Genomic DNA, 55,793 nt, shown 5'->3' on the forward strand with positions numbered 1-55,793 from the left:
TTTGAGACAATATTTTCTACAGTTCCAGATTTTGGCAAAAGAACCGTCATATTATATTTTTCATTGCCATATGGAAGCTCTACCAGTTGATAGTTCTCAGTGTCTGCATATTTGAATTCTGCCGTTTGGTTCATCATGTCCACTGTTTTGGTAGCTTTGGTTCCAATGAATTCTACTTTTTGTGTGTTCTCAGTTTTAAATTCTTTGGTCCAATCTCCTTTAAAGTACAGAGCATTTATTAAAAACATCACTTGACTAGGTTCTATTTGCTCAAGAATCTTCTTGATTTTGGCATTTGTATTGTCGCTTGCCCATTTGTTGATTTTATCCACTGTGGCTGGATTGCCAAAATCTTCGTTGTAGAGCCTTGCCTTGAAATTGCTTGTAAGATTGTCGATGAAGCTTTGCTCCGATGTGAAATTTTTGTCTTGCCATATAGAGTTGGCAATGGTGTTAACCACTTTTGGGTCTACTTTCGGTAGGTTTTCTATCAATTCCAAATAGGTTTTATTGATTTCTTCCATGCTTTGATTCTCTAATCCCAAAACCTTCTGAATTTCGGTTTTCGTATCGGTATCGGCACCATTTAGGAGCATACCTAAGGCAATATGCAAGCTAAGTGGCGAGATGAAATAGTTTTTGTCAACAGATTCGTCCGCTTGAAGGTTTCTCCAAAAATCAAAAGCAAAATTTGAAGTTTTCGCAGCAAAATCAGATGAAATATTGACTGACTTTACCTCTGGGGTGGATTGTTCGCAATTGCTCATCGTAAATAAAATGGCTGTAAGTGAGATGCTTAGAATTATCCTTTTCATATCAATTATAAAGTTTAAATGTCATTTGCTGTTTGGCAGAACTTAATGTAAGTGTTTCGTTCGAAGTTTTGAAGTTGGTTGTCTCTGATAATCTTTTGAGATATTCCGTTTCAAACGCCGTTGCCGAAGGATTACCAGCAATTTCTGTCACACTAAGGTTATTAATTGCTAATTTGGAACCATCAATAATAAAATCGGCTTGGTAGAAGTTAATGGAGCTTTTGCCACTTAAAATTTGGCTACCTTTTTCGTTTTTTTCGGGTTTAAATTCTAAAACTACTTCATAGTTAATCTTCTGATTGTTTTCAAAAGAAACAAGTTTCCATTTCGCATAAATGCTGCTTTTGCTGGCTAATCCAGCGATATAATTATCATCTGGACTGATGGCATCGTCGCTTTTGCAACCATTGAGCATCAAAAAAAGTATCAAAACAAAATATCTCATATTTGAAATTTTAGATTTGAGTGGCGAGGCCCAAAGGACGCTCGCCATCAAATTATTACCCTTAAACCCCTTACGTTTATAGAGAGTCAAGAGGTGTTATTTTGGTTGCAATGGACAAAATATTTTTTCTTAGAATGAACTTTTTGTTTTTCATAATTGATTATATGATTAAATGTTCATATATTTGAATATTGAAGAAGGAAAATGAAAGAAACGATATTGTCGGGATGGAATTTTATGCGGTGGTTAAGGTTGTTTATGGGCGTCTACATCATCGTCACGAGCATTACAGGTAAAAACTACGTTTTTGCTATAATTGGTGGTTTGTTTGTTTTTCAAGCACTAACCAATACCGGTTGTGCGGCATGTGCCACGGTTCCAGCTTCAAAAGTTGACCAAAATGACACAGAAAGCATAGAATTTGAAGAAATAAAGGCCGAGAAAGGATGAAGAAGTTTTTCATACCCTTTTTCGGTTTTGCCATAGGTGCAATTAGTGGTAACTTGTATTGGCAACAGATTGGATGTTCATCGGGTACTTGCATCATTACTTCCAAGCCTCTTAATTCAACGATTTATGGGGCAGTTATGGGATATTTAGTTTTTGGATTAATTCAAGATTTAATAAAGAAAAGATGAAAAAAGTTAAAAATTTATTGTTCGTATTTATGATTGGGTTTGGATTGCTCAATTGTTCTGAGGCGAATTCACAAGTCAAAACCATGGATTTGGACGGGTTCGTAGCTAAAATAAAAGCAACTCCCAACGCCCAATTGATAGATGTTAGGACACCAGAGGAGTGGACCCAAGGCAAAATTGGCTCTTCAAAACTAATCAGTATAGCTGATCCCAAGTTTTTAGAGCAGGCCTCCAAATTAGACAAAAACAAACCAGTATTTGTTTACTGTGCAGTGGGAGGAAGAAGTTCGAAAGCCTCAAATATGCTTCAACAGGCTGGTTTTAAGCAAGTTTATAACCTTTCTGGAGCTGGGTATTCTGGTTTAGCGGCAAAAGGAGTAAAATAATGCAAGAGAAGTATAAATCATTACTAATGCCCTTGTTGGCTTCTATGACCCTTGGTTTGGCTCCATTTGTACCGGAGCCGCATGTATTAGGTAAAATCCGTTGGGTTTTGGGTGGAGCTAAAGGCATGCAAATAATGGATTGGGGCGATTTACTGATGCATGGAGCCCCTTGGATTTGGTTGATTTTTACGGCAGTTCATGTCTTTATTATCAAGAAAAAGTAATATTTAAAGGTTGAATAAAAGATAGGAAAAGGAAGACCGAGTTTGGTCTTCTTTTTTTGTTTTTAGCTAAAAATCTTGCCTTTTTAGAAGATTAATCACCCGTTTGAGCTATGAATTTAATTAATGCTATCATAAGTTTTATCTTTGCGTTACCTATGATAATATTTTAAAGACAAACATTTGAATAATAACCAACAGACGCAAACACCGAGGGTTTTTTACGAAATTTTTATCCGTTCTTTTTGTGATTCTAACAACGACGGCAAAGGTGACTTAAACGGAATCACCTCCAAACTTGACTATTTGCAATACCTTGGCGTGGAAGGTATTTGGATTACTCCTTTTTTTAGATCAAACTCTTATCACAAATACGATGTGATTGATTATAAGTCGGTTGATCCTGAGTGTGGCACTATGGGTGACTTTGAAAACTTTGTTAGAGAAGCACACAAGCGGAATATAAAAGTATTGATAGATTTTGTAATCAATCATACCAGCAGTCAACATTGGTGGTTTCAAGAGGCTAAAAAGGGGAAAGAAAATCCATACAGAAACTATTACAATTGGCTTTCCCCCGCCCAAATAAAAGCCAAAGGAATAGCAGAAAGAGAGGCAACTGCAGACAGTGCTGAGAAACAACCCTGGCATTGGGCTAAAAAAGGCGATGACGAGAAATATTACGGCATGTTTTGGAGCGAAATGCCCGACCTCAACATGGACAACCCAAAGGTCAGGGAAGAAATCTATGAAATTGGGCGATTTTGGTTGGAAAAAGGTGTTGATGGATTCAGGATGGATGCCGCAAAACATATTTATCCCGATTGGGAAGCTCATAAATGTCATGCTTTTTGGCAAGAGTTCAGACAAAGAATGGAAGCCATAAAATCGGATGTTTACATAGTAGGTGAGGTGTGGACTTCAGCAGAAAAAATTGCTCCGTTTTTTAGAGGTTTGAAGGCGAATTTTAATTTCGATTTGTGTTTTGCGATACAAGACATTGTAAAGTTGGGCAAAGATTCTAAAGACATTGTTTCGATGCTGATTTCGAATTACGAACTATTTTCGGCAGAGAATCCAGACTTTATAGATGCCACTATGCTCACTAACCATGACCAAAATCGTATAGGAAGTGTGGCTGATGGAAACAGTGACAAACTCAAAATGGCGGCCAATTTATTGTTTACACTTCCAGGAAATCCTTATCTCTACTATGGTGAAGAGTTAGGAATGAAAGGCAAAAAGCCTGATGAGAATATTAGGGAGGCATTTATTTGGAATAAACGTTCGGAAGATAATGACCGTACGAATTGGCGAAAACCAGTTTATAACACCGACTCCAAAACCTCTCCGCTAAAGCTTCAAATAGAAGATGAAAATTCGCTATTCAATCATTACAGAAAATTGATTTCATTGAGAAAATCCATTCCCGCTTTGGCTCAAATTAGCCCAACGAATCTTCAAAAGTCGAGTATTTCTAATAAAAAAGTTGTATCTTTCATCAGACCACATGAAGAGGGAGATGTGCTTGTTATTCAGAATATTACGAGTGAAAACGTGGAGGTTTTAGTGAGTGAAAAGATTGGAGATTTTATTTATTCAAAATTAGATTCTAGAATAAATGATGAAAAAGTCTCAATTAGTCCATATTCAATGTTGGTGTTTGAAATTCTAGATTAAAATTTTACACTAAATTGAACGTTTGCTCTAAATAGCATCTCTGCATCAAAATGAAATTAAAAATTGTTTTCATATTTGCCTTTGTAAATTATTCATGTTTTTCTTCTAATGATTCTGTTTATCCTATTCAAACAAATGACAAATTAGCATTTAAGTTAGACGGAGAAATTTGGCGACCCCGAGATAAGAACTATATTCTTTACGGTCTTCCTGTTAATACGGCGATAGTTGATTTTCCACTTAACCGGAATTGGGGATATATAGGAGGCGGAAATTATATAAATAGCCCATCAGAATATTTTTCGATTAATTTTAGAACAAACAGAAATGAAGTTCAATTAAATAATAAATACTTTATTAAAGATACCACTTTGAATGTTCTTAAAAATGTCACATTTTCCAAAGGATCTGATGTTTATAATGCAATTGACGGTTTTTTTAAACTTAAAGACACTTTGAATAGAGGATTCAAAGGGGATTTTGAATTTGTCTTGAAAAGCAAATCAAATAAAGAAATTAGAATTACAGAAGGAGTATTTAATTTTTAAAGACCTCAGAGTGGTTATCTTAATTTACTTATCCGTGAACATCAGTCTAATCTGTGCCGCAGCCGATGCTGTCATCTGTGTTCTAATTCAAAACTCATTACTTCAACTAAAATATTAATCGGTGAACATCAGTTTTGTCCGTGTCATCTGTGTTCTATCTCAACACGAGCTAAAAAATCACCTCTTCAACCTCAAATAAAAGAAATCATCTTTTTTCCATGCCACTCGTTTTTTGTCTTGTGCTGCCATGTAACTGATTAAGAAATTCACCTGTGCGTATTTACGGCTTGCCGACCATACAAATCCATTTTCTATTTGGTCAGAAGGTTTGTGGTAGTGAGCAGCTCGCCATTTTTTTACGTCTTCAGCCAAGTTTTTGTTAGAATTTATGTGTCCAAATTTCACGTGCAAGGCAGGGATGCCCGCCTTCACGAAACTATATTGATCACTTCTCACAAATCGCCCTTCTGTTGGCTCTGGGTCGGTTTCTATGCTCAGGTTTAATAGTTTAGCCGCTTTTTTAGTGATATCTTCCAAAGTGCTATGTTCAGCTCCAAGCGGTGCTATGGATTCCAATTGTGCCAAAAATGTCGGCATGTCGGTATTCACATCCACTACGATGTCTTTTTTTGGGACAGTAGGGTTGTTGGCAAAATATGCCGAACCTAGTAGACCCATTTCTTCTGCCGTACACATTAAAAACAACATGGTGCGTTTTGGTTTTGTGGGTAATTGGCTGTAAGTTCTAGCTATTTCTAAAGCAGCCGCAACGCCAGAAGCATTGTCATGAGCTCCGTTATAAATCGAGTCGCCTTCTATTGCTTTTCCGACACCCAAATGATCCAAATGAGCCGAATGAATAACGTATTCTTTCTTTAGTTTTTTGTCAGTTCCTTCAATTTTACCGATGACATTGTAACTTTCAATATCGCTATAAACAGACTCGTAATTACCTGATGCTGTTGTTTTTAGGTTTTGGCTTACATAATTTCCTTTTTCTAGGCCTTTCCAAATTTCTTCAAGATTCAGACCGTTCGCTTTCATTAGTTCTTTCAAAACATCCACAGTAATGCTACCTGCCACTTGGATATCTCCGCCCATATAGTTTGCAGAAGGAGTCAGTTTTCCATCGGGTTTTATGGAAATATTGCTTCCGCCTTGGATAGACAAATTGGCTCCAACTTTAAAACGAGCCGTATTGTTTTCATAATTGCAAAGCAATACGCCTATGGCTCCATGTTTAAGGGCATAGTCTTGGTAAGTGCTTGGATATTTGAGGTGTAGTTTCACATTGGCGGGTACGTTATCAGGTGATTTTTGTAAAACTACACAGATTTTGCCTTTGACGTCAATGTTCTTATAATCATTAAAACCCAGTTCAGGAGCGTCAATTCCTGAGCCAACAAAAACTAATGGTGCAATGAAATCAACCTTGGCTTTTTCGGGATTAGCATAAAACAAATAGTCTTCACCTAAAACTAGTTTTTTGCTTGTACCATCCGCTTGCGTGAAACTCAAACTGGTCTTTTCCTTTACCAATTTAGAATTTCTTAAGATAACTTTTTGGGTGTAGCCACCGTTTTCTCCTGCCGGTGTCAGACCCGTGCTTTTGTATTCTTTTATAACATAATCTACCGCCATTTGATAGCCTGGTTTGCCTGGTTTTCTACCCAAAAGGGCATCGCTCGCCAAATAAGCCACGTGGGCTTTTATTTTGTTGGTGTCAATAGTTTCGGTGAGATTTAAAACATCTGAAGGCACTTCTTGAGCGAAAGAGCCAATAGAGATTAAAAACAGTAAGAAACTTAATTTGTTGATTTTCATTTTGTTTTGAAGTTTACACATTTAACCAATAAGTCATTTTCAATATCAAAGCTCGGTTTTTAGGCGTCCATGGTTGTATGCCGAATCTCGGTATTTGCTCTGCAAAATAATTGTCGGTAAACACCAAAAATACATCACTAACTGGCTTAAATCTCCATTGCAAACGGCTATTGATATTGGTATTGTTGGTCTGAGAATTGTATTGAAAATACGTACTCAAAAACACCGATTTCGAAAACGACATTTCGGCTTTTGGCCCTAACAACCAGTATTTTACTGAATTATAGGGTTTCTGCATCTTTATATCTGTATAATAAACGTCCATTGCTAGTTTGCCATAAGGCTGTATTCTGTAGTTGAAGGTGGATTCTATGCCCAATATTTTTCCCTCGTTTATGGTTACGCTTCTAAAGTTATTACCACCATAAATCAAAAATTCCCCATATAGATTGTTTCTTTTGGATGTTTCAAGATTAAGGAATATATTCCGAGTTCTATAGACATCAACAGGCAGTTCAACTACATTCCTCGAAAAGTCAGGATTAGGATTTTCGGATGCATTTGTGATATCAAAAGGAAATTGTAGCCTAGTGAAGGCCATATAATAACCCGCTGAAACTTCTGTACCAATTGGGGTATTAATAAACAAAAATATTGGTGCCTCTGTATCTAGTCTTTTTCCATTTAAGTCAAAAACGTCACTTCCATCCATCCCAATACCAAACGAATTTATTTTTTTGGCAACCTTTTGGTTTTTTGGATTGAAAATCAACATAATTGGTCTAAAAACATTATATACGCCCGGTCTTGGTGTAAAACCCACCTCTGTGTTGTAATCTTTGCCAAGTCTGGCTACGCCGAAATTTATGTCCAGATTAGGATGATGATAACCAATATACTGGTTAATCATACTGGCGTCTTTCCCTGCTCCTGGGCTAAATGATTGATGGTAGGCTGTCTCGGTTTCGAGTCTATTGTCTGGCGAATAATAGTTAAATTCTAAGCCTGCCATGCGGTTGTATTTGTCGATACCTTCTGTACTTGAGGCTGGGAGATTTTTGAAAACATTCTCTTTGTTGACAATAATTCCACCTATGTACGACCTCGAAAACACCTTTCTTTGAACCACCCCAACCGAGAAATTGGTAGCGGGTGAAAATTCATTATCTGTGTGGTTAAGCTTGGCAGTTTGCATATTCATTACCCCAATTCTCCAGTTGTCATTGAGCTTTCCACTTAACCTTGCTCCTCCAATAATTGGCACCTGCTCTACCAAACCGGTAAATTTATTGCGAGTTAAACCAATTCTTCGAGAGAAAAACGGTCTAGAGGAAGGGAAACCGAAGGTGCCAAATAAGTCCGAGTTTTCAATAAAAAACTGCCTTTTCTCCGGGAAAAACAATTCGAAACGACTCAAATTGGTTTGTTGGGCATCAACCTCAACTTGTGAGAAATCGGGATTAACGGTTAGGTCAAGATTCAAAGAGGGAGTTATTGCTATTTTTGCATCTAATCCAGCCCCAAATTTGTTTGATGCAGTGGGTTTTGATGCCTCTAAATTTTCGTTTCTTGGAAAATCTTTCGAATAGTTGCTTGATAGATAGGGTATTAGCGATATATTGGCACCTGGTTTTGGAGGAGCATCATCCCATATCAACAATCCCGCAAATGCCAAATTTACCGGTTTGAAATTCCGAGGAACAGGAGACCATGTAGATGCTTCATTGGTTTTCATAAAAAACCTGCCAAAATTAATGGCCCACGTGTTACTTCCTTCTGATACCTTGTAGCGAAGTGTCGTAAATGGGATAGCCATTTCCAAAACCCAATGATCCTCATAATTTGTAACTTTGGAGTACCATTTGTTATCCCACGAAAAATCTACTTCTTCTCCAAGCGAAACCAAGCCTTCACGCTGAACATTAAGCGGGGAGACACCAAATTGCATACCATTTAGCTTGTCTTTAAATGGGTCGAATGATACTGAAAAAACATCGCTAGAGCCACTTTCAAAGTCTCTTTTGTAGGAATTTACTGTATATGTATTTTTAAGCTGCTCGGCTTCCAGACCAACATAAATAAATTTCTCATCAAACGTAATCCTTACAACACTTTTACTTTTTGCATATGCCGTGTCAAAAGGTTTATTCATGAAAAAGTCATTGGCGATTTCGGATACTTGCCATGCCGCTTCATCCAATTTTCCGTCCAATTTTATAGGAACAGTGGTTTTTTTGATATGAATTTCTTTATTGTTTTTTTGAGAAAATCCTATAGAAATATTTAAGAAAAGAGTACAGAATATCAGGAGTAGCGATGAACGCATAAAGCACATTTTATAGGTTTGATTAATGAAATCTTCTACAAATATGGTAGATTTATATTTTTATATGAAAAAGATTAGTGATAAATGGCAAAAAGGAAGAAAAAGTCTGCGATTTTAGATCAAAAGGAGCAGATTCACACATTTTTTAAAGAAAATACGGATAGAAATTATACCATGAACGACTTGTATAATTACCTAGACGTTTATGATAGCGAGGAGAAGATTTTCGTGAAGTTGATTTTGGAAGATTTGGTAGACGAGGGTAAAATAATGTCTGTTGGCGGGAGTAGATTTGTGATAAACAATGAGCCCAAAAAGGCCCACATAACGGGTAAAGTAGATTTCGTAAATCCGAAATTTGCTTTCATAAGATTTGACGAAAACGAGTCAGATATTTTTGTGAGTTCTGATGATTTGAATGGTGCTTTGGATGGTGATACCGTTTCGGTAAAAATTATTGGTCAACGTAAAAACGGCAAAAATCCTGAGGGTAGAGTAGTAGAAGTGCTCACGCGTGGAAGAGACGAGGTAGTGGGCAAAATAAAAGTTTTTGCCAATTATGCATTAGTAAGTCCTGATAATAAGGGTTTTCATGAAAGTGTTTTTGTGGCCAAAGACCAAATAAACGGTGCAGAAACCAATGATTTGGTAATTGTGAAAATCTTGAAATTCCCTGAAAATCATGTGCAAGCCTCAGGTTCTGTGGTCGAAATTCTTGGAAAAGCAGGCGATAACGATGCCGAAATGCATGCCATCATGGCGGAGTTTGGTTTGCCGATAAAATTCCCTGATGAAGTACACAACGAAGCGGAGGCGATTTCTGAAGTTATTACAGAGACTGAAATTAAAAAACGCAGAGATTTTCGAGAAACACTCACCTTTACCATTGACCCAGCCGATGCCAAAGATTTTGACGATGCCATCAGCTACAAGGTTTTGGAAAACGGAAATTATGAAATTGGCGTTCACATTGCCGATGTTTCGCACTATTTGCAGCCAAATACCAAACTAGAGGCGGAGGCCTACAGACGAGCTACTTCTGTTTATTTGGTAGATAGAACCATCCCGATGTTGCCTGAAAAACTCTCAAATAACCTTTGTTCGCTTCGTCCAAACGAAGACAAATTAGTTTTTTCAGCGGTTTTTGAGATGAATCATTCGGCTCAAGTAGTGGGCGAGTGGTTTGGAAGAGCAGTCATTCATTCCGACAGAAGATTTGCCTACGAAGAAGCTCAAGAAATTATAGAGGATACTGAAAATAAAGAACCAGTTTACGACCCTATTCTGAAAAATCTGAACCGTATGGCTTTGATTTTGAGGAAAGAACGCTTCAACAAAGGTGCCTTTAATTTCGAAACCAACGAGACAAAATTCAATCTGGACGAAAAAGGCCGACCGATAGGGGTTTTCCAAAAAGTACGTAAAGATGCCCACAAACTCATAGAGGAATTTATGCTTTTGGCCAACAAACACGTGGCTCAGTTTGTGTACAACATCGCCAAGAAAAAAGACAAAGAAGCCGAGGCTTACACCATGGTGTACCGTGTGCACGAACCACCGAATCCAACCAAAATGGAGACTTTTGCTAAGTTTGCCAATAAGCTGGGTTTTGTAGTTAAAACAGGTTCTACAGCGGCACTTTCAAAGTCATTGAACGGCTTGATGACCGAAATAGAAGGCTCGCCTGTGCAAAATGTGTTGGAGTCTTTGGCCGTAAGAACAATGAGCAAGGCCCGCTATTCTACCCAAAACTTGGGTCATTTTGGCTTGGCTTTTGACCATTACAGTCACTTTACTTCGCCTATAAGAAGATACCCCGATGTGATGGCTCACCGCATGTTGCAGCATTATCTCGATGGTGGTAAATCACTGCCAGCAGACGACTACGAAGACAAATGCAAGCACTCCTCAGACCAAGAGAAACTGGCGGCAGAGGCCGAAAGGGCATCCATTAAGTATAAACAGGTAGAATACATGAGCTACCAGTCTCGCTCAGATATTTTCAATGGAGTGGTAACAGGCGTGGCCGACTTTGGAATTTTTGTGGAAATAGAAAACACAGGATGCGAAGGCATGGTGCGTTTGGCCGATCTCACCGACGATTTCTACGAATACGATGCTGATAATTTCAGAGTGGTAGGTCGTCGAAAAGGCAAAATAATAGGTTTTGGAAACACCGTAAGGGTAAAAATAAAAGCCACAGACCTTGAAAAACGCTCAATGGATTTGGAGCTGATTTCAGTTGAAGGCAGCAGTTTCAAAGTTAAAGATTCGGGCAAAACTTTACCCTTTCCAAAGTCTAAAAAACCCAATCGTTCTAAGAGTGGTAGGGCAGATGGGAAGAGGACGAAGCGGAGGTAGGCTTATTAAAAATTTATGGTATGGAAGAATATATTAATGGTTTAAACAATTGGACTGTTGTTAAATACCTCGGGGGTATTTATGTAATTATTACCGCTGTATTAACTTATATTGGAAGCTTATTGAATAAGATAATTGTAAATAGAATTCAAAGGGATAGTGATTCTAAGTTTGAGGAGCTTAAAGGAGAGATTAGTCGAATTAACTCTTTAGAATCTAATTTTACGCAGCAATACGGTCAAGTTTTTCATAAGCTTTTGGAAACTAGAATACCTAAAATTGAAAAATATTGGGATTGTATTTTGGAAATAAAATCATCAATTCCTGATCCTGTTTTATTAAGTTATCAAATTTTAATTGATTCGGAATTAAATACGGAGACTTTAAATAGGTCTTCCATTGGTACCAAATTGTCTAAACTTCATGCATTAGAAGATTTAAAAAATCTTATTAGTCAAAAAAAAGAAATAGAAAAATTAAGACCATTTATTTCTGAGAAATTGTGGCTGCTTGGCAATGTTTATTCTGATTTTATCGGCAGATGCTCATATTTGTTAATAGATGGTTACAAAAAGGGGAAAATTGTTATCTGGAAATATGATACAGGGGTAAAACAAATATTACTAACTAGTTTGAGTGAGAAAGAGATAGGTCACATATTAAAAAATGAATTTCACACATTTGAAAATTTTCTTCAACTGTTAGAATATAAAATGTTAAATGAAGTTTCTAGGCTAATTTCTAATGAAGCATTAACTGAAGATGGTTTCAGGGGCATTGAGTTGTTTAATAGATTGTTAAATGCAAATCCTAAGGGTTTTTAGTTATTATTCTACAATATCTTATTTTTAGTTTGTATAGTATTAAGTACTTTGTATGAATTATTTTTGACAATAAAATTAAATAATATTTTTCGAGAGATTTGAAAAATCGCTCCACTTATTCATGAATTCATTCTACATAAAACTCCTCATCATGCCCACTGTGGTGGCATTGGTTACTGTTGTTAGCAAAAAATGGGGAAATAGTATTGGCGGTATTTTGGCGGGGTTGCCTTGGGTGGCTGGTCCTATTATTTTGTTTATCTCCCTCGAGCAAGGGCTTGATTTTGCCGTAAATTCCATCTCGGGCGTGATGGTGGGCATCATTGGTTGGTCTTTCTTTTGTGTGGTATATGTGCTGGTGGGCAAGCGGTACAATGCTCTCGTGAGCGTACTTTCTGGTTATGTGGCTTACACTTTGGTGGGCGTTTTGCTAAATCCTGCCATTGACTATCTCAATGTTTATCAGTGGTTTGCATTGAGTTTGTTGGTGCTTTTTCTGGGCCTTTTCTTTTTTCCTAAAGTACCTGTTCAGCATTCGTTTTCAGTGAAAAAGCTCAAATTTGAGATTCCTCTCCGTATGATTATCATCACACTTTTTGTTATCACCATTACCTTTTTGGCAGAGCGTTTAGGGCCAACTTGGAGCGGAATTCTTACGCCATTTCCGGTCATGACCACCGTTTTGGCCATTTTTACGCATTATACCCAAGGCATTTATCAGGTTCGAAAGGTGTACATGGGGCTTTTTACTGGCTCGTTGGGTTTTGCATTTTTCTTGTTTTTGCAAGCCGTGCTTATGCCAATTTATGGTGTCACAATGGCATTTGTGGTGGGTATTTTGGTAGATATCGTATTGACTATCGCCATGAAATTCGTTTTTTCGAAGTATAAATTGATTTGAAATTGGATCAATAATAGCAAATCTGAAATGACGGAATTATTCAGGTATTTCCAAAAATTTATGCCTTTAAACCCAGAAAGTTTAGCGGCATTGGAAAAGATTTGTTCGGTAGTTCACTTAAAAAAGGGTGATAATCTTCAATACTTCGGTCAGACTTGTAGAACCATTTATTTCATAAATTCTGGTGTTGCTCGTATTTATTATTACAAAGACGGCGTGGATATAACAGAATCGTTTTCGTTTGAAGGTGATATCATTGCCAGAGTAGAGAGTCTTTTTACTGGAAATCCTTCTCAAAAAGCCATTCAGGTGTTAGAGGATACCTGTTTTGTGGCCATAAATGCGGTACAACTTTTTGCTTTGTATGATTCGCATCCACAAATCGAGCGGCTTTTTCGACTAATTTTCGAAGCCGGATATGTTGAAACGGTCAAACGTATAGAAAGTATTCAGTTTCATACAGCTGAGGATCGCTATGAGGCGTTGCTTCTGAAACCCAATTTACTGCAAAGAATTCCGTTGAAACACATTGCTTCCTATTTGGGTATTACGCAGGTGAGTTTGAGTAGAATTCGTGCTATTCAAAGGTGATTATTTATCATTTGTTAAAGGATTCGATTTTGGTTTGTCGGTGATTTGTGGAAATATTTTACAAAATCATGGAGCAAAATTTCGACCGAAAAAATCATTGGGAAAATATTTATCAAACCAAAGAATTCAGTGCTGTAAGTTGGTATCAACCTATTCCCCAAACTTCATTGGATCTGATTTTGGGGGCGAATTTGGCCAAAGACGCCCGTATCATTGATATTGGCGGTGGAGATAGCTTTTTGGTCGATCATCTTTTGCAGCTCGGTTTTTTGGATGTTACCGTTTTGGACATTTCGTCAAAAGCGATAGAAAAGGCAAAAGTACGTTTGGGCGAAAATGCCTCAAAAGTAAAATGGCTTGTGGCGGATGCCTCCAACTTTGAATCGGACGAAAAATACGATTTTTGGCATGATAGGGCGGCTTTTCATTTTCTAAAAGATAAAAAAGAAGTTGAAAGCTATGTTAAAAAAGCAAGTCAATTGATAGCTAAAAATGGTACGCTGGCTATCGGAACTTTCTCAGAAAACGGACCATTAAAATGCAGTGGCATTGAAATCCAGCAATACTCAGAAACTTCTTTGAGTGAGGTATTTAGTCTATATTTCGACAAGCAAAAGTGTTTCACGGTAGATCATCAAACACCTTCTGGTAGCTTGCAGAATTTCGTTTTCTGTACTTTCGTGAGGAAATAAAAATGAGTGTCAAACCAGTGCTTTTTGACTCAATTGGTTTCTCCGAATTTCTTTCTTAGGGCATGCGTTTTTGTGAGTTTTCTGAACCGAAAATATAGAAAAACAGCAGAAACTGTCAGTCCGGCCAGAAGGCCTAACCAAATGCCAATGGACGCAAAACCGAACGTAAAACCCAGTAAATATCCCAGCGGTAAAGCAACCACCCAATAGGCCACAAATGTAATTATGGTGGGCAATTTTATGTCTGCCAATCCACGCAGAACACCCAAACCTACTACCTGAATGCCGTCTGAAAGCTGGAAAAAGGCCGCTATACTCAACAGCGGAAGGGCGATTTTGATAACTTCGAGGTCGTCGATGTACAGTTTAAGCAAGAATTGGTCGAAGGCCAAGATCAGCACACTGCACAAACTCATGAATAAAAACACCAAAAAATAGGCTGAAAAACCAGCCAATTTTATTCCTTTTATGCTCCTTTTTCCCCAAGCTTCGCCCACTCTGATACCTCCGGCAAACGAAAATCCTGTGGCCATCATGTAAGTAGACGATGCAATGTTTATCGCTATTTGGTGAGCAGCCAAGGCGGTTTCGCTTATCCAGCCCATCATGATAATCGCAGTAGAAAATGCGGCTATTTCGAAGAAAAACTGAAATCCTCCGGGAATACTTCTGAACAGAATTTCTTTGGTGAGGCTAAAGTTTACCTTCAAGTTCATTCTTCTGAAAACACCCAGGAAAGTGGTGCTATACCGCAAATACAAAAACAGTAAAACTAACATGACCAACCGTGTGAGAAAAGTGGAGATGGCTGCTCCGTCAAAGCCCAGTTTTGGGAATCCCCAGGCCCCATTTATCAAAACGTAGTTTCCAAATGCATTCACAAACAAGCCCATCGCAGTGATAACCATGGCCACTTTGGGTTTAGAAAGCCCATCGGCGAATTGTTTTAAGCCCAAAAACAAAAACAAGGGAATGTTAGAAGCCAAAATGTACAGCAAAAAGCTGGGTGCGGTTTGGTTGATTATACTGGATTGTTGGAATATCTCAAAATTGGAATATATCCAAACACCTACGCCCGAAAGAACTACGCAGAAAATGCCGGCCACACATAATGTACTTATAAACAACTCTTTTAGGGCTTTTTCGTCTTTTTCGGCGGCACATTTAGACACCATCGGTGCTACTACTGACATACCACCAATGGCCAAAGAAGCTATCAAATAGGCAATGGAATTGGCAATTCCGGCGGCTCCCAATTCAACTTTTCCAAGAAATCGCCCTACCATGATGTTGTCAGTTATGGCCATCATCACTACGCCCAGTTGTCCCACAATAATGGGTATGGCCAGTTTCAGCGTAAGTCTGATTTCTTTTTTGAGGTCTGTTGTAAACATTTGGCAAATTTCGGCATTAATATGCTTTGAAAACAAAAATGACCAGTAAAATACCGGTCATTTTATCATAAAATATATCTGTAAAATTCTTAAGCTCTTTTCAATTCAAAAATCGTGATTTCGGGTAAAATACCCACCCTTCCTGGGTAACCCAAGAAGCCAAAACCACGGTTTACATAAAGTTGCTGATCGTTTTCTTTGTACAAACCTGCCCATTCTTTGTAACGAAATTGTACCGGACTCCACTGAAAACCACCTATTTCTATGCCGTATTGCATACCGTGTGTGTGGCCCGCAAATGCTGCGTCTATGTCCGTTTTACCCAACACCTGGGCTCTCCAATGACTTGGGTCGTGTGATAGCAAAAGCTTATTGGTGTATTCCTCAGTACCAAGCAGTGCCTTTTTCAGGTCACCTTTTTTCTTAAAACCACCCATTCCCCAGTTTTGTATTCCTACTATACCCAGTTGCTCGCCACCAAGTTTGATGCTGCGGTTTTCGTCAAGAAGAATATCCCAGCCCATTTGTTTGTGGCCGGCTATCAGAGTTTCAAGGTTTTTAACCTTCTTTTCTTCGCTGTCCCAAGGTATATAATCGCCGTAGTCGTGGTTACCAAGTGTGGAATACACACCCAAAGGAGCTTTTACTTTTTTGAATACATCAAAATAATCGTTCAATTCTTTGGCCTCATTGTTTACCAAATCGCCGGTGAAAAATACCACGTCAGGTTTTTGTGCCAGTAGCATATCTACTCCGCCTTGCACGGCAGTTTTGTTATAAAAACTTCCTGAGTGAATATCTGAAAGTTGTGCAATCGTCATTCCTTCGAAGGATTTCGGAAGGTTTTTTAGGTACAAAGGCACTTTTTTAATGCGGTAGTCATGTGCACCAGAAATGATGCCGTAAGCCATAATTCCCAAATGAGCCCCGCCGACGGCCATGGCACCTTTCGCCAAAAACTCGCCCCTGGTTATTGAATTTCCGGGCTTTATTTTTCCTTTGAGCTTTAGGCCAATGTTGTTAAACATATTTACAATATCTCCAATCAGTAGAAAGGCGGCTCCCATTATTTTGGATATATAAATAATAAAAATCGAAGCCATTATCAAATTTCTGACCTTGGCACTCAAGTATTCGGGATACAAAATAATAACCAAAAAAGAAATCAAAAGCGAAATAACTGGAATGCTCCAGTAAATGATTTTTATCCATCTTCTTACCGAATCATTCAGACCTCTGATACCTACTTTTACAGCTTGAAAGAAGTAATAATCGATAGCGAGAAAAATCAAAATTACTACCCCTAAAAAAAATATTCTATTCATTATTTGTGAAAAAAAAAGCTGTCTTGAGCGGATATGACTTACCGACCAAGACAGCTTAAGGTATTGTTTATTAAGCCAATGCGGCTTTTACATTGTCGAAATTTGGTAAATCACCAGCACTCTCCAACACCTCGGCGTAAGCCAATGTTCCGTCTGCATTTACTACAAAAGCTGATCTTTTAGAAACGCCTTTCAAGCCTAAAACAAACTCTTCATAGATAGCACCATAAGCTGTGCTAGCGGTTTTGTTAAAGTCCGAAAGCAAAGGAAAAGGAAGTTTTTGGTCTTCTTTAAATTTGCCCAAAGTAAATGGAGAATCCACAGAAATAGCTAAGATTTCGGCATTCAATGAACTGTAAGTAGCTATGTCGTCACGCAATGAGCACAATTCGGTGGTACAAACACCAGTAAAAGCCATTGGGAAGAATAAAACCACTACTTTTTTGCCTTTGTAATCAGAAAGACTTACTGGAGTTTTTTCTGTTGAAATCAGAGTAAAATCTGGAGCTACGTCGCCTATTTTCAATGTCATAGTTTTTATTTTTTTGTATAAATGTTAAACTCAATTTTTAGAATAAAGGTTTGTTTTGGTGATTTTTTTTGGACAAAAGGCCTTTGTGAGATTTGAAAGGCTTTTTAGCTCAACATCAAGTTGCAGCCCCTGATGTCCGAATTGTCGAATCTACCCATAACCTTAAAGCCTTCATAGTCAGGCGTAAAGCTTCCAAGGTCTTTGGTTTCTATGAACGAACAAGAATCTATGTTGGCCAAATCCACCACATTTATGCCGCCTGTGCGGCCTCTGTATTTCACGTCTTGGTCGGGTTCACCTAAAGCAAAACTGGGCAAATAAGTAAAGGGATCGTTGATTTCTCGCAATAAAATCTTCATAGTTTTGGGCAAATAGAAAACGCCTTCGCTTTTGGAATAGCCCTGCGAAAGCAGCTCCGTCATGCCATATTCCGAATGAATGTCTTTTACGCCAAAGGCCGTAGTCAGTACCGAATGGAGTTCTTCACGCACCATTTCTTTTCTGCGGCCTTTCATTCCACCCGTTTCCATGATGATTATTTTATCTGAAAGAGCCTTTATTTTTTCTGCAAAAAACGCATTTTCTGCCAAGTCTAAAAGTCCAAAAGTAACACCTACCAGCAGGATTTTTCTGCCGTCTTTGGCGGCTTCGGTCATGTTTTCTATCATTTCGTCCAGATTATCCAGATAAAATCCGCCAAACTGACTGAAACTATGAAAAATAAAATTTTGAACCATATACACCAACGATGAGTTATTTCGTTCGAGATAGGAGGGAAGAAGGGCGAACACGTGGTAGTCGGTCAGGGGGCCATAAAATGCCTCGAAGGTATTGCGGCTCATTAGCTCGTAGAAAGGCAAGTCGCTCACCAAATGTCGGCTGGTGTTAGATGAGGTCGTTCCGCTACTTTCAAAAATCATTTGGGGTTCTATTTGACCTGAAATGACTTGATGATTTTTGAAAAACTCGATAGGCAAGAATGGAATTTTTTCGAGTCGGTCAATTTTTTTTATATCTTTATACAAAAACTTGACGTATGTGTTGTAGACTGGATTTTGGGCAAACTGAAACCTAAAAACCTCCAGAGCGAGTTTTTCGAATGAATATGGATTCTGATCGAGCTGTACCAAAGCTGCCTTGAGTTCGTCTCTGATGGTCATTTTTGTTTAAATGTCCTTTGTTTTAATTATTTTTACAAAAATAAGTTTTCTCACATGAGTAAGCAGCATTATAAAGGTTTAATATTTTTGTGTGTGGGTATTTTCTCTTTTAGTTCATGCTATAAAGAGCCTGATTTTTCTTTGTCGCCTGTCATAGAATTTGATTCTATTACTAAAGATATACGTCTGGATCAGTTTACGGGTGCCAAAAAAGACTCAATTATAGTTTCTGTAAAGTTTCAGGACGGAGACGGTGATTTGGGATTTAATGCGGAGGAAATTGGCAGCAAAGTGCCACAGACTGACTATAATTATGTGGTGAAATCTTTCAGAAAAATAAAGGGCGTTTTTACACAGTTTAATACGTTTGAAACACTTTCGGGATTTTATCCTAGACTCAAAACAGACGATAAAACAGGTCCAATTGAAGGAAAACTTCGATATAGAATAGAGATAGAAACGGCTTTTTGGCCTGTTAAAAGAGACACCGTTAAGTTTGAGGTATATATTAAAGACCGTGCAGGTAATCAAAGTAATACGGTAGAGACCACCCCGATCGTATTGAATCAGCTCTAGACTCTAATTTTTTGCAAAATTCCGCCAAGAATTATAATTTCTACGATATAATTTCTTGATTATTTGGTGATTGGGGTAGAGGTTTTTATCTTGATAAAAAATACCCGATCTTCATCATGAAAAAAATCTATTTAATTGGCCTTACTGTCCTCATTTTTGCTTGTAAAGTAAACAAAACTCCAGAAACAGACCACCAAAAAAAGGCCGATGAATTGGCCCATAAATACATAATGGTCGACGGTCATGTGGATTTGCCTTACAGACTGAAAGTTAAGAATTTTCAGATGCAAAAGGAATTCACCGGTATTCCGGTAGAAACCAAAGAAGGTGATTTTGATTATAAAAGAGCCAAAAAAGGAGGACTATCTGCCCCGTTTATGTCGATTTACATACCTGCAAGTTATGATACGCAAGGAGCTCAAAAATTGGCCGATTCTCTCATAACGATGGTAAATTACATAGCAACCGAAAAAAGCGACTACTTTGAAGTAGCCAAAACTCCCGCAGAAATTCGTGAAATATTCAAAAAGGGCAAAATAGCCCTCCCTATGGGTATGGAAAACGGCTCACCGATAGGCGAAGTGGCAGATGTGGCCAAATACAGGGCTAAAGGTATCAGTTATATTACCCTAAGCCATGGAAAAGACAACCGAATTTGTGACTCCAGTTACGACACCACCCACACTTGGAAAGGCCTCAGTCCTTTTGGCAAAGATGTAGTAAAAGCCATGGTGAAAGAAGGAGTTTTGGTGGATATATCACATGTGTCCGATGATACTTTTTATCAGGTGGTAGAAATGTCTCCTGTTCCGGTAATCGCTTCTCATTCGTCGTCGAGGAAATTTACCCCTGATTTTCAGCGGAATATGTCAGACGACATGATAACGAAATTGGGCAAAAATGGCGGGGTAATTATGATCAACTTCGGTTCAACATTCTTATCCAGCGAAGTGGCAGAATACAGAAAAAATCTACAAGCCGAAATCAAAAGTATTCTTGATAAAAAGGGTCTAAAAGCCCGTGACGAAGCCGCCGAACCCATCATAGATGAGTTTTTTGCAAAACATCCACTCGCATTTGCCGACGTTAAAAAAGTGGCAGACCATATAGACAACGTAGTGAAACTGGCTGGCATAGACCATGTAGGACTCGGTTCTGACTTTGATGGAGTCGGAAATAGCCTTCCAACCGGTCTGAAAGATGTAAGTGATTATCCAAACCTCTTGGCCGAACTTCTTAGACGCGGATATTCAGAATCTGATATTGAGAAAATTTGCTCTGGCAATATTTTTAGAGTTTGGGAGAAGGTGTTGGCCTATGCTGGTAAGTAAACCTCTTCAATCTTTCTTTTTCTTTTTTTTACTGGCCTGAGCCTTTGGGTTGTAGTCGAGACATTGTTCTATCCAGAAATCGAAATCGGCTTGGTTTCTTAGGCCGGTTTCATCTACTTGAACAAAGGCCTTCATGGGTCGGCCAGTAAACATCATTTCGAAGCAACCTAGTTTTTCTAAAAGTTCAGGTTTCAAATCTGGATCAACTCTGCACATGAGGTCATCTTTGATGATACCCACGCACATTTTATCATTCACCATAAAACACAAGCCACCCATCATGTGCTTTTCCTCTACATTATTGAGGTTTTGTAGGCTGGTGCGTATTCGGATGGCAAGGGATTGGGAGTAGGACATGGCAGTATAATATTAAAAGGCTCAAAAATACCTGAAAACCAGTAGTATAAAATCTTAAAAATACTGTCTAGACAGTATTTTATATCCTAGAATATCTTGTCAATTTTGCTTCAGATTTTAGAATAATATTTTGAATTTAGAATTATTATTTTGAAATTGAAAAGAAAAACCCGAAAAACCATTATAATCCATGGAAGCCACTAGAATCCTAATAGCTGACGACCATCACCTTGTTGCCGAAAGTTTGAGTATGCTTTTGGGTACGGTTGATGGCTTCGAGATAGTTGGCACAGTAAACAATGGTTGGCAGGCACTTTCTTTTGCTGAAAAAAATACAGTAGACATCGTTTTGGCGGATTATCACATGCCCTTGTTAAATGGCATAGAGATGACCATGCGTATGAAGGATACCTCACCAAAAACTAGGAGCATTATGCTGACCATGAGTGAGGAAGCCCAACATATAAAGGAAGCCTTGAAAGTGGGTATTTACGGCTATGTAATGAAAAGTGCCGAAAAGCCTGAGCTGATAAACGCCATAAGAACTGTAGCCAATGGCGAAAAGTATTTTAGCGAGCGAATAGTAAAAAAACTAGCCGAAATACCAGAGTTCGAAAGCCCAAATGGAAAAACCCGAGTTGAAGACATAAACCCACTCACCAAACGCGAAATAGAAATACTAAAACTAATAACCGAAGACCTCAGCAACATAGAAATAGGCGACCGACTGCACATTAGCAGCACAACAGTAGAAACACACCGACGCAATCTGATGAAGAAATTGGGGGTAAACAGTGCGATTGGATTGATGCGGTGGGGGTTGAGGAATGGGGTGGTGGAATAGATTAAATTTTCAAAAGAAATTATGAAATATAGAATAATATTATGTTTATTAATACTTTGCTATCAATCATTTTGTCAAACGAAAATTGATTCTTCAAATAGCAAAACAAAAAAAAACTATAAACTGGATTCCGTTAAATATAATTTCAATACAAATGAATTTGAAAACGTACCAACTAATTTGAAAGAGGGGGATAAAGTAAAGATTATTGTTACTAATGTTAATAGATTCTTGTATGAAGTAAAGCTTAATACCAAAAACAGGATTTTACAAAGTAATCCAAATTTCATTTTAGGGGGTATATTAACTAATCTTACGGAAATAACTAAAAACCTCCCAAGTGGAATTATTTGGTCATTTACTTTATTAAACGACGACTTTTGTAATAGACTAAGCAAACAGTTTGACAAACTAAGTTCAATTGAACAGGATTACTTTCAAAAATCATTAATTTCTATTAAGTCAAAAATTACTGAAAATGATTTAACTAAAATAGAGAGAATTGATGAAAATGTTTTAATTAATAACTTTGTCGAAATAAAAAAACTTGAAGACTCCATAAAAAAATACTCTGATAAAGATTGTGGAAAAGCAATAAAAGCAAAATTAGACGAAGCTAAATTTCAAGAAAAATTCCAAAATTATACAACCTTTTTTATTAACATTGATGAGGGTCTATTTAACTTCATTAGTCCACCTATTGAGGCAAAGGGTGATTTTTTAGAACTAGATATACAAATTACACCTAGAACTTTTGAAAATAAAACTCCTTTCATAATTCCTTTGGAAAATGATAGCATTAAAGTAGCAATCCCGATTAAGTCAAATAGGTGGAAACTAAGTTTTAGTACAGGATTTTTCATTACAGGAGTTAAAGACGATTCAAAATATGGTTATAAACCATATTCTATTGGAGATTCTTTGTCTTATTTTAAATTGGAAAAAGAAAATAATGGAGACTCTAAGTACAGCTTAGGTATAGCTTCAAAAGCTCATTTCATGAGGACTATAAATAAAAACACTAAAGCTGGTTTTTATCTAGGCCTAGGGTTACCTCTGCAGAAAAACCCAAACTTGTTTTTATCTTCAGGGGCTAGTATAGGTTTAGGGAAAAGAGAACAAATTTTATTCAATTTTGGATATATTGGTGGAAACGTCAAAATTCCATCTTCCAATCTGAATCAGGATTTTAAATTCTCAAAACGTGACATTCCCATCGAATATGTAGACAAACTTAAAATAGGGTTTGTATGTTCGATTACTTTTAATGTTTTTACCATTAAATAATTTTTTTTCAAAATAAATTTTATAAAACTATGACAACATTAAGAAACATTCCTGCATTGTTCAAAACTTACACCACTGCCGCAGCCGCGAAAATTTCGGATTTAAAGGATAACATTAAACAAAATAATAATTTTGAAGACAAGGACTTAGATAGAATAGTATTTGGTATAAGATCTTGTGTTTTTATCTCACAACATAGATATAAAAATGATATTAAAGTAGTAAAGTTTAAAAAAAAGTCAAACCCAAAGAGTTTCGGATTTTCTTTTCATAAAAGTATTTTTGTGGAATACGATAAAAAAAACTCTCAAGTATTAGTTTTTTTGGATGCCTTGTCTCCAGACAATTATGACAAAACCATTCTTTCAAAAATATCCGAGACAGAATATATGTCCTTTGCTCCTGATGAAATTTTTTCAGAGTATGATAATAATAGATTATATACCTACACAGACGACCATAGTATTTAAGTAATGAAACCGCAAACAGCCAAAAGTATTTTTCAATATCTGATAAATACTCCTATATTGGATAATGAACAATTCTTACATGCCTTTAACAGCGGGTCATTAAAAATTATTGAGATAGACAATGAAAATAGAAATACTAATTTTATAATTTCGCTTGAGAACATAAGTATATTGTTACTAAAACAAGTGAGCCAAAATAGTGAATCAAGAAAGAAATCTTTAATCAATGAGGCTAATTTTCATGAATTATTAATTGAAAATAATTTAGAAAGTACTTTTGTTTTTTTTGATAAAGTTAACTTTATAATAATTCATAAATTTTATAATAAATATAATTCCATAAAAGTTGAACTGTTTTCGAATTATGGCTCTAGTATTAAGTTCGCTAGAGATGCTGGAATAATTGTTCATAGTTTTCATGATCGGTTTTCTAAAATTAGAAAAAAAAATAAATATTTATCATATTATAAACCGTTGTTATTAGATATCAACACTAGAAATAACCTGATACTTAAACTCAACAAAATAGAGAACATAAACATTAGAAGTCTTACCGATTTCATTGAGAAGGAAGAGGAATTATTCGAAGAAATTTCGAAATTGTGGATTTGTGATACTATAATTCATCGTGATTTAAAGTTTGACAATTTTATTATTAATGAAAACGAAGATTTTAAACTTATTGACTGGGAATTGGCTGCCTTGGGTGATAGATATTGGGATATTGCGGGTTTTATTTATATTTTCATCAAAGAGAAATCAGGAAGCTTTTACACTGAACTGAATAAATATTTGTCTCTTACTAACCTGTTAGCTTATGCAAATGAATTTTTAAATATTTATAGAACGAGATTAGAAGTTAGTGAGGAAGTTTTTTTTAAGAAAGTTTTAGTTTTTTTTACCATTATGCTTATCGAAAATTACATCGCTGGAGTTGAAAATGATAAATGGGATGAACCCAAAATACATCTTGAATACCAAAGGGTATTGTACTTTAAAAGATTAATTGAAAATTTTAATAGTTCAGATTTTTCATATTCTTCTTTTTTATAGACATGGATGAATTTGATTTAATAGTAAAAAAAATCAAAAAGGCTAAAATCACTTTAGACTCGATTGAAGAACCTGTCTTTTCAGTAAATTACTCTACGGTAGAAAGAGTAGTTTTAGATTTAAACAATAAAAAATATTTTAATTATTTTGGTCAATTAGATTATTTGCAAAGCATAATTTATCAAGCCTATTATAGTGAGACATATAGAAAAACTGACCTTTCTTACTCAACCCCAAAAGATGAATTCAATGATTACATTTATTTAAACAGACCTGTAAAGGAAATAGAAAACGTCGATGTAAATTGGGAGTTTAACAGAAAAAGGAATGTTTTAAGAAAAAAAAGTGAGTCGTATTTCGCAAAAACAGGAGAATTTATCTTGTCAGCCTCCTTAAACAAAATAAGAGGTGCGAAAAATGAATTTTTCAAAAAGGCTGTTTCACTTTTTCCTCACTTCAAGTTCACAGAAGATTTTAAGGAAGGTGAAAAAGGGTACAATTGGATTATAGGAAAATATCAAAAATTTGATGAATACACTTTGAGGTTTTATTTAAATATTTTACCGAAAAAAGAGTTAATTTCGGAGTTGTTAAAGTTTCTTCAAGACCAATTTGATTCAAGGCAAATTCCTTTTTCTTATAAGTTTTTATCAAACCCTTCTGATTACTATGGTAGGACTGACGTCTCTGTTTTATATGTGCCAAGAAAAAACTCCCTAGCAGTTTTTAAAATTATAGCGGATTTGCATCTAAAATTTAGAGACTCAAAGTTATTTAAGAGTTCTGTTCCTATGTTTACAAGAAAGCTGGCACCTGGAATCGGCTTTGGTGAAAACCCTGATGATAGATTATTTACAAGCTTTGGGAGTTATAGAGCTATTGCCATTAATTTAATAGCTTTCGATTATTTTCTAAACAAAAAGAGTTTCGAAGACTTCAATTCTAATTATTTACGGCATAAATTAGACTATTTCAGTCTTAAAAAGAATAACACACTTAGTGGGCCAGTTGTGACCACTGGTATACCCTTTAAACTTTTTACTAATTTTGATTTCAATAATTGGATTTCCGAATCCTCAGTCTCGAAATTAAAAAGCGATAGTTCTGCAACCAAAGGCAATAGTTTTTGGACTGAACGATTTTATGTCAATCATGATTCCAATTATGACTATAAACATGAAATAGTTTTTTTTGAAAAAATATTAGATTATTCCAAAAGCTCTCCTTCTAAAATTATTAACCCAACAACATCGGATTATCTTGAAATAGCTATCAAAATTGGTAATTATATAACCAATGAGGCATATTGTTATCCAGACTCCACAAATGAGGAATTAAACTGCAACTGGATTAGTTGCTTTGGTATGGAAAGAACCATTTATTATGGTAATCAAGAATCTCGAAAGTTTACATTCAAATCTTTAGATAATTCACTTCTTGAAGGGAAAATAGGTGTAGCTCATTTTTTGATAAATTTATTTAGAGCCACTAGTGATAAATTTCATTATACGTTGGCGTATAGGGCCATTAAAGCTTCAACGAAACCTAATGACAATTACGATTTACAATGGTTTTTTAAAGTAAATCCTAGTTTTCGAACGAATCAAGAGTTTCTAAAAATCAAGAAACAAGATTTTATTCTAAGAAAAGACACAAAGTTCTCTCGAGATAATGAAATAAGTTCAATTAATAAAATATTCGATAAACTCGTTTTTACTGATGAGGTATTAGATCAAGGCGAATATGATGAAGTTGAAATATTTATGGACAACTTTTCATCAAGTAATACGTTTTTAAATTTTCAAGGGAATGAGGAAATATGTTTGACTTTAAAAGAAGGCTATTCACTTGTTGGCTATGCTTTTCTAAGGTTGACAAATAGAAAGAAATTCAAAAAACTGCCCTTTCAAGTAGAGTATAACCAAAACCTCGTGCCTTCATTCATGGTTGATTCTATCTGAAAACTAAATCCTATTGATTTTGATCTAGATTCTATTTGTTTAATACCCATACCATTTTTAATTAAGGAGGTATCCATGCCTTTTCCATCGTCCACAATTGACAAATGATATTTCTGATTTTCCTCGATTAAATTAATTTGAACATTTTTTGCATTTGCATGTTTTAAGATATTTGTTATCAGCTCCATACTAATACTATAAAGTTCTAATCCAGTTTTTTTTCCGATTTGACTTAAGTCACCTTCTGTTTTAAAGATGAATTGAATTTTATGGTTTTCATTCAAGTCGCCGATATACTTCGTTAAAGCTCCAATTAGCCCTTTAGATTCGAATTCGGCTGGCAGTAAATTATGCGATATAGTGCGTACGTCATTATAAGCATTACTCATCATCTCTTTTATACTATTATAAATTGCTTTCTCCGTTGGGCTTAATTCTTCCGAATTTAAGGCTCCTAGCCTCCATTTAAGTGCAGATAGTGTACTTCCCAAATTATCATGCAATTCAGACGCAACACGTTTACGTTCAATGGTTTGTCCTTTAAAAAGGGCTTCGGTAATCTCGAAATTTTTCTTAATTAATTCCTTATTAACTTCAAACAATTCTGCTGTTCTCAATTCTACTTTAGCCTCAAGATTTTGATTCAATTGTTCAATTTCAGTTTTTTGTATTTTTATTTTATCACTGGTTTTTCGAAGGTTGTTGATAAAAAGCACCAGAAGAGCCAATACAATACCTGCACTGGCAATACTTATTAATAGAACCTTATTATTGTAAGATTCCTTCTCAACCTTTTGATTTAATTCAACAAGACTCAATTCCTGTTTTTGAGATTTATAATCTAAGTCGAGCAATTCATTACTACGTTCAATCCGAATAGAATCTTCATGCATCTGTGCTCTAGTAAATTTTTGAAAATACAAATTCTCATTTCTTATATCATTTTTCTTTTTGTATATATCATAAAGCGTTTTGTCTATTGATATTTTCAAAGAACTATTTAAGTCTATTGCGTTAACTTCGGCTTTTTTAGCATAATCAACGGCTTTTTGATAATCTCTTTTAGAAATATACAGTTTAGCCAATTCGTTTTGAACATAAGCTAATTTATCACGATAGCCATCATTGAATTTTAATGACTTTGAAAAATTTTCAATGGCCATTTCAAAGTCATTGTTCTTGCCATGAATTATGCCTGAGTTTATCCAGTATACATTTAGAATTGTACTATCTACAGGCTTTTTATTTTGTAAATTCATGAGATTATAATAAACCATAGCAGAATCATAATCTTGCTTTGCATTATAATGGATACCTAAATTGTTTATACTTAACAACTGTTCTTTTTTGTTTCCTATTTTGTTTGTTAATTCTAAGTGTTTTTTGGCATATTTTAAGGCCAGTGGGTATTCATTGATTCTCAAATATCCATTTCTAGCTACATCAAAATATTTTAGAAGCTTTGGATAATACCGCATATTTTCAGCAACAGCTATGGCTTTAAGACAAAACTCGATCTTACGAGAGGGCGAATCTTTGTAATAAACCAGAAGTTGATCTATAACCTCTAAAAACAAACTATCGTCTTGACTTTCAGTTGAATATTTTAGTGTTTCAGTTAGAATTTTAACTTTATCGTTTGAGGTTATCTCAGATGAATTATTTACAATTTCATAAAACTTTCTTAACTCTGGCTTCTGTTTAATATCTGAGTTTTTATTGCACGAAATCAATAAAAAGCATCCAAGTGCTAGGTTGTTTATGAGTAATTTCAAGTTCAATGTATTTCAGGGTTACTGATGTGAAGTTAACAAATTTTTTGTAAATAAAAGGCCCTTCTACTGCCTAAACAGTACTCACTCCCCCAAAAAATACCAAAATCACAGTATTTCCTTAAGCATTATCCCAACCTAATTTTGATAAGAAAAAATAGAGGATGAAGAAAGTGGTCAGCTACACCATAGGATGGGATACCAAAGCCAAAGAGGGTTACCTCACGGCTGTGGATGAAGAACAGGTATCACATGCGTTTGGGCAGCTCTCTCAAGAAGAATTCAGAATCCTTTATGATTTACTGAAAGAGGATAAAGTATTTATTGATAACAACCATTGGTTTGTCAGTGGTTGGGAAACAAAACACCCTAAAAGTCATGATAAAAATCAATTACCCCCAAAGCAATGAAATCCTCTTTCTGAGAGGAGATATAAACTACACGGAATTCCATCTGGTAGATGGAAAGAAAGTGATATCGAGCTTTACGCTTTTGAGGCACCAAGAGAAACTTAGAAGTTTTATTAGAGTTAGCAAAAATCATTTGGTAAATCCTGACTATGTGAAAGAAATGGAGCATTATGGAGTTTATGCATCCCTGAAAATGGCCAATGGAAACCTTTTGAAAATATCTCGGAGAAGAATCAATTATGTAAAAAATAGTATCTCAATAATACAATGAAATTGGCCTGTGCGTCAAATTTACATATACGGAAAGTTAACTATTCATTGATTTAAAGTACTGTCGACAACAATATACACATGAAACGAATTTTTGATTTTTTGGGAAAGGATTGGCAAAAAACTGGAATAGTCGCTTTGATAAGTGCCGCATTTAGTAGTATTACTACCTACCAGTTTACCGATAGGGACAAGAGTATTACTGAAATGGATGCATACCAGAGATTTGTGACGGAAATTTTGGTACTCAATGACCACCCAGCTAAAAGAAGAATGCTCGCTCAATATTTTGCAGGTGTAACTCCTTCTTACAGTCAAAATAAAAAATGGGACGATTACTACTGTGAAGTTGAAAAAGACTACGTAAGATTTCAAAAAACTGACTCTTTAGATAAAGCACGTCTTTTGTATTTATTGGACATTAATAATCCTACGAAAAGTCAAAAATGGGAAACAGAAGTTCTGAAAACTAAACTTAATCAAAGGCAAATATCATTAGGCAAACCAATAGAGATACCATCAGAAAAAAGTTTTGGTATGAGTAATTCCTTATTCTCAATTTACATACAATATAAAAAAGGCTCGGAATCTATAGCAAATACAGTAAATGAGAAACTCCAAAACGCAGGGTTTAATGTCTTACCTATGGAAATGAAAACCGAGGTTGTTGACAATGACATAAGGTACTACTCATCAAAAGATTACAGTACGGTAAGTGCGATAATTGATTTGTTAAAGGCGGAAATCAACCTCGATTTGAAATCTAAAAATTTTGAAAGATTAAACAAAGATGTAAAACCCCATACATTAGAAGTGTGGATAAAATAAAAAATCATGAAAATAACAAACAACCGTTTAGTCTCAGAAAGAGCTTCTGAAATAGTAATTCAAGAATCAACTACTAACAAAGGAGGTGAAATCACTCCAAATTTTATTATTATTCATTTTACCGCAGGTAGAGGTGCCGAATCTTCCGTAGCCTGGTTTAAAGACCCTATGGCAAAGGCCTCTGCTCATTTGGTTATAGGAAGAGACGGCAAAATTTACCAACTGGTTGACTTCAACCTTAAAGCATGGCATGCAGGAGTAAGTAGATGGACAGATACTTCGGGGTTGAATGGGAACTCTATTGGAATAGAATTAGACAACCCCGGAAGACTTACGAAGGTTGGAGATAAGTATCTTTCATGGTTTAAAAAAGAGTATCCGAAGGAAAATGTGATAGAGGCCACTCATAAGCATGAGAAAACGCCAACTTACTGGTATGAGTACACAGAAGCCCAAATAGAAAGCTGTTTTGAGGTTTGTAAACTACTACTTCAAAAATATAACATCCAAGACATTTTGGGTCATGATGATATAGCCCCTTATCGTAAAAACGATCCAGGCCCAATATTCCCGATGGAAAGCTTCAGGTCGAAATTACTCGGTAGAGAGGACGACACCACAGACATATATCAAGTAACTACTGATAATGTAAATATAAGACGTGGGCCCAACACAGAATTTGATTCTTATGGACAGCTCAACAAAGGCATGAAAGTGGAATTTATTAAAAGCGAAAATGGATGGTCGTTTGTCTATGTACTCGAACAACCAAGTAATGGTCTTGAACCAACTTATGGTTGGGTAAAAGGAACCCTTTTAAGTAAAATCTAAACTAATATATTTAAACAATATAAAACCAATGAAAAAATCACTACAATATTTTTTCTGGTTGTGGTTATTTATTACCAAACAGTCTTTCGGACAGCCGACTTATGACCTTGGTAAGTATAGTACGACCTCAAATCCTGTAAGGTGTTTTACTGCTATTGATGCACAATCCAATTTTTATATTGCAAGTAATTTTTCAGGCTCAATAGATTTAAATCAAGTCAACAATATTCATAACTATACAAGTGCTGGCAATCAAGATATTATTATTGTCAAATATGATGCCTTGGGAAGTGTTGTATGGACAAATAAAATGGGAGGAGTAAATTCAGAAAATATTATGGAAATGGAAGTAGATGGTCTGGGTAACATATATATTGTAGGTTGGTTCAATAGCAATAGCTTTGACACTGGTTTAGGAGGGATTCTAACGACTTCAAATAACACACAAAACACGTTTTTAATTAAAATGTCATCAGTTGATGGTAGTGTAATTTGGGCAGAAGCGTTTCAAGGTACAGGATCAGGTACGAATATAGCTTTTGGTTATGGTGTGGATATTGATAATTTTAACAATGTTATTATATCTGGTTATTTTCAGGGAATGATTGATTTTGATCCTTCCAATGGTGTAATAAATAAAACCTCAGCAGGGGTACAAGATATTTTTATAGCTAAATTTAACTCAAGCGGGAGTTTACAGTGGGTTAATACATACGGTGGGACTTCGTTTGATAATGGATTCAAAGTGCATTGTGATTCAAATAATGACATACTTTTATGTGGTACTTTTTCTAGTCCTTCAATAGACTTTGATTTAAATAGTAGTGCAGGTGTTCTTAATGTTATATCTTCATCTGATTCTTATTTAGTCAAATTCAATTCAAATGGTAACTTTGTTTGGGGGTATCAATTTCCAAATTCATTTTTTAGAAAAATCGTAACTGACACTCAAAGGAATATTTACTGTGTTGGTGATTTTACAGCTACAACAGACTTCGATCCGTCAGCAACATTTTTTAATTTAACCCCAAATAGTACAAATGAAGCATTTACAATAAAATTTAATTCGGGTGGTGGACTTAATTGGGTAAAACAAATTGGTAACACATCGTATAATGCAGGTATATCACTTGCATTGGATATATTTGGTAATGTTTATACTGTTGGTGGTTTTTCTGGAACAAACGTAGATTTTGACCCAGGCTCAGGTAATTCCAACTTAACAGCCGTTGGAGATATTGACTTTTTTGTACAAAAATTGACCAATAATGGAGAATATGAATGGGCTATAGGTTCGGGAAGCTCCCTTGCTGATTGGGCAAGAGATATTGCTATAGATGGAGATGGTAATTGCTTTATCGTAGGAACGATGCAAAACTCGGGCGATATTGATCCAACAAGTGGGACTAATAACCAAACAGGGGCAGGATTCTTTGCTATTAAGCTCTCTACTTTCAACAATAACAATGTAGTAACAAGTAATACAGAAGTAACAGCCTCAACCCTCACGGACAATGGCAATAATATCCCGGTTGTTTTCCAAAATCAATCTGGAGTTATTTCAGCAGTTACTCCTTCCGGTGGCAATCCTGTTGTTGGACAATTAACAGCTAAAGTCTGGATAAATACAAGTGGTATAGGTAGTTATTTAAACAAAAATCTTGAAATAACCCCAGAAATAAATCCTAATACTGCAACTGGAAGAGTTACTTTATATTTTACACAATCAGAATTTGACAATTACAATTCTACAAATCCAATTAACTTACCTTCTAGTCCAACAGACGCATTGGGGATATCAAATATAAAAATTGATAAGTATTCAGGTACAAGTTCTGATAATTCGGGTACACCAGCAAGCTATGGAACTACTCCTACTATTATTGACCCAGATGACAATGATATTGTATGGAACGCACTACTCAATAGATGGGAAATTAGTTTTGATGTTACTGGGTTTAGCGGTTTCTTCATGAAAGGCTTTACAAATCCTTGTGTTGCAATTCTTGCACTTTCAAGCTCTAATTCGCCTTCAGACGACATTACAAGCGGCACAGTAGTCAAAGAAGCCAATGTAAATTCTGGAACAATTTCGGCCACCAATAAAATCACTGGCACATCAAACGTAACTTATAGAGCCGGAAAAAGCATTCAACTTGACCCAGGTTTTAAAGCGGACAATGGGGTTGTATTTAAGACTGAGTTTGGTGGGTGTAATTGAATAAAAATTTCATTTAAATAAGAAAAAATATGACTAATTTAAATTTTTCAATATTATTAGCTTTAACGTTTTTGGGTTTGTCTTTAACCGTTAAAGGTCAATATTCAATTAAGCCAGAGAAAGATAATGTGACTTTTACAGTAGACCGTAAAAAAAGTAATAATCTACAAATAGTTTTTCTTTACGAAGGGATAAAAGGAATTGAAACTGAAATTGAAGGAACATTGGATTTGGGTATTATTGATTCAAAAAAAATAAAATTTGAATCGCCAAAGTGGAAAGTAAACAATTCTCAGCGAATTGTGGCCTCAATCACGGTTGATACTCCATTCGAATATAACGAGTTTCTTCAAAAATCATGTTTTTTGAAAATGACGTCAAAAACCCAAACTTTACCTATTACAATCTCAGAGGCAAAAGTTCAAATTAGTTTTGATACTACAGCTAAAGAAGTAGCACCAAAAAATAGTATTTTTAGGTTAAATCTTGGGTCAAACTTCGACTATTTACAAACTAATCCATTCAGACTACTTTATTTAGATGCAAATATAATGTCTCCTAGTGCCTTAAGCCATAAATCTCGCAAGGGTGATCATGTTAGAAAATGTGGTGTATATGGCCGAATCTTTCAATTTCAAGGAATGGGGCAAATTAATAATAGACCTCAAAATTTAAAAGATAGTATCGGCATTTATGGGAATCCAACAATTATAAGAACCTTAAAAAATGATAGTGTAACATATTTGCAATCGGTTTTTTATAGAAAAACAAGTGAAATTTTAGAAATAAGAAATTATGGGGCGTCCTTTGGGTTAAGTACACCAATTGTAGACGACAATAAAAACTCATTTTATCTTTCTCTTGGTATCCACTACGAAGGATTATTTACATATTACAATAATGAAATATCTTACACACAAATATATACAGATACATTAACCAGTTTAAAAAAAGATCTTATTGGCAAATATTCACCTGACCTGCCAAAAGCAAGAAGGAGCACTTCTTTCACAAGCGTTATTGGTTTTTCTTTACCTATTTCTTGGAGTTTTTCCTCCTTTGAACTCAGAATTCTACCAGCAGTCTCAATATTTTCGGCGAGGGTAAATCCATATGTCAATAAATCTTTTAATTGGAATCCAAGTTATTCTATATACGCTAATTTGACAGAAATAAAAACAACAGGTATTAACTTAGGATGCGAAATCAGAGGAAACCTTAGATATCCACCTTCTACTTTTAACATTTTTGTAGCAAAAACCTTTAATTTGGAAAAACTGGGTGAGTTTTTGAAAATTTAATAGAAGTAGTACCAATTTTCAATCTTAACACTTTCTTGGTGACTTTTCATTAAAACACCTTAAGCCTAAGTCTAAGAAATCTAGTTAAAGGTTATAAAAAAGCAAACAAGGCCAGTGTTCTTTTTTGGCTTTATTTAGCCCAATTAACCCATTCTCGATTCTGTTAAATTCAGCCAAAATATTTTCAATCGATTGCCTAATATGCCACCTTTAATAACTAAATTTAACCATAAAAAGAACCTGAAGATATAAAAACATCACTTTTCCGACTGTTACTGAAATTCCAATTCTGGCAAGCTCTAATTCTATTGCCTCTCCTAAATGCTTGCACATTCGAGGAGCAACAGGTGCTGAATAAAATACCAGAACAGGTGAATGTTCAGTCGGTTGATTGTTTTGTGGACGAGACTGATTCTCTAGGCTTTGAGGATGTTTTAATCAATCCATCATTCAAAAAGTTTAACGGCCCAGAGATAGGATATGGGCATTTGAGAAAGAACTTATGGGTTAGGCTGGTTTTACAAAACAAAACGAATCAGACTCAGGATGCAATTTTGAGTACAGATCAAATCATTCTTGAAAAAGTAGATTTTTATAAAAAGAAAGAAGGGAAATGGCATAAAGAAGAAGCTGGTTGGGGTATTGCAGTCCAATATAGGGAACTTCCAAGTTATCTGCATGCATTTAAGATATCGTTGATGCCGAATGCTAGCGATACGGTATATTATAGGGTTCGAAATCAGTATCAGGTGGTTCGTTTGCCTTTAAATCTATTTAATCAACAACAGTTTTATCAACATTATCACTCTTATTTGTTTTATGACGGTTTAGTCACAATGGCCTTGATTACAGCCATTTTGTATTGTTTGTATAATCTTTTTTATTCCTCGCAAAAAGACCGCAAAACATTAGTTCTATACCCCTTGTGCGGTTTAAATAAACATGGCATGCTTCAACTGATTTATTGGTCTATTGTTTGACATATTTATGAATTGTAAAACAGCTACAGCGTTTACCTTTGCAACGACTCTTGTAAGCAGGCCATCTAATGATTTTGAGTAGTTTCTTTTAAACATCATTTGATCACAGAGTTGTGAAAAAAGTGTTTCAATTCTTTTTCTAATATATCGATAAGACTTATTCCACACATCTGCTCTTTCTTTCATATTACCTCTAATTGGTGTTATTAGTCTGATTTTGTCTTGTTCAAAAAGAGATGTTTGATAGCCCAATGAGAGATAACCTTTGTCTGCAATTAACTCATAACCTGCAAGTTGTTCTTTTTTGTCTATCATTCCAAGATAGTTTACGTCATGAACATTGGCTGAGGTTAATCCAACAGACAGTGGTACACCTTTTTGTGTAATCATCAACTGCATTTTAAAACCAGAGTTATAACCCATCTTTAAAGATGCATTATTATGGTTTTAAAATGCAGTTGATGATTACACAAAAAGGTGTACCACTGTCTGTTGGATTAACCTCAGCCAATGTTCATGACGTAAACTATCTTGGAATGATAGACAAAAAAGAACAACCTGCAAGTTGTTCTTTTTTGTCTATCATTCCAAGATAGTTTACGTCATGAACATTGGCTGAGGTTAATCCAACAGACAGTGGTACACCTTTTTGTGTAATCATCAACTGCATTTTAAAACCATAATAATGCATCTTTAAAGATGGGTTATAAGGTGTACCACTGTCTGTTGGATTAACCTCAGCCAATGTTCATGACGTAAACTATCTTGGAATGATAGACAAAAAAGAACAACTTGCAGGTTATGAGTTAATTGCAGACAAAGGTTATCTCTCATTGGGCTATCAAACATCTCTTTTTGAACAAGACAAAATCAGACTAATAACACCAATTAGAGGTAATATGAAAGAAAGAATAAGGAGAGCATTGGTAAATGTAAAAGAAAAGAACTTAATTTAAAAAATGTTCTTGTGGATAAAAAAGGAAAAGTAAATATTAAAAATGCTCGCCCATTCACAACTATCCCTCTTTCTAATTTTGAAATATCTGGAAGAAAGTATAACTCATCAGATGCTGGAAAAAGAGGAACGGCCGGAGTTGACTTTAATCGAGACTTCATTTTATTCTCGACAACTAGCGGGCAGCCATTATATACAGTTAAATGGGGTATGCATATTCGGGCTATGACAGTGAAGTTAATGATTTTGAATTTATGTCTAGTGAAACTTCTCAAGGCGGTGTATTGACGATAACAGAAGCACAAAAAGCTCAAGTTACGCAATCTATAACCAGCAACGGTGGTTATTATACAACAGGGCAAGTTCCTAATCAAAGCATTTTCTATTAATCGATGAAGTGTTTAATAACCTGTATATTCTGCATTTTATTTGTGAGTAATACTTTGTTTTCGCAACATAACCAGTACCAAATCGGTACTGGCTATGTTTTGGGTTTATCAAGAGCTATGGGTCAACCCTTGGATTTTTTAAGACAAGATAACTTTTATAATAAAAATGGGTACTACTTTGGCAGTACTGTTAAAACTGAAAAATATGTTTTTTCCGCCAATTTTATTCATCAATCTCTTCAAGCAAAAAGGCTGGAACCTAATGAGGCAATAACCAGATTTAATTATTTACAAGTTGGTGTTCAAAAAACAAAAATTGTTTACAAGCAATTAAAGTTTTTTTATGGATTATCTGCAAATATTAATCTCCTGAGTTATTCAAAATATTTCTATAATTACCCCAATGGAGATTTGGGTTTTTCAGAGAAAGTGCAAGGGATTTTGATTGATAGAGATCCAAGTAATTATGATATTTCTAATCCTTTGCCTCAGATGTCAAGATACTCTCTTAATCTAAATACGTCCTTGGATTTTCCAATAAATCCCAAATTGTCTCTTACAACAAATTACCACTTCCCAGTAACCTCAAGTTCGCTAAACTATAAGTTTCTTGGTTTCGGTGCAGGGTTCTATCAGTCAAATTTAAATTTTGGATTTAGTTACTGTCTAAATTACTAGGTTCCCTTACGACCTCTTTATCTTTGTTTTGACCTAATCAGTGTAGTATTTTAGTGTCCTCAAACCTCTCCCGATAATCCATCAACATATTTCCCAAAAAACTTTTGCATTAAAAAATTAATTTTCTACCTTTGCAGTCCATTTTGGGCAGCTTGTCCATTTTGGCGAAGTTTTTCTCTGTCTCTTGTCATATTATCAATATGTTAGGCTTCCCCTGAGGAGTATGAGAAAAAACTTTGGAGAATCGGATGACCATCTGTTTTTCAGGCTTTGGATTGTGACTACAAAGCTATGGCGGTAGATTGAGTTCGTTAGTTCGTATTTCTCAAATTTTTAAATGTAAAAAGACAATGGCGAAAGACATCGCAGGATACTTAAAATTACAAGCTAAGGGTGGTCAAGCCAACCCAGCACCTCCTATTGGTCCAGCTTTGGGTTCGAAGGGTATCAACATCATGGAATTCTGTAAGCAGTTCAATGCTAGAACACAAGACAAAATGGGTCAGGTGGTTCCGGTATTGATTACCTACTATACGGATAAGTCCTTTGAGTTTGTTATCAAAACTCCTCCAACAGCTGTCTTGCTAATCGAGTCGTCTAAAGTAAAGAAAGGTTCAGACCAACCAAACCGTAACAAAGTTGGGTCGGTTACTTGGGATCAAGTGAAAGCTATTGCCGAAACTAAAATGCCAGACCTTAACTGCTTCACGATAGAGTCGGCCATGAAAATGGTAGCAGGTACTGCAGCAAACATGGGCATCACCATCACAGGTGCAAGTCCGTTTTAATTAATTAAACAAAATGGGAGTCTCTCGGACGTGACTTCGACTACGCTCAGCCACCGAAAGGTATGGGCAAAAGTAGTCACCGAACAGTGAGACGTTAATTACCAAAATTATGGCTAGAATAAGCAAAAAAAGAAAAGAGGCTCTATCGAAGTTTGATGCGACAAAATCGTACAGCTTAGTAGAAGCAGCTGAAATTTTGAAACAAATCTCTTACACTAAGTTTGACTCATCAATTGATATTGACGTTAGATTAGGTGTTGACCCTCGTAAAGCAGACCAAATGGTTCGTGGAGTTGTTGCACTTCCTCACGGTACTGGTAAAACTGTTCGCGTTTTGGTTCTTTGTTCTCCTGATAAGGAAGAAGAGGCTAAAGCAGCAGGTGCTGACTACGTAGGTCTTGATGAGTACATTTCAAAAATCGAAAAAGGCTGGACAGATATCGACGTAATCATTACTATGCCAACTGTAATGGCTAAACTAGGTCGTTTAGGTAAAGTATTGGGTCCAAGAGGCTTGATGCCAAATCCTAAATCAGGCACAGTAACTCTTGAGGTAGGTAAAGCGGTGCAAGAGGTGAAAGCTGGTAAAATCGACTTCAAAGTTGACAAAACTGGTATCATCCACGCAGGTATTGCTAAGGTTTCTTTCGACGCAAAGAAAATTGCTGAAAACGCAAACGAGATTATCCAAACATTGGTTAAACTTAAGCCTTCTTCAGCAAAAGGTACTTATGTGAAAGGCATAGCTTTGTCTAGCACAATGAGTCCAGGTATTCAGATTGACAAATCAACTATAATAGGACTGTAATCATGAGAAGAGAAGAAAAAGCACTCATTATTCAGGATCTTAGCGAGAAGTTTGCCAACATTCCTTATTTCTATATCACTGACGCAAGCGGTATGTCTGTTGCTAAAACCAACAAACTTAGACGTCTTTGCTTCGACAGAGGTATTGAGTATGTAGTAGTGAAAAACACACTTATCGAGAAAGCTCTTGAGACGCTCGACACAGATTACACGGCTTTCAACGAGTCGGTTCTTAAAGGATTCTCAGGTATCATGTTTCACCCTGAATCGGGTAAAGCTGCTGCCAAATTGATCAAGGATTTCTTGAAAGAAAACAAAGACTCAATCAAGCTTAAAGGAGCTTCAATAGACGGTGGATTGTATGTTGGTCACGACCAATTAGACGCTCTGACGAACTTGAAATCTAAAGCTGAGATGATTGGCGAAGTAATCGGATTGCTACAATCACCTGCCAAAAATGTACTTGGTGCATTGCAGAGTGGTGGCAACAAACTGGCTGGTATACTTAAAACTCTTTCGGAGAAAGAAGCAGCCTAATTTTTTAACCGGATGCCGCAAGGTGCAGCATTCATTTTTTTAAATATTGTTTATAAAATAAAAATTCTATAGAAATGGCAGATTTGAAAGCATTCGCTGAACAATTAGTTAATTTGACAGTAAAAGAGGTTAATGAGCTTGCAGCTATCCTCAAAGACGAATATGGTATTGAGCCAGCTGCTGCTGGTGCTGTAATGGTAGCTGGTCCAGCTGCTGGTGGTGGCGAAGCTGAGGCTGCTGCTGAGCAAACAGCTTTTGACGTAATCTTGAAATCAGGTGGTGCTAACAAACTTCAAGTTGTGAAGTTGGTTAAAGACCTTACAGGTTTAGGTTTGAAAGAAGCTAAAGAATTAGTTGATTCAGCTCCTAAAGCTTTGAAAGAAGGTATCGCTAAAGACGAAGCTACCGCTCTTAAAACTCAGTTAGAAGAAGCTGGTGCTGAAGTAGAAATTAAATAATTTCTCGTAAAGCATTTACAATCAGACTCAGGTCAGAACGTTATAGTTCTGGCCGAGTCTTTTTGTCGTTTAAAAAAGGACATAGTTTTAGGTGATTTTTTACAAAAATTTAGAACGAATGTCATAGCTAAAAACTACCAAAAACCACAACATTTAAAAACATTTGGAGCTCACACTCCGACAAGACTTTTTACCCGATACACTTCTGTTTTTCGTAGGGCAGATGCAAAGGGGTAAAATCGTTTTTCTTCACTGCGATTTTATTTTTGAATTTGGGAACCGTACCATTTGGCTCCCTCTCTTGTGGAGAGGGCGGGGGGTGAGGTTAGATTCAAAACAAGTTTTTTAAAATATTTTTCATTAAAACAATTTAAAACCTTGAAATTGACAGAAACCGGAAGGAAGTCCTTTGCAAGCGTTCAATCCGTACTTGAGTATCCTGACTTCTTGGATATCCAATTGCAATCGTTTACTGAATTTTTCCAGATTGATACACCAGCCGAAAGCCGTAGAGCTGAGGGTTTGTATCAAACATTTATGGATAACTTCCCGATTGCAGACTCGCGTGAGAACTATGTTCTAGAGTTCGTTGATTACACAATCGACCAACCAAAATACTCTGTAGATGAGTGTATCGACAGAGGTCTAACTTACTCAGTGCCATTGAAAGCAAAATTAAGATTGCTTTGTAATGACTCTGATAATGAGGAGTTTGAAACTATCGAGCAAGAAGTGTTCTTGGGAAATATCCCTTACATGACAGGCCGTGGTTCATTCGTAATCAATGGAGCTGAAAGGGTGATTGTATCGCAATTGCACCGTTCGCCAGGGGTGTTTTTCTCTATGAGTAAGCACACCAACGGTACCAAACTTTACTCTGCAAGGGTAATACCTATGAAGGGTTCATGGATTGAGTTCTCGACTGACGTTAACAACGTCATGTATGCTTACATCGACCGTAAAAAGAAATTCCCAGTAACTACGCTACTTCGTTCGATTGGCTACGGTACTGACAAAGACATCTTGGATTTATTCGGATTGTCAGAGGAAATCACTTCTACTAAAGAAAACCTGAAAGCTGTAGTTGGTCGTAGATTGGCTGCAAGGGTTTTGAAAACTTGGACTGAAGACTTCGTGGATGAAGACACCGGTGAGGTGGTTTCTATCGACAGAAACGAGGTGATTCTTGAAAGAGACTCAGTTATTTCTGAAACTGACGTTGAACTTATTCTTGATACACAAGCAAAATCGGTGATTATTCACAAAGAAGACGCTAACGTATCGGAGTTTAACATCATTTATAATACATTACAAAAAGATAGCTCAAACTCTGAAAAAGAGGCCGTTGAGCAAATCTACCGTCAATTGAGAAACACCGAGGCACCTGACGAAGCTACAGCTCGTGAGATTATCCAAGGTTTGTTCTTCTCTGACAAACGTTACGATTTAGGTGAAGTTGGTCGTTACAGAGTAAACACCAAGTTGAGCCTTGATACTCCTTTGGAAACTTCGGTTTTGACCAAAGAAGATATCATCTCTATCGTTAAATATTTGATCGGTCTTATCAATTCAAAGGCAGTTGTCGATGATATTGACCACCTTTCAAACAGACGTGTTCGCACGGTTGGTGAGCAGCTTTCTGGTCAATTTGGCGTAGGTCTTGCTCGTATGGCCCGTACCATTAAAGAAAGAATGAACGTTCGTGACAACGAAGACTTCAAGCCAGTTGATTTGATCAACGCTCGTACTTTATCGTCTGTAATCAACTCATTCTTTGGTACCAACCAGCTTTCTCAGTTTATGGATCAAACCAATCCATTGGCCGAGATAACCCATAAACGTCGTCTTTCGGCTTTAGGACCAGGTGGTCTTTCTCGTGAAAGAGCAGGTTTTGAGGTTCGTGACGTTCACTACACGCACTATGGTCGTCTATGTACAATCGAAACTCCAGAGGGTCCAAATATCGGTTTGATTTCTTCGCTTTGTACTTATGCGAAAATCAATTCAATGGGCTTCATCGAAACACCTTATATGAAAATAGACGGTGGAAAAATGACTGGAACCATTGAATATCTAACAGCTGAAGAAGAAGATGGTAAGCACATTGCGATGGCAACGGCCGATACCAAAAACGACGGAAACTTCAGTGTGGACTTGTTGAAATGTAGATTTGAAGGTGACTTCCCATTGAAGCGTCCTGACGAGATCGAATACATGGATATTGCTCCAAACCAGATTGTATCTATCGCTGCTTCGATGATTCCTTTCCTTGAGCATGATGATGCCAACCGTGCCTTGATGGGCTCGAACATGCAACGTCAAGCTGTGCCTTTGTTGCGTCCAGAAGCTCCAATTGTGGGTACTGGTCTTGAAGGTAAATTGGCTCGTGACTCTCGTACTTTGATTGTTGCTGATGGTGAAGGTGTTATAGAATACGTCGATGCTCAGAAAATCGTAGTTAATTACGAATGGTCTGACAACCAAAGGCTTGTAAACTTCGATACAAATTTGAAGACTTACAACCTGATCAAATTCAGAAGAACTAACCAAGACACTTGTATCAACTTACGTCCGATTGTGTTGAAAGGACAAAAAGTAAAAGCAGGACAAATCTTGGTAGAAGGATACGCTACACAAGGTGGTGAACTTGCTCTTGGACGTAACCTACAGGTTGCCTTCATGCCTTGGCAAGGGTACAACTTTGAGGATGCTATCGTAATTTCTGAGAAAGTGGTACGTGACGATATCTTTACTTCGATTCACATCGAAGAGTTTGACCTTGAAGTAAGAGATACAAAACGCGGAGAAGAAGAACTAACTGCTGAGATACCTAACGTATCTGAAGAGGCGGTTAAGAATCTTGACGAAAACGGTATCGTAAGAACAGGTACACACATCAAAGAAGGTGATATTTTGATTGGTAAAATCACTCCAAAAGGAGAGTCAGATCCAACTCCAGAAGAAAAACTTTTAAGAGCCATCTTTGGTGACAAAGCAGGTGATGTGAAAGATGCTTCTAAAAAAGCTTCACCTTCGTTGAGAGGAGTAATCATCGACACCAAATTGTTCTCTCGTCCAACCAAGGAGGAAAGAGTAAAACACAAAGAAGAGTTGAAAATATTGGCTAAAGGCCACAGTAAGTCATTAATGGAATTGAAAGCCGTAATGATTGACAAAATGGTTGCTCTTTTAGACAATGAAACTTGTAATGGAGTTAAACATAAATTTGGAGAGGAATTAATTTCTAAAGGTGTTAAATTTAATAAGTCTAACATCTCAAACAATTTATTCCCAGACAAAAACCCATTTGTTGACGAAAGTTCATACAACGTTCCAGAAGAAGCTAACCTATTGGGTGACATTATTTTGGAAGGATGGGTAAATAACGAAGAGACAAATGCTTTGTTGGTTTCATTGGTTAAAAACTACTTGACCAAAAGAAGCGAGCTTATCGGTATTTATAAGAGAGAGAAATTTGTACTTGAAGTGGGTGATGAGCTTCCGGCAGGTATCGTGAAATTGGCCAAAGTGTACATAGCTAAGAAACGTAAGTTGAAAGTGGGTGACAAGATGGCGGGTCGTCACGGTAACAAAGGTGTGGTTGCAAGAATCGTTCGTGACGAAGACATGCCATTCCTTGAAGACGGTAGCACTATGGACATCGTTCTTAACCCACTGGGTGTACCTTCGAGGATGAACATCGGTCAGCTGTATGAGGTTGTTTTAGGCTGGGCAGGTAGAAAACTTGGTCGCAAATATGCTACTCCTATTTTTGACGGAGCTTCTGCTGAAGAGGTATCTGCCGAAGTAAAAGAGGCAGGTTTGGGCGAATATGGACGTACGCAGCTTTACAATGGTCTTACGGGTGAGCCTTTTGACCAAAAAGTTACCGTTGGTATCATGTACATGCTTAAACTGGGTCACTTGGTAGATGATAAAATGCACGCTCGTTCTATCGGACCATACTCGTTGATTACACAACAACCATTGGGTGGTAAAGCTCAGTTTGGTGGTCAGCGTTTTGGAGAGATGGAGGTTTGGGCTCTTGAGGCATTTGGTGCTTCTCATGTACTTCGTGAAATCTTGACGTTGAAGTCAGATGACGTGTTGGGTAGAGCTAAGGCTTACGAAGCGATCGTAAAAGGTGAAAACCTTCCGAAAGCAAGTATTCCAGAGTCGTTCAACGTATTGGTGCATGAGCTAAGAGGTCTTGCATTAGAAATCACTCTTGTTTAATTAAAATATATCATTTTCATTAAAAGCATTAGAAAATGTCATTAAAGAAAAATAAAAAGCTAAACAGCGATTTTAATAGCATAACCATCAGTTTGGCCTCTCCGGAATCTATTTTGGAAGGGTCATACGGTGAGGTTACGCAACCCGAGACCATCAACTACAGAACCTACAAGCCAGAGATGGGCGGTTTGTTTTGTGAGCGTATTTTCGGACCAGTTAAAGACTGGGAATGTCACTGTGGCAAATATAAAAGAATTCGTTACAAAGGTATTATCTGCGACCGTTGTGGTGTAGAAGTTACTGAGAAGAAAGTGCGTAGAGAAAGAATGGGCCATATCGAATTGGTCGTTCCGGTAGCTCACATTTGGTATTTCAGAAGCTTACCTAACAAAATCGGATACATCCTAGGTCTTTCTTCTAAAAAATTGGATCAGGTTATCTACTATGAGAGATACGTAGTGGTGCAATCAGGTATCAAAGAAGAAGACGGTGTTGCCAAAATGGACTTCTTGACTGAAGAAGAATATTTGGATATTTTGGACAAGTTGCCAAGAGAAAATCAAATGCTTCCTGACGAAGATCCAAACAAATTCATCGCCAAGATGGGTGCTGAGGCATTGTATATGTTGCTTTCGAGAATCCAATTGGACGAACTTTCGTACGAATTGCGTCACCAAGCAGCTACTGATACATCTCAGCAGCGTAAAGCAGAGGCTTTGAAAAGACTTAAAGTTGTAGAATCATTCAGAGATTCTCGTACCAGAATTGACAACAGACCTGAGTGGATGGTAATCCGTATGGTACCAGTTATTCCACCAGAATTGCGTCCTTTGGTGCCGCTAGATGGTGGTCGTTTCGCGACTTCTGACTTAAATGATCTTTACAGAAGAGTAATTATCAGAAACAACCGTCTGAAAAGATTGTTGGAAATCAAAGCTCCTGAAGTAATCTTGCGTAACGAAAAACGTATGTTGCAGGAAGCCGTAGATTCACTTTTTGATAATTCACGTAAAGTAAACGCCGTAAGATCAGATGGTAACCGTGCCTTGAAATCACTTTCAGACATGTTGAAAGGTAAGCAAGGACGTTTCCGTCAAAACTTATTGGGTAAAAGGGTTGACTACTCTGGGCGTTCGGTTATCGTGGTAGGACCTGAGCTTAAATTGCACGAATGTGGTCTTCCAAAAGACATGGCTGCTGAGTTATTTAAGCCTTTTGTTATCAGAAAACTGATAGAAAGAGGAATAGTTAAGACGGTAAAATCTGCTAAGAAAATTGTAGATCGTAAAGATGCAGTGATTTGGGATATCCTCGAGAACGTATTGAAAGGACACCCAGTTATGCTAAACCGTGCTCCTACGCTTCACCGTTTGGGTATTCAGGCTTTCCAACCAAAATTGGTGGAAGGTAAGGCTATTCAATTGCACCCGTTGGTTTGTACAGCCTTTAACGCTGACTTTGACGGTGACCAGATGGCGGTACACGTACCACTAGGTCAAGAGGCAGTAATGGAAGCTTCAGTATTGATGCTTTCGTCGCATAACATCCTTAACCCTGCCAATGGAGCACCTATCACCGTACCTTCTCAGGACATGGTTTTGGGTCTATATTATGTAACCAAAGGAAAGAGATCGACTCCAGAAGAAGTAATTCTAGGTGAAGGAAAAACTTTCTATTCGTCAGAAGAAGTAATAATAGCCATGAACGAAGGGCAACTTTCGAAGCATGCGTTTATCAATGTTAAAACCAAAATCAAAGACGAAACAACAGGTCAGATAGTTGAGAAAATTATCGAAACTGTAGCTGGTAGAGTATTGTTCAACCAGTGTGTTCCTGAGAAAGTAGGTTATATCAATGAGCTTTTAACAAAGAAAAAACTTCAAGGAATTATCGGTAGAGTATTCAAAGAAGTAAGTTTTGCTCGTACGGCTCAGTTCTTGGATGAAATCAAAGAATTAGGATTCCAGTCAGCATTCAAAGGTGGTTTGTCTATCGGTTTGGGAGATATCATGATTCCAGAAGAAAAACAAGCATTGATTGAGAATGCCAGAGGTGAAGTAGAAGAGGTTCAAAACAACTACATGTTTGGTATCATTACTGAGCGTGAGCGTTATAACCAAATCATCGATATCTGGACAAGAGTAAATACAAGATTGAGAGAGACTTTGTTGCGTCAATTAGAGGACGACCGTCAAGGATTTAACCCCGTGTATATGATGATGCACTCTGGAGCCCGTGGTTCGCAGGAGCAAATTCGTCAGTTGGGTGGTATGAGAGGTTTGATGGCGAAACCACAGAAAAACATTGCAGGTTCTGTTGGTGAAATCATCGAAAACCCAATTCTTTCTAACTTTAAAGAAGGTTTGGACGTTCTTGAGTACTTTATCTCAACACACGGTGCTCGTAAAGGTTTGGCCGATACAGCCCTTAAAACTGCCGATGCTGGTTACTTGACACGTCGTTTGCACGACGTAGCCCAAGACGTAGTTATCAACGAAGTAGACTGTGGTACTTTAAGAGGTATCAACGTGTCGGCTTTGAAAGAAAACGACGACATCATCGAGCCTTTATCAGAAAGAATTCTAGGTAGAGCTTCAGTACACGATATCATTGACCCTATCACCAAAGAGTTGATCTTGGCGGCAGGTGAGGAAATCACTGAAGAAATAGCAGAAAGAATTGACGAAACAGCGATAGAAACTATCGAAATTCGCTCGGCTCTAACTTGCGAAACCAAAACTGGTGTTTGTGGTAAATGTTATGGTAGAAACTTGGCGTCTGGTCGTATGGCCGATGTGGGTGAAGCTGTAGGTGTTATTGCATCACAATCTATTGGTGAGCCAGGTACTCAGCTTACACTTCGTACGTTCCACACCGGTGGTACTGCCATGAACGTGTCTGTTGAAGCCAACATCAAAGCTAAATTCAACGGTAAACTTGATTTTGACGATATCAGAACTGTAGAATCAATTGACAAAGAAGGAAATCCTGCTACCATCGTTATCGGTCGTAGAGGTGAGGTAAGAATCATTGACGAAGCTACTAAGCAAATCTTGATTTCTAACATCGTTCCTTACGGTTCAACACTACAAGTAAAAGATGGTCAGAAAATAAACAAAGGAGATGCCATCTGTCACTGGGATCAGTTCAACGCCGTTATCTTGTCAGAATTTGACGGTACTGTTGCTTATGACTCCATAGAAGAAGGTATCACTTACCGTGAAGAAGCCGATGAGCAAACTGGTTTCCGTGATAAAGTTATCACTGACTCTAAAGACAGAGCTAAAAACCCATCGATCATTGTTAAAACGGCAGACGAAGACAAGGAATATAACCTTCCTGTTAACGCTCGTTTGATGGTAGAAGATGGACAGCAGATAAAAGCGGGTCAGATTTTGGCCAAAATACCAAGAGCAATCAACATGAACCGTGACATCACGGGTGGTCTTCCAAGGGTAACCGAGCTTTTCGAAGCACGTAACCCTTCTAACCCAGCTGTGGTATCTGAAATCGACGGTGTGGTATCTTATGGTACTATCAAACGTGGTAACAGAGAGATATATGTTGAGGCAAAAGACGGTACTAAAATCAAGTACATGGTGTCGTTGTCAAAAATGATATTGGTACAAGAGGGTGACTTTATCCGTGCAGGAGAGCCACTTTCAGACGGTGCCATTACACCATCGGATATCTTGAGAATCAAAGGACCAACTGCCGTTCAGGAGTACTTGGTTGATGAAACTCAGGCCGTTTACCGTCAGCAAGGTGTGAAAATCTCTGATAAACACATCGAGGTGATTGTACGTCAGATGATGCAGAAAGTGGACGTTCTTGACGCTGGTGATACGATGTTCCTTGAAATGCAAGCCGTTGACAAATGGACTTTCAGAGAGGAGAATGATAGAATCATTGACAAGAAAGTAGTTATGGATGCTGGTGCATCTGAAAACTTCAAACCTGGTCAGATCATCACCAACCGTGAGTTTAGAGACGAAAACGGTAGATTAAAACGTGAGGACAAAAAACAAATGACAGTAAGAGATGCTCAACCGGCTGTATCACAAGTGATACTGCAGGGTATCACTACCGCGTCGTTGGGTACTGAGTCGTTTATATCTGCAGCGTCATTCCAAGAGACTACCAAGGTATTGTCTGAAGCTGCCGTTAAAGGTAAGCGTGACGACTTGGCGGGCTTGAAAGAGAACGTTATCGTGGGTCATTTGATACCAGCAGGTACAGGCCGTAGAAGCTATCAAAACTTACAGGTAAACACTGTGGAAGAGATAGAAGCAGCCAATGCTCGCAGAATGGCCGAGCCACGTAAGAGAGAATATGTAGATTGATACAATCTCGAAACCATATAAAAACCCCCTTCGGAGCAATCTGAAGGGGATTTTTTTGATTTGGGGTGATAGTCTAATTCCTATTAATCTTGAAAATATGTCAATTTCGGGATTACATTATTTTACAATTTGGTTGAGATCGCAACGCTCACATCGCCGTCTTAAGGTTAAATCCACTAGCTACAATTTCTAAAGTCTCGTTTATTGATGATATTTACTCCAAACTATTGATTAACTGGATAGTATTTTTTAAGTATTCTTCTTTTAGATCACTATTAAACCCACTCATGATTCTTACAACCTTTAAATCCTTTGTTAATATAACTTCATGAGGTGCACCATCATAATTGAATATTGTAGCTAATTGATTATTTTTATCATAAGCAATTTCAAGTTGAGTTGGATGTTTTTGTAGGTATGATTTTATTTCCACAGGGGAATTTTTCGATTCAAGATACACGTCAATTACTCTAATTTTTTTCGTTAGTTTTAATTTTGAGTATATGTTTTCTAAATATGGGTTTTTAATAACACACTGAGTACAGCCAACAAAAGTGAAATTCAATATAAGAATATGTTTTTCTCGATCCGAATCGAATATTGTTTTATTGTCTAAGTTAGATATTTCTATGTTTTTTGGATTTGGATATTTTGAGGGATCTAGAATTGCTTTATTGAAAGAAAAATTTGGAATAAATATTTTATTAAGATAAATCGAAAGGATAATAAGTAGAAAGGAATAAAGGGTCACCAACTTGAGGTTTTTCATGACGCTATTGACTCCAAAAAGAAAGCCTAGGACAGAGTAAATATTAACCAAAGGAAAGATTAATGGAAATAACTGAGGATTTGAAAGCAGGGCAATTATGCTAATTATTAAGTTTAAAGGTAATAAAATGAAATACTGGCTGAATTCAAATTTTTTGCCCAATGATATACCAGTAAGAAAATAGATAGATAAAGACCACAAGTGTATTAAGTAACTCTTTTCTAATTTTAAAATTGGAACAAATAATAAGAACAATAAGAATCCAACAATATTCCATTTTATTACTTTTTTCATATACTATGGATTATTTGGTGGTATACCGGCACACATGTAATTACAAGAGAAAAGGAGAAAGGTTCCACAGCCATGAGCGGATTGGCTACATCCTCCAGTACATCTATCACAATCCCACACGCTACTTCCGTTGCATTCGCAACCCGTTTTAATAGAATTAGGTTTTAATCCAGATTTGTAATTCTTTCCAATGGGTTTTAAACTACCTAAAATTTGTTTCATTTCTTGCTTGGAGAAACTTTTTAAAACCATAGGGGTAATCTCTGTTTCTATATCTCTTGCTTTAGTTGTTCCTTTCACATCTAGTTCAAATACACTTTTGTCAAGTTTTCTACTTACCAAATTTAAGATATCCTTTTGTGAAGCGGTTAGTTTTCCGGATTTAATAAAATTTGTAATTCGATTATTCCAGATTTCTAACCGTTCTTCAGAATTGAGTGCTATATACATGTCAAGTTGCTTTTGCTGCTCCAACTCTGTTTCCACCTTTTCAATTTTTAAATAATCCAGTGAATTGTGACTATCAATTTCTTTACTCTTTGAACAGGAAAGTATTGGAATAATAAAAATTAGTGCAATTAATTTTTTCATTGTTTTTTTGTTAAAAGTTTGTGCTTCCTTATAGGTGGAATAGCAATTACCTATCAGAAAAGTCTGATTTACTGTGTGTTAATTGATAAATTTATCTAAAATTAATTTAAATTTGGTGCAATTTATGTAGGGGGGGGGTGAATTTTCCTTATCTTTTTAAATATAATTATTATACGGTAATTTTCTGATTTTCAAACTATAAGGAATTGGTTTTTATGGCCGAGCCACGTAAGAGAGAATATGTAGATTGATACAATCTCGAAGCGATATGAAAAATCCCCTTCGGAGCAATCTGAAGGGGATTTTTTTTGAAAATTTCTCATAGAATTGATTATTCTTCAACTATCAGCCCTAAAAACCCACTCTGGAGCATCGTTGGTGGCTTGTCGCAAAAGTAGATTGAGCTGTGCTGCATGGTGTTGCACATGGCGAAGGTTATAAAGTAGAATTTCAAAAACCGAATAATCCATTGATCCAGAGGAGTTTATCCATCGGCTTTCCATTTTTTCAGCGTCTAAGTTCGTTATCAATTCTTTACATTTGTCACGGCTGGCTTGTAGGTAATCGAGTAGCTCTCGTTTGGTATAAACTCTTTCAGGTAACTGGTCTTCAAACTCAGACTCGGTAAATGGAGCCCTTGGTTTGAAACTGGCCGGTTGCATACACAAGTAATAATCCAGAAAAAATAAGCAATGAAATGCATGGTACCAAAACTTGGAGTCGGTGTTCCAATGTGCCTCTGGACAGAACGAGATTGCATTTTTGAGCATGTCAATACTTGCTCCAAACTGATTCCAAAGGCTCTGGTTTATGGTGTTTTGCATAGTGTTTAAGTAGGGAGATACCTTACCACTTTTCGTCTGTTTAGTACTACTTTGTTTGGGCTTTTCTATTGTCAAAAGTAAGTATTTCTTTACCATATATCAAAGTTGTTCTATCAAGCACCTAATTAAAGCCCATTTTCCTTTGGAGTTGTTAAAGTCGTTTTCTGCTTTTTAGCGGTCTAGGCTTAGTGCGGTTTAAAATTATTTTGTGGAAACTTTTTAATTTACATTACACCGACGCTGTCTAAATCTAATTTATTTAGAAGTTATCCAATCTCAATATATAAGGCTTTAGGCCTATTGTGGAATAAATGCTGTGAACCTCTCTCACTTGTGGAGTTTTTTAGCATTTTTTGTGTTGAATGTGTGGTGAATATTATGGACACAGGAAAATTCTTCTGTAAATTCTGTTGACTACAGAACTAAGTCCTTCAGTTTATTTTCTTTATTAAGTTTTTTTAACGGTGTAGACCTTTGTTTTATTTTGTTAAATCTATTCCGAAATTACCCAAGGGATGAGCTATAAATTTTTCTGGTTGGTTCAGTTATATTGGAGGGTAGTTTTTTATTCTGAACATTTGATTTTTCGGAAGTCTCAGCAAATCGAGGATCTATTATGTAAGCCAAGTGGTGGATTTCGATAACTTCAATGCTCAAAAAACCAAACTCATCAACCACTTTTCCGGTTATTTGATAGATTCCACGTCCTCGGAGTGGGTATTTGGCAGCTACGGGAGGAAAATGCACCGTATCTATCCACTGGCCACGTTGGTCCAGAAATGTACCAAACAGCATTCTCTCACCTTTGGAGGTTTTTACCCTTTTGTGGTTTACCCAATAGCCATACATGGTTATAACCTGATTGATATTCTTAGGCATGTCTTCCACAAAATGCGTCTGCACAGGTGTTTCTAAGAGCAAGTCGAACGGGTCACACAGCGGATAACCGAGCAATTCTATTTGGTCAAAAACGTCTTCTAGCTGGCTAGAGGTAAGTTTTGGTAAGTTGAAATGCTTTGGGGGAGTTCGGAATAGTTCCTGTTGCAGTGTTTTAGGTGGGGTTTTGTTGAGCCTATAATGTGCCTCCCAAAGCAGCGTGCGTTTGTTGATACCCGTAAAATCAAAGGCCCCAATTCGTAGCAATATGTCTATCTGTTCTATGCCGATGGCTACCCGATCCAGAAAATCGTTAAGACTCGTGAAAGGGCCGTTTTGGCTTCGCTCGGTTAAAATAGCTGATATTACGGCTTCTTCTATCCCAGACAAAAACTGAAACCCTAGATAAATTTTTTTGCCAACAATGTGTGTTTCTATACTACTGAGGTTGATTTGTGGCGAAATGATTTCCCCTCCGTGTATGCGGGCTTCGTGTATGTAGGTCTCGACCCTGTAAAATCCACCGCCGTTGTTGAGCACTGCCACCATAAACTCTAGTGGAAAGTAAGTTTTTAGAAACAAGCATTGGTAGCTTTCTATGGCGTAAGATGCAGAGTGACCTTTGGCAAAAGCGTAACCTGCAAAACTCTCTATCTGATTCCACACTTCATGGATTATCTTTTCTGGATGCCCCATTTTTCTGCAGTTTTCTATAAACTGCATGTTTACCCTACGAAACTCGTCTGTAGACCTAAACTTACCACTCATGCCACGCCTCAGCACGTCCGCTTCTGCAACTCCTAAGCCAGCAAACTCATGAGCTACTTTTATAACGTCTTCCTGATATACCATCACGCCGTAGGTTTCTTCCATCAGGTCCCACATGATGGGGTGGGCTAGTTTTCGTCGTTCGGGATCGCGATGCCTGAGAATGTACTCTCGCATCATGCCGCTCTGAGATACCCCAGGCCTGATAATAGAGCTGGCAGCCACCAATGCCAGGTAATTATCTACAGAGAGCTTTTTGAGCAACATCCGCATGGCGGGCGATTCCACATAAAAACAACCGATACACTGTGCTTGGCTTATTTTGTTATTTATGAGGGGGTCTTTCATAAATGGTTTGGTGTCATGAATGTCAAAATCAGGGGCGTTTGGCTGGTTTTGCTTTATAATTTCAATGCTGTCCTTTATTTTGCTGAGGCCACGTTGTGCCAAAATATCGTATTTGTAAAGGCCCACGTTTTCGGCAATAATCATGTCGAACTGTACGGTTGGAAAGCCCTTGGGCGGCATGTCGGTAGCCGAAAAATAGTGCATCGGTTTCTCAGAAATCAATATACCGCTGGAGTGAACACTGAGGTGATTGGGCATGCCATGGATTCTACGTGCGTATCGTAGAATAAGCTGCGAGGTGGCGTCGAGTTGTTCATATACAAACGTACCCTCGCTCAGCAGGTCTATTTCGTGCTTGGGCAAGCCAAACACCTTGCCTAATTCTCTTACCGCACCGCTGTGTTGGAAGGTATTGTATGTGGCCAGTAGTGCCACTTGGCCTTTTTTGCCAAAACGTTCAAAAATATAACGGGTGACATCCTCACGGTCTCGCCACGAAAAATCTATGTCAAAGTCAGGTGGGGAGGTTCTGAAGAGGTTCATAAATCGCTCAAAGTACAGGTCAAGCTCTATGGGGTCAACGTCGGTGATGTATAACAAATAGGCCACAATGCTGTTGGCTCCACTACCACGACCTACGTGGAAGTAGTTCATGCGTTTGCAGTATTGGATAATGTCCCAGTTGACCAAAAAAAATGCCACGAAACTCATTTGACTTATGGTGTCTAACTCTTTTTCTATTCGGCGGGAGATTTGCTCCGTCACAACATCATAGCGTTTTTTTAGCCCTTCGTTTACTTTTTCTCGCAGCAGAGCCATATCTTCCTCGAGGCTTTGGGTATAAGTTTGGAGATTTTGATGTGGGCGGTTGGGCGAGAAGTCAAAATCTACCCGACACGTATCGAGGAGTTTTTTGGTATTTTCGAGCAAAAATATATAGTTTTCTCCGCCTGTATTGGTTAGGGAATTTTCTAGGTCTGCTACGAAGGTTTCACTGGGTAGAGCTTGTTGTTCAAAGCGTAATTTGCTGAGTAGTATATTGTTGTCTATTGACCTTAGTAGCCGGTGAACATTAAAGTCCGTTTTGTTTCTGAATGTCACAGGATGCAGAAACACGAGTTTATGCGTGTAAATTCGCCATTCGGAGGAGTGAAAATAAGTCAGGTCATCTAAGTCGAGGCCAAGGTATTCATAGTCTTCAAAATGCTTTTTATTAAGCTTTTGTATCTGTCGATAAGGATAAATGACCTGTACGTTTTTGAACGATGGAGCCAGATCAGGTATGTTTTTATGTGCATGCGAATGCTCTGATAGCCAGTCATTTATTTCCTGAAAACCAGCATTATTTACTGCTAAAGCTACGTAAAGTTGCTGGGCATTGTGCCGAAAATCCACACCAATCACGGGCCTGATTACACCTCCAGCCTTGGCCAATCGCACAAAGTTGAGGCAAGCGGAGGTATTGTTGATGTCGGTCAATGCCAATGCTTCTTGGCCAAACTCTATGGCCAGTCTGAGCAGTTCTTCCTCCGAAAAAGTGCCGTATCGGAGGCTATAATAAGTATGACAGTTGATGTACATGATGTAAGACAGTTTGTGGTTTTTATAAGTATTTACATCGTGCGATGTGCCAATACCATCGGTGGTTCGCCTGAAAATGGATTGCCCATACCGCCAATATTGGAGGCTCCGAAGGTGGAGGCCCGCATCACACTACGGCTACCGAACCTGTTGCGGATTTTATCCATGCTTTCGTATAGATTGGCCGTTTTGCGGGTATCTTCAAAAAGACTCATCTGGTAGCTGCCGTAGGTGATGTCACTGAATTTCACGCCCACCAGCCTCACGAGCATTCGGCGGTTGTAGAGGCTTTCGAAAAGCTCCATCACTTTGGGTATCATGATGTGATCGGCCGACGAATACGGTATTCTGGCCTGTTTGGAGTAAGTCTGAAAGTCGGAGTAACGAATCTTTACACCTATACAACTGGCTATTTTGCCACCTTGCCTGAGTTGGTAAGTGAGTTGCTCGGCCATGGCCGTCACCAGCGTGCGTAGCTTGGCTATGTCGGTGGTGTCGCGGCCAAAAGTCCGCTCGTTTGATATGGATTTTCGTTCATGAAATTCCACCACTGGGCTGTCGTCTATGCCGTTTGATTTTTCCCAAATCGTCAGCCCGTTTTTTCCCAAGACCCGCTCCATCATTTCCATGGGCATTTGTTGCACGGTATGTACTTTTTTTATGCCGAGGTTACAGAGCGTCTGAAACATTTTTTCGCCCACTGAGGGTATTTTCATGATAGACAAAGGAGCTAGAAAGGGCTTTTCGGTGCCAAAATCTATTTTTATTTGGTTGTTGGGCTTGGCTTCACCTGTGGCTACTTTCGACACCGTTTTGTTTATTGACAAGCCAAACGATATCGGCAGACCGCTCTCTTTGATCACCTTTTGGCGGAGTTCGCTCGCAAACTTATAGCAGCCAAAGTGTTTGTCCATGCCGGTGAGGTCTACGTAGAACTCGTCAACACTTGCTTTTTCTAAAACTGGCACCCGCTCGCGGAGGATGTCTGTTACCAGTCGAGACTCTTCGCTGTAAACGCCTGCATTGCCTTTTATTACGGTGGCTTCGGGGCATAGCATGCTACAAATTTTAGTGTTGATTGCTAAAAAAATAAGAATATATAAAATTGTGACATTTAAAATATTTATAATCAATACATTATAAATATTATTAAATATGAATTTATTCGGAAAAACCAGAAGCGATTTGGTAGAATTTGTAGCAAAATCAACCCAAAAGTATAGTGAAAATAGGAGAAAATTTTAGCTGAAACTATTAGCTTGGATTCTGAAAATTGGATGTTTTCAAAATTGAACAATGATTTATTGATGATATTTTCCGAGTTGATAGATAGATCAAATTATAATCGTAGAAAAAGGAGACTCGTTGAAGGCTGTACATTGTTATCGTCCTTGCA

At 37.2% G+C, this 55,793-nt stretch carries 51 protein-coding genes (1 of these 51 only partly in view); 34 read left to right on the forward strand and 17 right to left on the reverse strand.

Annotated features, from left to right (window positions below):
* Together EGI31_RS05380 and EGI31_RS05385 are read right to left on the reverse strand one after the other, a co-directional pair.
* On the reverse strand, nucleotides 1–815 hold the 5' portion of the coding sequence (locus EGI31_RS05380) for a serpin family protein (RefSeq protein WP_255036148.1). The gene continues 388 nt to the left of window position 1, outside the view; 815 of the gene's 1,203 nt are visible here — the first part of the coding sequence; the start codon lies at nucleotides 813–815; its stop codon lies beyond the left edge, outside the window.
* A gap of 1 nt (nucleotide 816) precedes the next feature.
* Nucleotides 817–1,260, reverse strand: a complete 444-nt coding sequence (locus EGI31_RS05385; RefSeq protein WP_255036149.1) for an META domain-containing protein — start codon at nucleotides 1,258–1,260, stop codon at nucleotides 817–819.
* A 204-nt stretch (nucleotides 1,261–1,464) separates the two neighbouring features.
* Between EGI31_RS05385 and EGI31_RS05390 the strand changes: the two genes are divergently transcribed.
* The 6 genes from EGI31_RS05390 to EGI31_RS05415 all read left to right on the forward strand — a co-directional run bounded on the left by EGI31_RS05390 (nucleotide 1,465) and on the right by EGI31_RS05415 (nucleotide 4,733).
* A complete protein-coding gene (locus tag EGI31_RS05390; RefSeq protein ID WP_255036150.1) occupies nucleotides 1,465–1,710 on the forward strand; it encodes a hypothetical protein in 246 nt (81 codons plus the stop codon).
* Nucleotides 1,707–1,898: a DUF6132 family protein gene (locus EGI31_RS05395; protein WP_255036151.1), complete on the forward strand. Its 192-nt coding sequence runs from the start codon at nucleotides 1,707–1,709 to the stop codon at nucleotides 1,896–1,898. Before EGI31_RS05390 ends, EGI31_RS05395 begins: the two co-directional genes overlap by 4 nt.
* Nucleotides 1,895–2,284: a rhodanese-like domain-containing protein gene (locus tag EGI31_RS05400; protein WP_255036152.1), complete on the forward strand. Its 390-nt coding sequence runs from the start codon at nucleotides 1,895–1,897 to the stop codon at nucleotides 2,282–2,284. Before EGI31_RS05395 ends, EGI31_RS05400 begins: the two co-directional genes overlap by 4 nt.
* Nucleotides 2,284–2,508: a hypothetical protein gene (locus tag EGI31_RS05405; RefSeq protein ID WP_255036153.1), complete on the forward strand. Its 225-nt coding sequence runs from the start codon at nucleotides 2,284–2,286 to the stop codon at nucleotides 2,506–2,508. The genes EGI31_RS05400 and EGI31_RS05405 overlap by 1 nt, the downstream gene beginning before the upstream one ends.
* Before the next feature lie 180 nt (nucleotides 2,509–2,688).
* Nucleotides 2,689–4,185, forward strand: a complete 1,497-nt coding sequence (locus EGI31_RS05410) for an alpha-amylase family glycosyl hydrolase (RefSeq protein ID WP_255036154.1) — start codon at nucleotides 2,689–2,691, stop codon at nucleotides 4,183–4,185.
* Nucleotides 4,186–4,235: 50 nt separating this feature from the next.
* Complete coding sequence (locus EGI31_RS05415; protein ID WP_255036155.1) at nucleotides 4,236–4,733, forward strand: hypothetical protein; 498 nt, start codon at nucleotides 4,236–4,238, stop codon at nucleotides 4,731–4,733.
* Nucleotides 4,734–4,910: 177 nt separating this feature from the next.
* Here the strand turns inward: EGI31_RS05415 and EGI31_RS05420 are convergent, their stop codons facing one another.
* Both EGI31_RS05420 and EGI31_RS05425 read right to left on the reverse strand, forming a co-directional pair.
* Entirely contained in the window at nucleotides 4,911–6,557 is a 1,647-nt protein-coding gene (locus EGI31_RS05420) for a M20/M25/M40 family metallo-hydrolase (RefSeq protein WP_255036156.1), read from the reverse strand.
* 13 nt (nucleotides 6,558–6,570) lie between these two features.
* Nucleotides 6,571–8,883 carry a DUF5916 domain-containing protein gene (locus EGI31_RS05425; protein ID WP_255036157.1) on the reverse strand — a complete coding sequence of 771 codons (2,313 nt, stop codon included), beginning with the start codon at nucleotides 8,881–8,883 and terminating at the stop codon, nucleotides 6,571–6,573.
* An 84-nt stretch (nucleotides 8,884–8,967) separates the two neighbouring features.
* Here EGI31_RS05425 and rnr point away from each other — a divergent pair, with 84 nt between their 5' ends.
* The 5 genes from rnr to EGI31_RS05450 all read left to right on the forward strand — a co-directional run bounded on the left by rnr (nucleotide 8,968) and on the right by EGI31_RS05450 (nucleotide 14,252).
* Complete coding sequence (gene rnr / locus EGI31_RS05430) at nucleotides 8,968–11,244, forward strand: ribonuclease R (protein WP_255036158.1); 2,277 nt, start codon at nucleotides 8,968–8,970, stop codon at nucleotides 11,242–11,244.
* Between the two features lie 20 nt (nucleotides 11,245–11,264).
* Nucleotides 11,265–12,068, forward strand: a complete 804-nt coding sequence (locus EGI31_RS05435) for a hypothetical protein (protein WP_255036159.1) — start codon at nucleotides 11,265–11,267, stop codon at nucleotides 12,066–12,068.
* Nucleotides 12,069–12,189: 121 nt separating this feature from the next.
* Nucleotides 12,190–12,969, forward strand: coding sequence for a hypothetical protein (locus tag EGI31_RS05440; protein WP_255036160.1), 780 nt, complete (start codon nucleotides 12,190–12,192; stop codon nucleotides 12,967–12,969).
* Nucleotides 12,970–12,996: 27 nt separating this feature from the next.
* A complete protein-coding gene (locus EGI31_RS05445; protein WP_255036161.1) occupies nucleotides 12,997–13,560 on the forward strand; it encodes a Crp/Fnr family transcriptional regulator in 564 nt (187 codons plus the stop codon).
* Nucleotides 13,561–13,628: 68 nt separating this feature from the next.
* A complete protein-coding gene (locus tag EGI31_RS05450) occupies nucleotides 13,629–14,252 on the forward strand; it encodes a class I SAM-dependent methyltransferase (RefSeq protein WP_255036162.1) in 624 nt (207 codons plus the stop codon).
* 29 nt (nucleotides 14,253–14,281) lie between these two features.
* Here the strand turns inward: EGI31_RS05450 and EGI31_RS05455 are convergent, their stop codons facing one another.
* The 4 genes from EGI31_RS05455 to EGI31_RS05470 all read right to left on the reverse strand — a co-directional run bounded on the left by EGI31_RS05455 (nucleotide 14,282) and on the right by EGI31_RS05470 (nucleotide 18,663).
* Entirely contained in the window at nucleotides 14,282–15,646 is a 1,365-nt protein-coding gene (locus EGI31_RS05455) for an MATE family efflux transporter (protein WP_255036163.1), read from the reverse strand.
* 89 nt (nucleotides 15,647–15,735) lie between these two features.
* Nucleotides 15,736–16,971: a metallophosphoesterase gene (locus EGI31_RS05460; RefSeq protein ID WP_255036164.1), complete on the reverse strand. Its 1,236-nt coding sequence runs from the start codon at nucleotides 16,969–16,971 to the stop codon at nucleotides 15,736–15,738.
* A gap of 70 nt (nucleotides 16,972–17,041) precedes the next feature.
* Nucleotides 17,042–17,503: a redoxin domain-containing protein gene (locus EGI31_RS05465; protein WP_255036165.1), complete on the reverse strand. Its 462-nt coding sequence runs from the start codon at nucleotides 17,501–17,503 to the stop codon at nucleotides 17,042–17,044.
* A 104-nt stretch (nucleotides 17,504–17,607) separates the two neighbouring features.
* Complete coding sequence (locus EGI31_RS05470) at nucleotides 17,608–18,663, reverse strand: acyl transferase (protein ID WP_255036166.1); 1,056 nt, start codon at nucleotides 18,661–18,663, stop codon at nucleotides 17,608–17,610.
* A gap of 54 nt (nucleotides 18,664–18,717) precedes the next feature.
* Between EGI31_RS05470 and EGI31_RS05475 the strand changes: the two genes are divergently transcribed.
* Together EGI31_RS05475 and EGI31_RS05480 are read left to right on the forward strand one after the other, a co-directional pair.
* Nucleotides 18,718–19,239 carry a hypothetical protein gene (locus tag EGI31_RS05475; RefSeq protein ID WP_255036167.1) on the forward strand — a complete coding sequence of 174 codons (522 nt, stop codon included), beginning with the start codon at nucleotides 18,718–18,720 and terminating at the stop codon, nucleotides 19,237–19,239.
* Between the two features lie 116 nt (nucleotides 19,240–19,355).
* A complete protein-coding gene (locus EGI31_RS05480) occupies nucleotides 19,356–20,570 on the forward strand; it encodes a dipeptidase (RefSeq protein WP_255036168.1) in 1,215 nt (404 codons plus the stop codon).
* A 6-nt stretch (nucleotides 20,571–20,576) separates the two neighbouring features.
* On the opposite strand, the gene EGI31_RS05485 is transcribed toward EGI31_RS05480, so the two are convergent.
* Nucleotides 20,577–20,927, reverse strand: coding sequence for a TfoX/Sxy family protein (locus EGI31_RS05485; RefSeq protein ID WP_255036169.1), 351 nt, complete (start codon nucleotides 20,925–20,927; stop codon nucleotides 20,577–20,579).
* Between the two features lie 190 nt (nucleotides 20,928–21,117).
* Between EGI31_RS05485 and EGI31_RS05490 the strand changes: the two genes are divergently transcribed.
* The 5 genes from EGI31_RS05490 to EGI31_RS05510 are packed head-to-tail and all read left to right on the forward strand — an operon-like array spanning nucleotide 21,118 to nucleotide 26,542.
* Nucleotides 21,118–21,771 (forward strand): response regulator, encoded by a 654-nt coding sequence (locus EGI31_RS05490; protein WP_255036170.1) that lies wholly within the window; start codon nucleotides 21,118–21,120, stop codon nucleotides 21,769–21,771.
* A 21-nt stretch (nucleotides 21,772–21,792) separates the two neighbouring features.
* Nucleotides 21,793–23,058 (forward strand): hypothetical protein, encoded by a 1,266-nt coding sequence (locus EGI31_RS05495; RefSeq protein ID WP_255036171.1) that lies wholly within the window; start codon nucleotides 21,793–21,795, stop codon nucleotides 23,056–23,058.
* Between the two features lie 29 nt (nucleotides 23,059–23,087).
* Nucleotides 23,088–23,528 (forward strand): hypothetical protein, encoded by a 441-nt coding sequence (locus EGI31_RS05500; protein WP_255036172.1) that lies wholly within the window; start codon nucleotides 23,088–23,090, stop codon nucleotides 23,526–23,528.
* A gap of 3 nt (nucleotides 23,529–23,531) precedes the next feature.
* Entirely contained in the window at nucleotides 23,532–24,581 is a 1,050-nt protein-coding gene (locus EGI31_RS05505; RefSeq protein WP_255036173.1) for a phosphotransferase family protein, read from the forward strand.
* A 2-nt stretch (nucleotides 24,582–24,583) separates the two neighbouring features.
* Entirely contained in the window at nucleotides 24,584–26,542 is a 1,959-nt protein-coding gene (locus EGI31_RS05510) for a T3SS effector HopA1 family protein (protein WP_255036174.1), read from the forward strand.
* On the opposite strand, the gene EGI31_RS05515 is transcribed toward EGI31_RS05510, so the two are convergent.
* Nucleotides 26,488–28,323, reverse strand: coding sequence for a tetratricopeptide repeat-containing sensor histidine kinase (locus EGI31_RS05515; RefSeq protein ID WP_255036175.1), 1,836 nt, complete (start codon nucleotides 28,321–28,323; stop codon nucleotides 26,488–26,490). The two genes, EGI31_RS05510 and EGI31_RS05515, sit on opposite strands and share 55 nt — an antisense overlap.
* 155 nt (nucleotides 28,324–28,478) lie before the next feature.
* Between EGI31_RS05515 and EGI31_RS05520 the strand changes: the two genes are divergently transcribed.
* The 7 genes from EGI31_RS05520 to EGI31_RS05550 all read left to right on the forward strand — a co-directional run bounded on the left by EGI31_RS05520 (nucleotide 28,479) and on the right by EGI31_RS05550 (nucleotide 35,155).
* On the forward strand, nucleotides 28,479–28,724 hold the full coding sequence (locus tag EGI31_RS05520) for a hypothetical protein (RefSeq protein WP_255036176.1): 246 nt from the start codon (nucleotides 28,479–28,481) through the stop codon (nucleotides 28,722–28,724).
* Nucleotides 28,693–28,995 (forward strand): LytTR family DNA-binding domain-containing protein, encoded by a 303-nt coding sequence (locus EGI31_RS05525; RefSeq protein WP_255036177.1) that lies wholly within the window; start codon nucleotides 28,693–28,695, stop codon nucleotides 28,993–28,995. The genes EGI31_RS05520 and EGI31_RS05525 overlap by 32 nt, the downstream gene beginning before the upstream one ends.
* Nucleotides 28,996–29,075: 80 nt before the next feature.
* The gene (locus tag EGI31_RS05530; RefSeq protein WP_255036178.1) at nucleotides 29,076–29,822 is read left to right on the forward strand and encodes a hypothetical protein; all 747 of its coding nucleotides are present in this window, start codon (nucleotides 29,076–29,078) and stop codon (nucleotides 29,820–29,822) included.
* 6 nt (nucleotides 29,823–29,828) lie between these two features.
* On the forward strand, nucleotides 29,829–30,653 hold the full coding sequence (locus EGI31_RS05535) for an N-acetylmuramoyl-L-alanine amidase (RefSeq protein WP_255036179.1): 825 nt from the start codon (nucleotides 29,829–29,831) through the stop codon (nucleotides 30,651–30,653).
* A gap of 28 nt (nucleotides 30,654–30,681) precedes the next feature.
* Nucleotides 30,682–32,874, forward strand: coding sequence for a 3-coathanger stack domain-containing protein (locus tag EGI31_RS05540; protein ID WP_255036180.1), 2,193 nt, complete (start codon nucleotides 30,682–30,684; stop codon nucleotides 32,872–32,874).
* A 29-nt stretch (nucleotides 32,875–32,903) separates the two neighbouring features.
* Nucleotides 32,904–34,175: a hypothetical protein gene (locus EGI31_RS05545; RefSeq protein WP_255036181.1), complete on the forward strand. Its 1,272-nt coding sequence runs from the start codon at nucleotides 32,904–32,906 to the stop codon at nucleotides 34,173–34,175.
* A gap of 308 nt (nucleotides 34,176–34,483) precedes the next feature.
* Entirely contained in the window at nucleotides 34,484–35,155 is a 672-nt protein-coding gene (locus tag EGI31_RS05550) for a 7TMR-DISMED2 domain-containing protein (protein ID WP_255036182.1), read from the forward strand.
* On the opposite strand, the gene EGI31_RS05555 is transcribed toward EGI31_RS05550, so the two are convergent.
* Both EGI31_RS05555 and EGI31_RS05560 read right to left on the reverse strand, forming a co-directional pair.
* Nucleotides 35,108–35,578, reverse strand: a complete 471-nt coding sequence (locus EGI31_RS05555; protein ID WP_255036183.1) for a transposase — start codon at nucleotides 35,576–35,578, stop codon at nucleotides 35,108–35,110. The two genes, EGI31_RS05550 and EGI31_RS05555, sit on opposite strands and share 48 nt — an antisense overlap.
* Before the next feature lie 103 nt (nucleotides 35,579–35,681).
* A complete protein-coding gene (locus EGI31_RS05560; RefSeq protein WP_255036184.1) occupies nucleotides 35,682–35,900 on the reverse strand; it encodes a transposase in 219 nt (72 codons plus the stop codon).
* Between the two features lie 25 nt (nucleotides 35,901–35,925).
* On the opposite strand from EGI31_RS05560, the gene EGI31_RS05565 reads away from it, so the two are divergent.
* The 9 genes from EGI31_RS05565 to rpoC all read left to right on the forward strand — a co-directional run bounded on the left by EGI31_RS05565 (nucleotide 35,926) and on the right by rpoC (nucleotide 48,346).
* Nucleotides 35,926–36,111: a transposase gene (locus tag EGI31_RS05565; protein ID WP_255036185.1), complete on the forward strand. Its 186-nt coding sequence runs from the start codon at nucleotides 35,926–35,928 to the stop codon at nucleotides 36,109–36,111.
* 253 nt (nucleotides 36,112–36,364) lie between these two features.
* Entirely contained in the window at nucleotides 36,365–36,499 is a 135-nt protein-coding gene (locus EGI31_RS05570; protein WP_255036186.1) for a hypothetical protein, read from the forward strand.
* A gap of 3 nt (nucleotides 36,500–36,502) precedes the next feature.
* Nucleotides 36,503–37,177 carry a hypothetical protein gene (locus tag EGI31_RS05575; RefSeq protein ID WP_255036187.1) on the forward strand — a complete coding sequence of 225 codons (675 nt, stop codon included), beginning with the start codon at nucleotides 36,503–36,505 and terminating at the stop codon, nucleotides 37,175–37,177.
* A 350-nt stretch (nucleotides 37,178–37,527) separates the two neighbouring features.
* On the forward strand, nucleotides 37,528–37,965 hold the full coding sequence (rplK, locus tag EGI31_RS05580; protein ID WP_255036188.1) for a 50S ribosomal protein L11: 438 nt from the start codon (nucleotides 37,528–37,530) through the stop codon (nucleotides 37,963–37,965).
* Between the two features lie 109 nt (nucleotides 37,966–38,074).
* Nucleotides 38,075–38,773 (forward strand): 50S ribosomal protein L1, encoded by a 699-nt coding sequence (rplA, locus tag EGI31_RS05585; RefSeq protein WP_255036189.1) that lies wholly within the window; start codon nucleotides 38,075–38,077, stop codon nucleotides 38,771–38,773.
* A 2-nt stretch (nucleotides 38,774–38,775) separates the two neighbouring features.
* Nucleotides 38,776–39,309: a 50S ribosomal protein L10 gene (gene rplJ, locus EGI31_RS05590; RefSeq protein ID WP_255036190.1), complete on the forward strand. Its 534-nt coding sequence runs from the start codon at nucleotides 38,776–38,778 to the stop codon at nucleotides 39,307–39,309.
* Nucleotides 39,310–39,383: 74 nt separating this feature from the next.
* Nucleotides 39,384–39,767: a 50S ribosomal protein L7/L12 gene (gene rplL / locus EGI31_RS05595; protein ID WP_255036191.1), complete on the forward strand. Its 384-nt coding sequence runs from the start codon at nucleotides 39,384–39,386 to the stop codon at nucleotides 39,765–39,767.
* A gap of 378 nt (nucleotides 39,768–40,145) precedes the next feature.
* Nucleotides 40,146–44,003 carry a DNA-directed RNA polymerase subunit beta gene (rpoB, locus tag EGI31_RS05600; RefSeq protein ID WP_255036192.1) on the forward strand — a complete coding sequence of 1,286 codons (3,858 nt, stop codon included), beginning with the start codon at nucleotides 40,146–40,148 and terminating at the stop codon, nucleotides 44,001–44,003.
* A gap of 35 nt (nucleotides 44,004–44,038) precedes the next feature.
* Nucleotides 44,039–48,346: a DNA-directed RNA polymerase subunit beta' gene (gene rpoC / locus EGI31_RS05605; RefSeq protein WP_255036193.1), complete on the forward strand. Its 4,308-nt coding sequence runs from the start codon at nucleotides 44,039–44,041 to the stop codon at nucleotides 48,344–48,346.
* A gap of 214 nt (nucleotides 48,347–48,560) precedes the next feature.
* Here the strand turns inward: rpoC and EGI31_RS05610 are convergent, their stop codons facing one another.
* From EGI31_RS05610 to EGI31_RS05630, 5 genes are all read right to left on the reverse strand, one after another.
* Entirely contained in the window at nucleotides 48,561–49,409 is an 849-nt protein-coding gene (locus EGI31_RS05610; protein WP_255036194.1) for a TlpA family protein disulfide reductase, read from the reverse strand.
* 3 nt (nucleotides 49,410–49,412) lie between these two features.
* A complete protein-coding gene (locus EGI31_RS05615) occupies nucleotides 49,413–50,000 on the reverse strand; it encodes a bacteriocin fulvocin C-related protein (RefSeq protein WP_255036195.1) in 588 nt (195 codons plus the stop codon).
* 338 nt (nucleotides 50,001–50,338) lie between these two features.
* Nucleotides 50,339–50,920 (reverse strand): DinB family protein, encoded by a 582-nt coding sequence (locus EGI31_RS05620; protein ID WP_255036196.1) that lies wholly within the window; start codon nucleotides 50,918–50,920, stop codon nucleotides 50,339–50,341.
* Nucleotides 50,921–51,328: 408 nt separating this feature from the next.
* Entirely contained in the window at nucleotides 51,329–54,397 is a 3,069-nt protein-coding gene (locus tag EGI31_RS05625; RefSeq protein ID WP_255036197.1) for a DNA polymerase III subunit alpha, read from the reverse strand.
* 32 nt (nucleotides 54,398–54,429) lie between these two features.
* Nucleotides 54,430–55,455 (reverse strand): DNA polymerase Y family protein, encoded by a 1,026-nt coding sequence (locus tag EGI31_RS05630; protein ID WP_255036198.1) that lies wholly within the window; start codon nucleotides 55,453–55,455, stop codon nucleotides 54,430–54,432.
* Between the last annotated feature and the right edge of the window lie 338 nt (nucleotides 55,456–55,793).

Source organism: Lacihabitans soyangensis (assembly GCF_024343775.1).
GTDB lineage: Bacteria > Bacteroidota > Bacteroidia > Cytophagales > Spirosomataceae > Leadbetterella > Leadbetterella soyangensis.

Excerpts from the sequence above, each read along its gene's own strand:
- EGI31_RS05440 (WP_255036160.1), top strand. The coding sequence starts at position 12,190 with ATGAATTCATTCTACATAAAACTCCTCATCATGCCCACTGTGGTGGCA.
- EGI31_RS05625 (WP_255036197.1), bottom strand. The coding sequence starts at position 54,397 with ATGTACATCAACTGTCATACTTATTATAGCCTCCGATACGGCACTTTT.
- EGI31_RS05415 (WP_255036155.1), top strand. The coding sequence starts at position 4,236 with ATGAAATTAAAAATTGTTTTCATATTTGCCTTTGTAAATTATTCATGT.
- EGI31_RS05570 (WP_255036186.1), top strand. The coding sequence starts at position 36,365 with ATGTCTAGTGAAACTTCTCAAGGCGGTGTATTGACGATAACAGAAGCA.
- EGI31_RS05420 (WP_255036156.1), bottom strand. The coding sequence starts at position 6,557 with ATGAAAATCAACAAATTAAGTTTCTTACTGTTTTTAATCTCTATTGGC.
- EGI31_RS05480 (WP_255036168.1), top strand. The coding sequence starts at position 19,356 with ATGAAAAAAATCTATTTAATTGGCCTTACTGTCCTCATTTTTGCTTGT.
- EGI31_RS05555 (WP_255036183.1), bottom strand. The coding sequence starts at position 35,578 with ATGGGTTATAACTCTGGTTTTAAAATGCAGTTGATGATTACACAAAAA.
- EGI31_RS05445 (WP_255036161.1), top strand. The coding sequence starts at position 12,997 with ATGACGGAATTATTCAGGTATTTCCAAAAATTTATGCCTTTAAACCCA.
- EGI31_RS05500 (WP_255036172.1), top strand. The coding sequence starts at position 23,088 with ATGACAACATTAAGAAACATTCCTGCATTGTTCAAAACTTACACCACT.
- EGI31_RS05465 (WP_255036165.1), bottom strand. The coding sequence starts at position 17,503 with ATGACATTGAAAATAGGCGACGTAGCTCCAGATTTTACTCTGATTTCA.
- EGI31_RS05510 (WP_255036174.1), top strand. The coding sequence starts at position 24,584 with ATGGATGAATTTGATTTAATAGTAAAAAAAATCAAAAAGGCTAAAATC.
- EGI31_RS05540 (WP_255036180.1), top strand. The coding sequence starts at position 30,682 with ATGAAAAAATCACTACAATATTTTTTCTGGTTGTGGTTATTTATTACC.
- rplJ (WP_255036190.1), top strand. The coding sequence starts at position 38,776 with ATGAGAAGAGAAGAAAAAGCACTCATTATTCAGGATCTTAGCGAGAAG.
- EGI31_RS05530 (WP_255036178.1), top strand. The coding sequence starts at position 29,076 with ATGAAACGAATTTTTGATTTTTTGGGAAAGGATTGGCAAAAAACTGGA.
- EGI31_RS05495 (WP_255036171.1), top strand. The coding sequence starts at position 21,793 with ATGAAATATAGAATAATATTATGTTTATTAATACTTTGCTATCAATCA.
- EGI31_RS05505 (WP_255036173.1), top strand. The coding sequence starts at position 23,532 with ATGAAACCGCAAACAGCCAAAAGTATTTTTCAATATCTGATAAATACT.
- EGI31_RS05490 (WP_255036170.1), top strand. The coding sequence starts at position 21,118 with ATGGAAGCCACTAGAATCCTAATAGCTGACGACCATCACCTTGTTGCC.
- rnr (WP_255036158.1), top strand. The coding sequence starts at position 8,968 with ATGGCAAAAAGGAAGAAAAAGTCTGCGATTTTAGATCAAAAGGAGCAG.
- EGI31_RS05475 (WP_255036167.1), top strand. The coding sequence starts at position 18,718 with ATGAGTAAGCAGCATTATAAAGGTTTAATATTTTTGTGTGTGGGTATT.
- EGI31_RS05630 (WP_255036198.1), bottom strand. The coding sequence starts at position 55,455 with ATGCTATGCCCCGAAGCCACCGTAATAAAAGGCAATGCAGGCGTTTAC.
- EGI31_RS05620 (WP_255036196.1), bottom strand. The coding sequence starts at position 50,920 with ATGGTAAAGAAATACTTACTTTTGACAATAGAAAAGCCCAAACAAAGT.
- rplK (WP_255036188.1), top strand. The coding sequence starts at position 37,528 with ATGGCGAAAGACATCGCAGGATACTTAAAATTACAAGCTAAGGGTGGT.
- EGI31_RS05610 (WP_255036194.1), bottom strand. The coding sequence starts at position 49,409 with ATGAAAAAAGTAATAAAATGGAATATTGTTGGATTCTTATTGTTCTTA.
- EGI31_RS05565 (WP_255036185.1), top strand. The coding sequence starts at position 35,926 with ATGATAGACAAAAAAGAACAACTTGCAGGTTATGAGTTAATTGCAGAC.
- EGI31_RS05435 (WP_255036159.1), top strand. The coding sequence starts at position 11,265 with ATGGAAGAATATATTAATGGTTTAAACAATTGGACTGTTGTTAAATAC.
- rpoC (WP_255036193.1), top strand. The coding sequence starts at position 44,039 with ATGTCATTAAAGAAAAATAAAAAGCTAAACAGCGATTTTAATAGCATA.
- EGI31_RS05615 (WP_255036195.1), bottom strand. The coding sequence starts at position 50,000 with ATGAAAAAATTAATTGCACTAATTTTTATTATTCCAATACTTTCCTGT.
- EGI31_RS05525 (WP_255036177.1), top strand. The coding sequence starts at position 28,693 with ATGATAAAAATCAATTACCCCCAAAGCAATGAAATCCTCTTTCTGAGA.
- EGI31_RS05405 (WP_255036153.1), top strand. The coding sequence starts at position 2,284 with ATGCAAGAGAAGTATAAATCATTACTAATGCCCTTGTTGGCTTCTATG.
- EGI31_RS05395 (WP_255036151.1), top strand. The coding sequence starts at position 1,707 with ATGAAGAAGTTTTTCATACCCTTTTTCGGTTTTGCCATAGGTGCAATT.
- EGI31_RS05485 (WP_255036169.1), bottom strand. The coding sequence starts at position 20,927 with ATGTCCTACTCCCAATCCCTTGCCATCCGAATACGCACCAGCCTACAA.
- EGI31_RS05390 (WP_255036150.1), top strand. The coding sequence starts at position 1,465 with ATGAAAGAAACGATATTGTCGGGATGGAATTTTATGCGGTGGTTAAGG.
- EGI31_RS05455 (WP_255036163.1), bottom strand. The coding sequence starts at position 15,646 with ATGTTTACAACAGACCTCAAAAAAGAAATCAGACTTACGCTGAAACTG.
- rplL (WP_255036191.1), top strand. The coding sequence starts at position 39,384 with ATGGCAGATTTGAAAGCATTCGCTGAACAATTAGTTAATTTGACAGTA.
- EGI31_RS05545 (WP_255036181.1), top strand. The coding sequence starts at position 32,904 with ATGACTAATTTAAATTTTTCAATATTATTAGCTTTAACGTTTTTGGGT.
- EGI31_RS05535 (WP_255036179.1), top strand. The coding sequence starts at position 29,829 with ATGAAAATAACAAACAACCGTTTAGTCTCAGAAAGAGCTTCTGAAATA.
- EGI31_RS05470 (WP_255036166.1), bottom strand. The coding sequence starts at position 18,663 with ATGACCATCAGAGACGAACTCAAGGCAGCTTTGGTACAGCTCGATCAG.
- EGI31_RS05575 (WP_255036187.1), top strand. The coding sequence starts at position 36,503 with ATGAAGTGTTTAATAACCTGTATATTCTGCATTTTATTTGTGAGTAAT.
- EGI31_RS05450 (WP_255036162.1), top strand. The coding sequence starts at position 13,629 with ATGGAGCAAAATTTCGACCGAAAAAATCATTGGGAAAATATTTATCAA.
- EGI31_RS05425 (WP_255036157.1), bottom strand. The coding sequence starts at position 8,883 with ATGCGTTCATCGCTACTCCTGATATTCTGTACTCTTTTCTTAAATATT.
- EGI31_RS05460 (WP_255036164.1), bottom strand. The coding sequence starts at position 16,971 with ATGAATAGAATATTTTTTTTAGGGGTAGTAATTTTGATTTTTCTCGCT.
- EGI31_RS05520 (WP_255036176.1), top strand. The coding sequence starts at position 28,479 with ATGAAGAAAGTGGTCAGCTACACCATAGGATGGGATACCAAAGCCAAA.
- rplA (WP_255036189.1), top strand. The coding sequence starts at position 38,075 with ATGGCTAGAATAAGCAAAAAAAGAAAAGAGGCTCTATCGAAGTTTGAT.
- EGI31_RS05400 (WP_255036152.1), top strand. The coding sequence starts at position 1,895 with ATGAAAAAAGTTAAAAATTTATTGTTCGTATTTATGATTGGGTTTGGA.
- EGI31_RS05385 (WP_255036149.1), bottom strand. The coding sequence starts at position 1,260 with ATGAGATATTTTGTTTTGATACTTTTTTTGATGCTCAATGGTTGCAAA.